The 52,353-nt window shown below is 71.5% G+C and carries 44 protein-coding genes and 1 pseudogene; 27 read left to right on the forward strand and 18 right to left on the reverse strand.

Annotated elements, in window-relative coordinates; genetic code table 11:
- Window positions 1-132 precede the first annotated feature (132 nt).
- Window positions 133-1,227 (reverse strand): annotated as a pseudogene (locus tag QQM72_RS38120) (DUF5937 family protein); the annotation flags it as partial.
- 224 nt (window positions 1,228-1,451) lie between these two features.
- Between QQM72_RS38120 and QQM72_RS38125 the strand changes: the two are divergent.
- Window positions 1,452-1,661 (forward strand): hypothetical protein, encoded by a 210-nt coding sequence (locus QQM72_RS38125; protein WP_314225393.1) that lies wholly within the window; start codon window positions 1,452-1,454, stop codon window positions 1,659-1,661.
- On the opposite strand, the gene QQM72_RS38130 is transcribed toward QQM72_RS38125, so the two are convergent.
- Window positions 1,651-2,829, reverse strand: coding sequence for a threonine aldolase family protein (locus QQM72_RS38130; RefSeq protein ID WP_314225394.1), 1,179 nt, complete (start codon window positions 2,827-2,829; stop codon window positions 1,651-1,653). The two genes, QQM72_RS38125 and QQM72_RS38130, sit on opposite strands and share 11 nt — an antisense overlap.
- A gap of 197 nt (window positions 2,830-3,026) precedes the next feature.
- Between QQM72_RS38130 and QQM72_RS38135 the strand changes: the two genes are divergently transcribed.
- From QQM72_RS38135 to QQM72_RS38180, 10 genes are all read left to right on the forward strand, one after another.
- A complete protein-coding gene (locus QQM72_RS38135; RefSeq protein ID WP_314225395.1) occupies window positions 3,027-3,992 on the forward strand; it encodes a Rossmann-like and DUF2520 domain-containing protein in 966 nt (321 codons plus the stop codon).
- On the forward strand, window positions 3,989-4,990 hold the full coding sequence (panC, locus tag QQM72_RS38140) for a pantoate--beta-alanine ligase (protein WP_314225396.1): 1,002 nt from the start codon (window positions 3,989-3,991) through the stop codon (window positions 4,988-4,990). The genes QQM72_RS38135 and panC overlap by 4 nt, the downstream gene beginning before the upstream one ends.
- Complete coding sequence (locus tag QQM72_RS38145; RefSeq protein WP_314225397.1) at window positions 4,987-6,702, forward strand: L-aspartate oxidase; 1,716 nt, start codon at window positions 4,987-4,989, stop codon at window positions 6,700-6,702. Before panC ends, QQM72_RS38145 begins: the two co-directional genes overlap by 4 nt.
- A gap of 5 nt (window positions 6,703-6,707) precedes the next feature.
- On the forward strand, window positions 6,708-7,709 hold the full coding sequence (gene nadC, locus QQM72_RS38150; protein ID WP_314225398.1) for a carboxylating nicotinate-nucleotide diphosphorylase: 1,002 nt from the start codon (window positions 6,708-6,710) through the stop codon (window positions 7,707-7,709).
- 16 nt (window positions 7,710-7,725) lie between these two features.
- A complete protein-coding gene (locus tag QQM72_RS38155) occupies window positions 7,726-8,523 on the forward strand; it encodes a type III pantothenate kinase (RefSeq protein ID WP_314225399.1) in 798 nt (265 codons plus the stop codon).
- A 234-nt stretch (window positions 8,524-8,757) separates the two neighbouring features.
- Entirely contained in the window at window positions 8,758-9,447 is a 690-nt protein-coding gene (locus QQM72_RS38160; RefSeq protein ID WP_314225433.1) for a hypothetical protein, read from the forward strand.
- A gap of 51 nt (window positions 9,448-9,498) precedes the next feature.
- A complete protein-coding gene (locus QQM72_RS38165; RefSeq protein WP_314225400.1) occupies window positions 9,499-9,678 on the forward strand; it encodes a hypothetical protein in 180 nt (59 codons plus the stop codon).
- A gap of 146 nt (window positions 9,679-9,824) precedes the next feature.
- The gene (locus QQM72_RS38170; protein ID WP_314225401.1) at window positions 9,825-10,265 is read left to right on the forward strand and encodes a BlaI/MecI/CopY family transcriptional regulator; all 441 of its coding nucleotides are present in this window, start codon (window positions 9,825-9,827) and stop codon (window positions 10,263-10,265) included.
- Window positions 10,266-10,274: 9 nt separating this feature from the next.
- Entirely contained in the window at window positions 10,275-10,823 is a 549-nt protein-coding gene (locus tag QQM72_RS38175) for an amino-acid N-acetyltransferase (protein WP_314225402.1), read from the forward strand.
- 225 nt (window positions 10,824-11,048) lie between these two features.
- Window positions 11,049-11,384, forward strand: a complete 336-nt coding sequence (locus QQM72_RS38180; protein WP_020132476.1) for a histone-like nucleoid-structuring protein Lsr2 — start codon at window positions 11,049-11,051, stop codon at window positions 11,382-11,384.
- On the opposite strand, the gene QQM72_RS38185 is transcribed toward QQM72_RS38180, so the two are convergent.
- Window positions 11,363-12,004 (reverse strand): SCO3374 family protein, encoded by a 642-nt coding sequence (locus QQM72_RS38185; RefSeq protein WP_314225403.1) that lies wholly within the window; start codon window positions 12,002-12,004, stop codon window positions 11,363-11,365. The genes QQM72_RS38180 and QQM72_RS38185 overlap by 22 nt on opposite strands.
- A 430-nt stretch (window positions 12,005-12,434) precedes the next feature.
- Here QQM72_RS38185 and QQM72_RS38190 point away from each other — a divergent pair, with 430 nt between their 5' ends.
- Complete coding sequence (locus tag QQM72_RS38190) at window positions 12,435-14,963, forward strand: ATP-dependent Clp protease ATP-binding subunit (protein WP_314225404.1); 2,529 nt, start codon at window positions 12,435-12,437, stop codon at window positions 14,961-14,963.
- A gap of 80 nt (window positions 14,964-15,043) precedes the next feature.
- On the opposite strand, the gene QQM72_RS38195 is transcribed toward QQM72_RS38190, so the two are convergent.
- Complete coding sequence (locus QQM72_RS38195; protein ID WP_314225405.1) at window positions 15,044-18,085, reverse strand: NACHT domain-containing protein; 3,042 nt, start codon at window positions 18,083-18,085, stop codon at window positions 15,044-15,046.
- A 174-nt stretch (window positions 18,086-18,259) separates the two neighbouring features.
- Window positions 18,260-18,901, reverse strand: a complete 642-nt coding sequence (locus QQM72_RS38200) for an HAD family acid phosphatase (protein WP_314225406.1) — start codon at window positions 18,899-18,901, stop codon at window positions 18,260-18,262.
- 517 nt (window positions 18,902-19,418) lie between these two features.
- Between QQM72_RS38200 and QQM72_RS38205 the strand changes: the two genes are divergently transcribed.
- Window positions 19,419-20,003 (forward strand): M23 family metallopeptidase, encoded by a 585-nt coding sequence (locus QQM72_RS38205; RefSeq protein ID WP_314225407.1) that lies wholly within the window; start codon window positions 19,419-19,421, stop codon window positions 20,001-20,003.
- Between the two features lie 11 nt (window positions 20,004-20,014).
- Here QQM72_RS38205 and QQM72_RS38210 read toward each other — a convergent pair whose 3' ends face one another.
- The gene (locus tag QQM72_RS38210) at window positions 20,015-20,602 is read right to left on the reverse strand and encodes a TetR/AcrR family transcriptional regulator (protein ID WP_314225408.1); all 588 of its coding nucleotides are present in this window, start codon (window positions 20,600-20,602) and stop codon (window positions 20,015-20,017) included.
- A gap of 166 nt (window positions 20,603-20,768) precedes the next feature.
- Between QQM72_RS38210 and QQM72_RS38215 the strand changes: the two genes are divergently transcribed.
- A complete protein-coding gene (locus QQM72_RS38215; protein WP_314225409.1) occupies window positions 20,769-22,352 on the forward strand; it encodes an MDR family MFS transporter in 1,584 nt (527 codons plus the stop codon).
- 368 nt (window positions 22,353-22,720) lie between these two features.
- Here QQM72_RS38215 and cseC read toward each other — a convergent pair whose 3' ends face one another.
- The 5 genes from cseC to QQM72_RS38240 all read right to left on the reverse strand — a co-directional run bounded on the left by cseC (window position 22,721) and on the right by QQM72_RS38240 (window position 27,511).
- A complete protein-coding gene (gene cseC / locus QQM72_RS38220; protein ID WP_314225410.1) occupies window positions 22,721-24,064 on the reverse strand; it encodes a two-component system sensor histidine kinase CseC in 1,344 nt (447 codons plus the stop codon).
- Window positions 24,065-24,089: 25 nt separating this feature from the next.
- On the reverse strand, window positions 24,090-24,791 hold the full coding sequence (cseB, locus tag QQM72_RS38225; RefSeq protein WP_314225411.1) for a two-component system response regulator CseB: 702 nt from the start codon (window positions 24,789-24,791) through the stop codon (window positions 24,090-24,092).
- A gap of 300 nt (window positions 24,792-25,091) precedes the next feature.
- Window positions 25,092-25,751 (reverse strand): hypothetical protein, encoded by a 660-nt coding sequence (locus QQM72_RS38230; protein WP_314225412.1) that lies wholly within the window; start codon window positions 25,749-25,751, stop codon window positions 25,092-25,094.
- On the reverse strand, window positions 25,736-26,278 hold the full coding sequence (locus QQM72_RS38235; protein WP_314225413.1) for a SigE family RNA polymerase sigma factor: 543 nt from the start codon (window positions 26,276-26,278) through the stop codon (window positions 25,736-25,738). Before QQM72_RS38235 ends, QQM72_RS38230 begins: the two co-directional genes overlap by 16 nt.
- Window positions 26,279-26,578: 300 nt before the next feature.
- On the reverse strand, window positions 26,579-27,511 hold the full coding sequence (locus QQM72_RS38240; RefSeq protein WP_314225414.1) for an HhH-GPD family protein: 933 nt from the start codon (window positions 27,509-27,511) through the stop codon (window positions 26,579-26,581).
- A gap of 260 nt (window positions 27,512-27,771) precedes the next feature.
- Between QQM72_RS38240 and QQM72_RS38245 the strand changes: the two genes are divergently transcribed.
- Window positions 27,772-28,614 carry a hypothetical protein gene (locus tag QQM72_RS38245; RefSeq protein ID WP_314225415.1) on the forward strand — a complete coding sequence of 281 codons (843 nt, stop codon included), beginning with the start codon at window positions 27,772-27,774 and terminating at the stop codon, window positions 28,612-28,614.
- Window positions 28,615-28,637: 23 nt separating this feature from the next.
- Here the strand turns inward: QQM72_RS38245 and disA are convergent, their stop codons facing one another.
- The gene (disA, locus tag QQM72_RS38250; RefSeq protein WP_020132463.1) at window positions 28,638-29,762 is read right to left on the reverse strand and encodes a DNA integrity scanning diadenylate cyclase DisA; all 1,125 of its coding nucleotides are present in this window, start codon (window positions 29,760-29,762) and stop codon (window positions 28,638-28,640) included.
- Between the two features lie 80 nt (window positions 29,763-29,842).
- Complete coding sequence (gene radA, locus QQM72_RS38255) at window positions 29,843-31,252, reverse strand: DNA repair protein RadA (RefSeq protein ID WP_314225416.1); 1,410 nt, start codon at window positions 31,250-31,252, stop codon at window positions 29,843-29,845.
- 275 nt (window positions 31,253-31,527) lie between these two features.
- Here radA and QQM72_RS38260 point away from each other — a divergent pair, with 275 nt between their 5' ends.
- On the forward strand, window positions 31,528-33,312 hold the full coding sequence (locus QQM72_RS38260) for a BACON domain-containing protein (protein WP_314225417.1): 1,785 nt from the start codon (window positions 31,528-31,530) through the stop codon (window positions 33,310-33,312).
- A 176-nt stretch (window positions 33,313-33,488) separates the two neighbouring features.
- On the opposite strand, the gene QQM72_RS38265 is transcribed toward QQM72_RS38260, so the two are convergent.
- Window positions 33,489-34,367: a hypothetical protein gene (locus QQM72_RS38265; RefSeq protein WP_314225418.1), complete on the reverse strand. Its 879-nt coding sequence runs from the start codon at window positions 34,365-34,367 to the stop codon at window positions 33,489-33,491.
- A gap of 71 nt (window positions 34,368-34,438) precedes the next feature.
- Between QQM72_RS38265 and QQM72_RS38270 the strand changes: the two genes are divergently transcribed.
- The 4 genes from QQM72_RS38270 (at window position 34,439) to ilvD (ending at window position 38,993) form a co-directional block, all read left to right on the forward strand.
- Window positions 34,439-35,371 carry a Ppx/GppA phosphatase family protein gene (locus tag QQM72_RS38270; protein WP_314225419.1) on the forward strand — a complete coding sequence of 311 codons (933 nt, stop codon included), beginning with the start codon at window positions 34,439-34,441 and terminating at the stop codon, window positions 35,369-35,371.
- Window positions 35,372-35,519: 148 nt separating this feature from the next.
- Window positions 35,520-36,377 carry a sugar phosphate isomerase/epimerase family protein gene (locus QQM72_RS38275; RefSeq protein ID WP_314225420.1) on the forward strand — a complete coding sequence of 286 codons (858 nt, stop codon included), beginning with the start codon at window positions 35,520-35,522 and terminating at the stop codon, window positions 36,375-36,377.
- Complete coding sequence (locus QQM72_RS38280) at window positions 36,374-36,979, forward strand: TetR/AcrR family transcriptional regulator (RefSeq protein ID WP_314225421.1); 606 nt, start codon at window positions 36,374-36,376, stop codon at window positions 36,977-36,979. The genes QQM72_RS38275 and QQM72_RS38280 overlap by 4 nt, the downstream gene beginning before the upstream one ends.
- A 160-nt stretch (window positions 36,980-37,139) precedes the next feature.
- Window positions 37,140-38,993, forward strand: a complete 1,854-nt coding sequence (gene ilvD / locus QQM72_RS38285; protein WP_314225422.1) for a dihydroxy-acid dehydratase — start codon at window positions 37,140-37,142, stop codon at window positions 38,991-38,993.
- Window positions 38,994-39,476: 483 nt separating this feature from the next.
- Here ilvD and QQM72_RS38290 read toward each other — a convergent pair whose 3' ends face one another.
- On the reverse strand, window positions 39,477-41,654 hold the full coding sequence (locus QQM72_RS38290; protein ID WP_314225423.1) for a serine/threonine-protein kinase: 2,178 nt from the start codon (window positions 41,652-41,654) through the stop codon (window positions 39,477-39,479).
- 186 nt (window positions 41,655-41,840) lie between these two features.
- Between QQM72_RS38290 and QQM72_RS38295 the strand changes: the two genes are divergently transcribed.
- The 3 genes from QQM72_RS38295 to QQM72_RS38305 all read left to right on the forward strand — a co-directional run bounded on the left by QQM72_RS38295 (window position 41,841) and on the right by QQM72_RS38305 (window position 44,316).
- Window positions 41,841-42,167 carry an SH3 domain-containing protein gene (locus QQM72_RS38295; protein ID WP_314225424.1) on the forward strand — a complete coding sequence of 109 codons (327 nt, stop codon included), beginning with the start codon at window positions 41,841-41,843 and terminating at the stop codon, window positions 42,165-42,167.
- Window positions 42,168-42,645: 478 nt separating this feature from the next.
- Complete coding sequence (locus tag QQM72_RS38300; RefSeq protein WP_314225425.1) at window positions 42,646-43,230, forward strand: EamA/RhaT family transporter; 585 nt, start codon at window positions 42,646-42,648, stop codon at window positions 43,228-43,230.
- Between the two features lie 309 nt (window positions 43,231-43,539).
- Window positions 43,540-44,316 carry a class I SAM-dependent methyltransferase gene (locus QQM72_RS38305; protein WP_314225426.1) on the forward strand — a complete coding sequence of 259 codons (777 nt, stop codon included), beginning with the start codon at window positions 43,540-43,542 and terminating at the stop codon, window positions 44,314-44,316.
- On the opposite strand, the gene QQM72_RS38310 is transcribed toward QQM72_RS38305, so the two are convergent.
- A complete protein-coding gene (locus QQM72_RS38310) occupies window positions 44,280-45,743 on the reverse strand; it encodes a SulP family inorganic anion transporter (RefSeq protein ID WP_314225427.1) in 1,464 nt (487 codons plus the stop codon). The genes QQM72_RS38305 and QQM72_RS38310 overlap by 37 nt on opposite strands.
- 571 nt (window positions 45,744-46,314) lie before the next feature.
- On the opposite strand from QQM72_RS38310, the gene QQM72_RS38315 reads away from it, so the two are divergent.
- From QQM72_RS38315 to proC, 3 genes are all read left to right on the forward strand, one after another.
- Complete coding sequence (locus tag QQM72_RS38315; protein ID WP_314225428.1) at window positions 46,315-47,199, forward strand: ABC transporter ATP-binding protein; 885 nt, start codon at window positions 46,315-46,317, stop codon at window positions 47,197-47,199.
- Window positions 47,196-48,020 carry an ABC transporter permease gene (locus tag QQM72_RS38320; RefSeq protein ID WP_314225429.1) on the forward strand — a complete coding sequence of 275 codons (825 nt, stop codon included), beginning with the start codon at window positions 47,196-47,198 and terminating at the stop codon, window positions 48,018-48,020. Before QQM72_RS38315 ends, QQM72_RS38320 begins: the two co-directional genes overlap by 4 nt.
- A 196-nt stretch (window positions 48,021-48,216) precedes the next feature.
- Window positions 48,217-49,029, forward strand: a complete 813-nt coding sequence (proC, locus tag QQM72_RS38325; protein WP_020132448.1) for a pyrroline-5-carboxylate reductase — start codon at window positions 48,217-48,219, stop codon at window positions 49,027-49,029.
- 14 nt (window positions 49,030-49,043) lie between these two features.
- On the opposite strand, the gene QQM72_RS38330 is transcribed toward proC, so the two are convergent.
- The gene (locus QQM72_RS38330) at window positions 49,044-49,631 is read right to left on the reverse strand and encodes a cysteine hydrolase family protein (protein WP_314225430.1); all 588 of its coding nucleotides are present in this window, start codon (window positions 49,629-49,631) and stop codon (window positions 49,044-49,046) included.
- 75 nt (window positions 49,632-49,706) lie between these two features.
- On the opposite strand from QQM72_RS38330, the gene QQM72_RS38335 reads away from it, so the two are divergent.
- Entirely contained in the window at window positions 49,707-50,714 is a 1,008-nt protein-coding gene (locus tag QQM72_RS38335; RefSeq protein WP_314225431.1) for a GlxA family transcriptional regulator, read from the forward strand.
- Here QQM72_RS38335 and trpS read toward each other — a convergent pair.
- Entirely contained in the window at window positions 50,642-51,679 is a 1,038-nt protein-coding gene (trpS, locus tag QQM72_RS38340; protein WP_314225432.1) for a tryptophan--tRNA ligase, read from the reverse strand. The two genes, QQM72_RS38335 and trpS, sit on opposite strands and share 73 nt — an antisense overlap.
- Window positions 51,680-52,353 lie beyond the last annotated feature (674 nt).

Consider the following 52,353-nt stretch of genomic DNA (forward strand, 5'->3'; position numbering starts at 1 on the left):
CGGCGTTGTCACACGATCGAGGGGCGGTCTCCGTGAGACCACCCCCGCACGATCGAAGTCCCGCTACACTCCCGCCACCCGACGAAAAGACCAGGTCAGACAGCGAAATCCTGCTGGAGTACTAGGGCGCGTCCCTTCCAGGAAGTCGCTGCCCAGCCGGGCCACCACCGTCACGTCGAGCTGGTGCAGCACGTAGCGACCGCGCCGACGGGTGGTGAGCAGGCCCGCCTTCTTCAGGACGGCGAGGTGCCGGGATATCTCGGGGGCCGTCATGCCGTGCACCTGGGCCAGCTCGGTCGTGGTGTACGCACTGCGGGCCAGCAGGCGGCAGATCCGCATCCGCACGGGATGGGACAGCGCCGTCATCCGCAGGGTCAGCTGCTCCACCGAGGGCGGAGAGGCCAGCTCCGGCGAGCCCACGGGGTAGTGCAGCACCGGCTGCCAGCCGTACCGGTGCAGCACCATCAGGTGCGGCCAGCCGAGGCTCGTCGGCACCAGCAGCAGGCCGCCGTCCCCGGTGGTGCTGCGGCCCTGGACCAGCTTGTCCACGGTGATCCGCGCGGCGTCGGCGTCGAGCGTCACCGCCGAGGACACCGAGGCGAGGGCCTCCGCCAGGCCCTTGCGGCGCAGAAGATCCGTCTTGTAGCGGGCGTCCGTGGCGAGCGGGAGGCGCACCCGGGCCCAGACATCGGCGAAGAACGCCTCGTCGCAGTCCTCCAGGAACTGCCTCAGCCAGGCACGCACGCGTGGCGGGTCGTCGAGCAGCCGCTGAGTGAACCGCACCTGTCGTGGCCCGCGCGTGGCGGCCAGTTCGAAGGCGCGCCGGCGCAGCTTCGGGTCGGAAAGCACGCTGGGGCTCGGCACGTCGTACCCGGGCGCGCAGGTGAACTCCAGGGCGGAATCCACGAACTGCTCGTCCGTCAGCTTGTCCAGGAGGTCGAGCTCCTCGGCGAGCGTGGCCCCGGGGAGCGTGCTCCTGCCCGGGATGCCCGCGTACGGCAGGAAGATGTCCGAGAACGTCGTCCGCCACAGGAAGTCGGCCTCGCACATCCGGTCCGCGAGATGCGAGTCGAGCCCGGCGGTCACCCCGGTCACCCAGCCCTGAAGGCCGGGATGATGCCCCGGCTCGGACAGCGCGTGCAGCGCCATGCCGAGCTCGGCCAGGGGCGAGGGGACGACCGCGACCCTCTCCGGCCGCAGCCCCGCGATGTCGATGCTCAGGCTCATGCCCTCATGGTGCACCGCGCCACCGACAACGCGGCCCTCGATTGACGGCCGCCGTCAATCGACGCGACGCCGGGCATCGGCCGGGCGCAGCCTGAGGAGGCCGGGGCAGCCGCGGAACAGGCCTCAGGGCTCCCTTCCGCACGTCCTCCCCTGCCCAGACCACGTCCGGGCGGGGCCGTGTCCGGTCACCGTCCGGACGACGTTCGTTCCGAGAGGGATCAGCCATGAGCATCACGCAGCAGTACGCCCTCGACGCCTACCGGGCCCGGCAGCACGGCGAGCCCGTCGTGCCCGCGCCCGGCGCCCACGACTGGCAGGTGATGCGCGAGCTGCGGGACTACCAGCAGTACCGCGCGGTTCTCGCGGGCCGACCCGCCCACGGGCGGCTGCGGCAGGCCCTGGCCCGCCGGCTGCGCCCGCGTCCTACCTGCTGACCACCTCGGCCACTCGGCCCACGAAGTCCACGACCGCCGCCCGCACGTCGTCCGCCGTCCACGTCAGTCCGGCGGAGCTGACGGTGACCTCGGTGTACGACAGCCCCGGCCCGCCGCGGCTCCAGGAGCCGACGAAGAGCATCGCCTTCGTCTGCTCGGCCTGGAGGGCCGCCGCTTCGGCGAGCACATCGGGCTCGTACGGCAGCCAGACCTGGAACTCGTGCGTGTGCGGCACCTCGGGATGCACGCGTGCCCAGGGCACGCCCGCTTCGGCGAACCCCTCGCGCAGGGCGGCGGCCACCACGCGCGCGTGGGTCACGTACTCCGGCAGCCGGGGCAGTTCCCGCTCCAGGCCGACGAGCGCCGCCAGGGCGGTGGGGAACTGCTGGAAGACCATCCCGCCGTAGCGGTGCCGCCACGTCTTCGCCTCGTCCACCAGCGTCTTCGGTCCGGCGAGCGCGGCGCCGCCGAAGCCGTCGAGGGACTTGTAGAACGACACGTAGACGCTGTCGGCCAGGTCCGCTATCTCCCGCAGGGGGCGGCCGAAGTGGTGGGTCGTCTCCCACAGGCGCGCGCCGTCGAAGTGCACCACCGCGTCACGCTCGCGTGCCGCCTCCACGACCTCGGTCAGCTCCTCCCAGGAGGGCAGCACATAACCGGCGTCCCTGAGAGGCAGTTCCAGCATCAGCGCCCCGAAGGGCTCCTCGAAGGCGCGCACCTCCTCGGCCGTGGGCAGCCGGGGCTCGCGCGTCAGCCGGACCGTGCGCAGTTCGCTGACGGCGCCGAACGCGCCCCGCTCCCACACCTCGGGATGGCTCAGCGCGTGCAGCGCGACCGTGGGGTTGCCGGTACGGCCCGCCCAGCAGCGCAGGGCGACCTGCTGGGCCATCGTGCCGGTCGGGAAGAACGCCGAGGCCTCCGTGCCCAGCAGCCCGGCGACCCGCGCTTCCAGCGCCGCCACGACCCCGTCGCCGTAGAGGTCCGCGGGCTCGTCCAGGTCGTGGACCTGCGGCGCGGCCTCGTGCAGCAGCGCGAGCCGGTCCCGCAGCGTGCCCCGTGCACCGTCGCGTGACAGGACGCGTTCCGCGTCCCGGTAGGCGGCCGCCCGCCGCTCCCGCAGGCGCTGCTGCGCCGACTTCTCCTCGCCGTGTTCCGCCGTGTTCGTCATGCACCGGATGATGCCGTGCGACGGCCCGCGGAGCCACGGCCGTTTCCGGCCCCCGCCCGCCCTCCGGGCCGCAGGTCGGGAACGGGTGGGATAACCCACAGCCTGTGGACAACCGGACGCTCCCCGGACGGATAGCGTTAACATGACGAGAAATCGTCCGGTACCCGGAGCGGACTGGAACGGAAGGCCTCCGTCGCGTGAGTACATCCCAACAGCCAGACCCCAGGGACCGCCCCGCGCGGCTCGCCGTCGGCGTCGTCGGCGCCGGCCGGGTGGGCCCCGCCCTGGCCGCGTCCCTCCAGCTCGCCGGACACCGCCCGGTCGCCGTCTCCGGTGTCTCCGACGCCTCCAGGCGGCGAGCCGCGCTGCTGCTGCCCGACGTGCCCCTCCTCCCGCCCGCCGAGGTCCTCCAGCGCGCCGACCTGGTGCTGCTGACCGTCCCCGACGACGCCCTGCCCGGGCTCGTGGAAGGCCTCGCCGAGACCGGCGCCGTACGGCCCGGCCAGCTGATCGTGCACACCTCGGGGCGCTACGGCGCGAAGGTCCTCGACCCGGCCCTGCGCGCGGGCGGGCTGCCGCTGGCCCTGCACCCGGCGATGACCTTCACGGGCAGCCCCGTCGACGTCCAGCGCCTGGCGGGCTGCTCCTTCGGCGTCACCGCGCCCGACGAGTTGCGGCTGGCCGCCGAGGCTCTGGTGATCGAGATGGGCGGCGAGCCGGAGTGGATCGCCGAGGAGAACCGGCCGCTGTACCACGCGGCCCTCGCCCTGGGCGCGAACCACCTGGTCACGCTGGTCGCCCAGTCCATGGAGCTGCTGCGGACGGCGGGCGTCGAGGCCCCCGACCGGATGCTCGGCCCGCTGCTCGGCGCCGCCCTGGACAACGCGCTGCGCTCCGGCGACGGCGCGCTCACCGGCCCCGTCGCGCGCGGTGACGCGGGCACGGTCGCCGCGCACGTCGCCGAGCTGCGCGAGCACGCCCCGCAGACCGTGGCCGGCTACCTGGCGATGGCCCGCGCGACCGCCGACCGGGCGCTCGCCCACGGGCTCCTCAAGCCCGAGCTCGCCGAGGACCTCCTCGGGGTACTCGCCGACGAGGCCCACGGCACTTCGGGAAACCCCGGTGCCCCGGGCACGCACGGCACCGAAGGAGATGCCGGATGACCACCACCCTGCTGCGCACCGCCGCCGAACTGCACGCACGCGCGCGTGGCGGCCGCCGGGCCGTCGTGATGACCATGGGCGCCCTGCACGAGGGCCACGCCACCCTCGTCCGCACCGCCCGGGAGCTCGCGGGGCCGGACGGCGAGGTCGTCGTCACGGTCTTCGTCAACCCGCTCCAGTTCGGCCAGGGCGAGGACCTCGACCGCTACCCGCGCACCCTGGACGCCGATCTCAAGCTCGCCGAGCAGGCCGGCGCGGACATCGTGTTCGCCCCGTCCGTGGACGAGGTCTACCCGGGCGGCGAGCCCCAGGTCCGCATCACCGCCGGACCCATGGGGGAGCGGCTCGAGGGCGGCTCCCGCCCCGGACACTTCGACGGCATGCTCACCGTCGTCGCCAAGCTGCTGCACCTCACCCGGCCCGACATCGCCCTCTTCGGGCAGAAGGACGCCCAGCAGCTCGCCCTGATCCGTCGCATGACGCGGGACCTGAACTTCGGGGTGGAGATCGTCGCCGTGCCCACCGTGCGCGAGGAGGACGGGCTGGCCCTGTCCAGCCGCAACCGCTATCTGTCCGCCGCGGGCCGGCGCACCGCGCTGGCGCTCTCCCAGGCCCTGTTCGCGGGCCGCGACCGGCATGCCGCGCAGGAGGCGCTGCGGGCCCGCGCGCGTCAGGTGCCCGCCACGCGTGCGCGTGCCGAGGCGCTCAGCGCCATAGGGGAGTCCCGCGCGGCGGCCGACGCGCACGCCGTCGCCAAGGCCGCCCCCGGCGACCCGGCGGCCATCCGCGCGGCGGCCCGCCTGGTCCTCGACGAGGCCGCCCGGCTGGACCCGCCGCTGGAACTGGACTACCTCGCGCTGGTCGACCCCTCGGACTTCACGGAGATCACCGACCACGAGGACGACTTCACCGGCGAGGCCGTCCTCGCCGTCGCCGCCAGGGTCGGGACGACCCGGCTGATCGACAACCTCCCCCTCACCTTCGGAGCCGCCTCGTGACCAGCACAGGCATACGACTGCACGCACCCGCGCCCGGGTGGAGCATCGCCGCGGACGTGGTGGTCGTGGGCTCCGGCGTCGCCGGCCTGACCGCGGCCCTGCGCTGCGAGGCCGCCGGCCTGACGACGGTCGTCGTCACGAAGGCCCGGCTCGACGACGGCTCCACCCGCTGGGCGCAGGGCGGCATAGCCGCGGCCCTGGGCGAGGGGGACACGCCCGAACAGCACCTGGACGACACACTGGTGGCGGGCGCGGGCCTGTGCGACGAGGGCGCCGTGCGGATCCTCGTCACCGAGGGCCCCGACGCCGTGCGCCGGCTGATCGAGACCGGCGCCCACTTCGACGAGTCCGAGGGAGGCGGCCTGGAGCTCACCCGCGAGGGCGGCCACCACCGCCGCCGTATCGCCCACGCGGGCGGCGACGCGACCGGTGCGGAGATCTCCCGGGCGCTCGTCGAGGCGGTACGCGCGCGGGGCCTGCGCACGATCGAGAACGCGCTCGTGCTGGACCTGCTCACGGACGCCGACGGCCGTACCGCCGGCGTCACCCTGCACGTCATGGGCGAGGGCCAGCACGACGGTGTGGGCGCCGTGCACGCCCCCGCGGTCGTCCTCGCGACCGGCGGCATGGGCCAGGTGTTCTCCGCCACCACCAACCCGTCGGTGTCCACCGGCGACGGCGTGGCGCTCGCCCTGCGCGCGGGCGCGGAGGTCTCCGACCTGGAGTTCGTCCAGTTCCACCCGACCGTGCTGTTCCTCGGCGCGGACGCCGAGGGCCAGCAGCCCCTCGTCTCCGAGGCCGTACGCGGCGAGGGCGCCCATCTGGTCGACGCGGACGGCGTGCGCTTCATGGTCGGGCAGCACGAGCTGGCCGAACTGGCGCCCCGCGACATCGTCGCCAAGGGCATCATGCGCCGCATGCAGGAGCAGGACGCCGAGCACATGTTCCTCGACGCCCGCCACTTCGGCGCCGACATGTGGGAGCACCGCTTCCCGACGATCCTGGCCGCCTGCCGCGTCCACGGCATCGACCCGGTCACCGAGCCCGTCCCGGTCGCCCCGGCGGCCCACTACGCCTCCGGCGGCGTGCGCACCGACTCCCACGGCCGGACGACCGTGCCGGGCCTGTACGCGTGCGGCGAGGTCGCCTGCACCGGCGTGCACGGCGCGAACCGGCTCGCGTCGAACTCGCTCCTGGAGGGCCTCGTCTACGCCGAGCGCATCGTCACCGACATCGTGGAGAGCCGGACGGACGACGGCCTGCACGCGCGGGTGCCCGCGCCGGTGGAGCGCCCGGAGAAGCCGGCGCACCCGCTCCTCGCCCCGGAGGCCCGGTTCGCCATCCAGCGGATCATGACCGACGGCGCGGGCGTACTGCGCTCCGCCGAGTCCCTGGAGAAGGCGGCCGGCCAGCTGGTGCGGCTGCACTCCGAGGCCCGCGACGCCCTCGACGAGAACGGCAAGACGGCCGAGCCCGGCGTCGACACCTGGGAGGCCACCAACCTCCTGTGCGTGGCGCGGGTCCTGGTCGCCGCCGCCCGGCAGCGCGAGGAGACCCGCGGCTGCCACTGGCGTGAGGACCATGCCGACCGCGACGACGCGAACTGGCACCGGCACATCGTCGTCCGGCTGAATCCGGACCGCACGCTCGCCGTACACACCACCGATACCGCAGACTTCCCCCCGACCCGGCAGCACCTCCAGGAGCAGTGACAGACGTGAGCACCCCCGACCTTCCCCTCGCCCAGAGCGGCGGCTGCGGCGACGGCTGTGCCTGTGGCGCCGACACAGACACCGATTTCGCCGGCGAGGGATACGCCGAATACGCGGAGTGCGGGCTCGACCCCGCGCTCGCCCAGCTGCTGTCCGACGCCGGACTCGACCCCGTGGAGGTCGAGGACATCGCCAACGTCGCCATCCAGGAGGACCTGGCGCACGGGGTGGACGTGACCACCGTCGCGACCATCCCCGAGGAGGCGGTCGCCACCGCCGACTTCACCGCGCGCGAGGCGGGTGTGGTGGCGGGCCTCAGGATCGCCGAGGCGGTCGTCTCGGTCGTCTGCACGGACGAGTTCGAGGTCGAGCGGCACGTGGAGGACGGCGACCGCGTGGAGGCCGGCCAGAAGCTGCTGTCCGTCACCACCCGCACGCGTGACCTGCTCACCGCCGAGCGCAGCGCGCTCAACCTGCTGTGCCGGCTGTCCGGTATCGCCACCGCCACGCGCGCGTGGGCGGACGTCCTGGAGGGCACCAAGGCACGCGTGCGTGACACCCGCAAGACGACGCCGGGTCTGCGCTCCCTGGAGAAGTTCGCCGTCCGCTGCGGCGGAGGCGTCAACCACCGCATGTCGCTGTCCGACGCGGCGCTGGTCAAGGACAACCACGTGGTCGCCGCGGGCGGCGTCGCCCAGGCCTTCGAGGCCGTGCGGGAGACGTTCCCGGACGTCGCGATCGAGGTCGAGGTCGACACCCTGCACCAGTTGCGGGAGGTGGTCGACGCCGGCGCGGACCTGATCCTGCTGGACAACTTCACGCCCGGCGAGTGCGCGGAGGCCGTCGGTGTCGTCGGCGGGCGCGCCCTGCTGGAGGCGTCGGGCCGGCTGACCCTGGTCAACGCCAAGGCGTATGCCGACACCGGCGTCGACTTCCTCGCCGTCGGTGCCCTGACGCACTCCTCGCCGATCCTGGACATCGGTCTGGATCTGCGAGCGGCGGAGTAGGGAACGGGGACCGGCCATGCTGTTGACGATCGACGTAGGCAACACGCACACCGTGCTCGGCCTGTTCGACGGTGAGGACATCGTCGAGCACTGGCGGATCTCCACCGACGCCCGCCGGACCGCGGACGAACTGGCCGTGCTCCTGCAAGGCCTGATGGGAACGCACCCGCTGCTCGGAGAGGAACTGGGCGACGGCGTCGACGGGATCGCGATCTGCGCGACCGTGCCCTCCGTGCTGCACGAACTGCGCGAGGTGACGCGGCGCTACTACGGCGACGTGCCCGCCGTGCTCGTCGAACCCGGCGTGAAGACGGGGGTGCCGATCCTCTTCGACAACCCCAAGGAGGTCGGCGCCGACCGCATCATCAACGCGGTCGCGGCGAACGAGCTCTACGGGGGCCCGGCGATCGTCGTCGACTTCGGCACGGCGACGACGTTCGACGCGGTCAGCGCGCGCGGGGAGTACGTCGGCGGGGTGATCGCCCCCGGCATCGAGATCTCCGTCGAGGCGCTCGGTGTGAAGGCCGCGCAGCTGCGCAAGATCGAGGTGGCCAGGCCCCGGAGCGTGATCGGCAAGAACACGGTCGAGGCGATGCAGTCCGGGATCGTCTACGGGTTCGCCGGCCAGGTCGACGGCGTGGTGACCCGGATGGCCCGCGAGCTGGCGGACGACCCGGACGAGGTCACCGTGATCGCGACGGGCGGGCTGGCACCGACGGTGCTCGGCGAGTCCTCCGTGATCGACGAGCACGAGCCGTGGCTGACGCTGATCGGGCTGCGCCTGGTGTACGAGCGGAACGTGTCCCGTATGTGAGCGCGAACGCCGTCGCGGACGAGCGGGGGCGGGCAAACCAGGACGGACGGCGGGCGGAGGCGGGCGGGCGGAGGCCGGAGGCGGGTGGTCCGGCAAGCGGGCGGAGGCGGGTGGTCCGGCAGGCGGGGCCACCGGGGCGGATCCCGGACGCGCCACACCCGTCCCCTATGTCGAATTTGTCTGATTAGCGCGTATCGTCGCGGCATGCCCACGCCCTACGGATCTCGCGGCGGCATGGCCTTCGGCACGGAGGAGTTGCGTGTGCTCCGCCGCGCCCTTGCCCTCGCCCTTCACCCCGGCCCCGTCTCCGCCGAGGACATCCAGGACTGTCATCGCCTCGCCGAGTCCCTCGACGAGGCGACGCGCGAGGCCGCTCGACTGCGGGCCTTCCTGGTGGCCGACCTCGCCCGGTACCGCGCCGCCCTCCCCGGCACCGCCGCCGGCTACCTCGCGCTCCTCAGGGAGGTGCTGCCGACCGGCTACCGGCCCGAGCCGGACGACCTCGCCGCCCTGCGCGCCCTGCGCGGCAACCCCACGGCCGCCGCCCTCCTGGGTCGCTGTCAGATGCTCGCCGAACGGGACGTGCGCGCCCGTCTGGCCCGTCGGGCGGCCCACGGGGATCCGGAGGCCGCTCCCACCGTCCCGGCCTCCCGTGCCCGGCTTCTGGCCCTTCCCGGGGGCCTCTCCGGGGACGGTCGCGCCCACCCGTCCGTCGCCGCCGGCGACACGGGCGGTCGCCCGGGCGAGGAGCCGCGCAGGAAGCCCGCCGGGAAGCCCGCCACGCCCGCTCCCGGACCGGTCCCCGCCGAGCCCGCCCCGGAGCCCGCCAGGCGGCCCGTCCCGACGCCGGGCGAGGTCTTCCCGCGCCGCAGACCGGCCCCGCCGCCCGCCAACCCGGAACAGCGGCGGCTGGCCGTCGGCTGACACGGGCGACCCCGCCCCGATGTCCCGCTCCGCCCTGGCTACCCTGGTTCCATGGACTATGTCTCCGCGCTCGTGCCTCCCGTCGTCATGGCCGTGTTCTTCATCGGTGTGATCAGGGTGATCGTGAAGACCCAGGGCGGAGCCAACAAGGCCAAGGAGGACGCGGCCGTCGACGCCGTCCTCGCGCGCGCGGACGGTGCCCGTCAGGCCCCCGTGGGCCCCGACGCCTGACCGACCCGCGACGCTTCCGCACCGCCCGGGCGTGCGGCTCTTTTCGGAGCCGCACGCCCTTTTTGTTCCCGTTTGCCGATGAAAGCGCACGTCCGGCACGCGATTGGCGAGATCTCCCACTATTGTTCTGAGCTGTGCCTCGCCCATTGGGAGAACTCGAAGACGCGGTCATGACGCGGGTGTGGAAGTGGAACCGCCCGGTGACCGTTCGAGAAGTCCTGGAAGACCTTCAGCAGGAACGGTCCATCGCCTACACCACGGTGATGACCGTTTTGGACAATCTCCATCAGAAGGGCTGGGTGCGCCGGGAAGCCGAAGGCCGGGCCTATCGATATGAGGCGGTCTCGACCCGGGCCGCCTACGCGGCCGCCCTGATGAACGACGCCTGGGCGCAGAGCGACAACCCCGCCGCCGCTCTCGTCGCCTTCTTCGGGATGATGAGCGAGGAACAGCGGCTCGCGCTGCGCGACGCCGTACGCATGGTCCAGGGTCCGGAAACTGTCGAACCCGCAACTGCGGGGGGTCCGGGGAGTACGGGGAGTGCCGGTGAGAACCCCGGCTCGGCGACGGAGTCCGACGGACGATAGCGTCCGCACATGTCAGCAGAGAGTCCCTCGGCCGAGAACCCCGAAGTCACCGCTAAAGCCATCACCGTCCGGCGGGCCCGGACCGGCGATGTCTCCGCCGTGCGCCGTCTTCTTGACGCCCACGTCCGCGGTGGCATCCTGCTCGACAAACCGACGGTGACGCTTTACGAGGACATCCAGGAGTTCTGGGTCGCCGAACGCGACGACAACGCCGAGGTGGTCGGCTGCGGCGCCCTGCACGTGATGTGGGAAGACCTGGCGGAAGTCCGCACTCTCGCGGTGAAGCCCGGGCTGAAGGGCGCGGGCATCGGTCACCAGTTGTTGGAGAAGTTGCTCCACACCGCACGCTGGCTCGGGGTTCGACGCGTTTTCTGTCTGACCTTCGAAGTCGACTTCTTCGGCAAGCACGGCTTCGTGGAGATCGGTGAGACGCCGGTCGACACCGATGTGTACGCGGAGCTGCTGCGTTCCTATGACGAGGGCGTCGCGGAGTTCCTCGGACTCGAACGAGTGAAACCGAACACCTTGGGCAACAGCCGGATGCTTCTGCATCTGTGATCGTCGACGTCCATTCACAGGGACCCGCCTTGCCCGGTTCCCTATGTCCGAAACGCGCACGTTTCCGGGCTGGGGGCGGGCTGTGGGTCCTCGCCGGGGGTTTGTGTTTTCCCAGCAAAAGCGGTTTGCTTTCCGACGTACTGCTGTACTGCATATAACAGGGCGCGGCTAAACGGCGGACGCCGCGGACCCCCGGCCCTCACGTTTTCGATGAAAGGAAATCCGGTGGCACAGAAGGTTCAGGTCCTTCTTGTCGACGACCTCGACGGCGGCGAGGCGGACGAGACCGTCACGTTCGCGCTGGACGGCAAGACCTACGAGATCGACCTCACGACTACCAATGCGGACAAGCTCCGTGGACTTCTCGAGCCCTACGTGAAGGGTGGCCGTCGTACCGGTGGCCGTGCTTCGGGCGGACGTGGAAAGGCGCGCGCCGCCACCGGCGGCAGCCAGGACACCGCCCAGATCCGCGCGTGGGCCAAGGAGAACGGTCACGAGGTCAATGACCGCGGCCGCGTTCCCGCGTCCATTCGCGAGGCTTACGAGAAGGCCAACGGCTGAGCGCTCGCGCGCCGCAGCCGGACACGGTGACAGTGCGTCGCCAGCGTGTCCACCAGCCGTACGAGATCGGGGGCGCCCCCAACGCCCCCCAGCGCCGACATCCTCGGCAGCGAGGCCTCGGCCTCGCACCCTGCCACGGGGGGCCGCAGCCAGACAGCGGCCCCCTGCACCGGCCCGGGACGGTTCAGGCCCGGATCGCGGCCCTGGCTTTCGCCGGGGGGTGGCAGGGGCGCCTCGATGAGTCCGCCCGCGCCGATCGCCGTCAGATCCAGTGGCAGCGCCCCCCACTCCAGCCACTCCAGGATTCCCGGCACTTCCTCCGCGCCGCCCGCCGCCACCAGCAGCCGCATCCGGTCGCCCCGCACGGCCACCGGCGAGCCCGGCGTGAGTCGCCGCAGTGCCGCGAGGCCCGCCTCGGCCGGCACGTCCAGCACGTCGAAGCGCTCGCCGACCAAAAGTCGTACCGGCTCCCCGGGCACCGTCGGCCACCCCAGTTCGTTCTCGTACCAGCCGCGGATCCGGTCGGCCGGATCGTCCGGGTCTGGCGGCCGTCGGGGGAGAGGGACCGTGAGGATCGCAGCGGCGGCCGAGCGGACAGCCGGTGGGACGGAGCCAACCATGCCAAGTGCAACCGTCGAAAAGGCCCGCGAGTTACGCTGGGTGTTTGAACGGATGCTTCCTGTGTCGACAAACAGGGCGTGTGGGGGTGTCGGGACGCGCAAGGTTGTTCGCCCATAGCGGAGGGGACCGGTGCGCACGGCATGGACTGTCGGTTGCAGCGGGTAAGACATCCCTAGTGGGAGGGGGCGACACGCAGGAAAGGCTGTCTCACGTTCGCCATCGGCGTACTGGCGACTGGGGTAACTGCCTGGCCTGCGGGAACATCGTCTCGCACCATCGGGTTGGAGCAGATGTCGGCGTTCGGGGTCAGGAGGCCATCGACGGTGTCGGCAGTTGGAATGAGCGGTCCCCGCTTGCGGGACTAAGCTGCGGAAGGACAGGGAGGGGAAGTTCCCCCCACTGCCTGACCGCTCTGAGGAGCGATTAACGATGTTCGAGAGGTTCACCGACCGCGCGCGGCGGGTTGTCGTCCTGGCTCAGGAAGAAGCCCGGATGCTCAACCACAACTACATCGGCACCGAGCACATCCTCCTGGGCCTGATCCACGAGGGTGAGGGTGTCGCCGCCAAGGCCCTTGAGAGCCTCGGGATTTCGCTCGAGGCGGTCCGCCAGCAGGTGGAGGAGATCATCGGCCAGGGCCAGCAGGCCCCGTCCGGGCACATCCCCTTCACCCCCCGTGCCAAGAAGGTCCTGGAGCTGTCGTTCCGCGAGGCCCTTCAGCTGGGACACAACTACATCGGCACGGAGCACATCCTGCTCGGCCTGATCCGCGAGGGCGAGGGCGTCGCCGCCCAGGTCCTCGTCAAGCTGGGCGCAGATCTGAACCGGGTGCGGCAGCAGGTCATCCAGCTGCTCTCCGGTTACCAGGGCAAGGAGACCGCCGGTGCCAGCGGCGGTCCTGCCGAGGGCACCCCCTCCACGTCCCTGGTCCTCGACCAGTTCGGCCGGAACCTCACCCAGGCCGCTCGTGAGTCCAAGCTCGACCCGGTCATCGGGCGCGAGAAGGAGATCGAGCGGGTCATGCAGGTGCTGTCCCGCCGCACCAAGAACAACCCGGTCCTGATCGGTGAGCCCGGCGTCGGCAAGACCGCCGTCGTCGAAGGCCTCGCCCAGGCCATCGTCAAGGGCGAGGTGCCCGAGACCCTCAAGGACAAGCACCTCTACACCCTGGACCTCGGCGCCCTGGTCGCCGGTTCCCGCTACCGCGGTGACTTCGAGGAGCGCCTGAAGAAGGTTCTCAAGGAGATCCGCACCCGCGGCGACATCATCCTGTTCATCGACGAGCTGCACACGCTGGTCGGTGCGGGTGCCGCCGAGGGCGCCATCGACGCCGCTTCGATCCTGAAGCCGATGCTGGCCCGCGGTGAGCTCCAGACCATCGGCGCGACCACGCTGGACGAGTACCGCAAGCACCTGGAGAAGGACGCGGCCCTCGAGCGCCGCTTCCAGCCCATCCAGGTCGCGGAGCCGTCCCTGCCGCACACGATCGAGATCCTCAAGGGTCTGCGTGACCGGTACGAGGCGCACCACCGTGTCTCGATCACCGACGAGGCGCTGGTCCAGGCCGCCACCCTGGCCGACCGGTACATCTCGGACCGCTTCCTGCCGGACAAGGCGATCGACCTGATCGACGAGGCCGGTTCCCGGATGCGGATCCGCCGGATGACCGCGCCGCCGGACCTGCGCGAGTTCGACGAGAAGATCGCCGGCGTCCGCCGCGACAAGGAGTCCGCGATCGACTCGCAGGACTTCGAGAAGGCCGCCTCCCTCCGCGACAAGGAGAAGCAGCTCCTGGCCGCCAAGGCCAAGCGGGAGAAGGAGTGGAAGGCCGGCGACATGGACGTCGTCGCCGAGGTCGACGGCGAGCTGATCGCCGAGGTCCTCGCGACCGCCACCGGCATCCCGGTCTTCAAGCTGACCGAGGAGGAGTCGAGCCGCCTGCTGCGCATGGAGGACGAGCTCCACAAGCGGGTCATCGGCCAGGTCGACGCCGTCAAGGCGCTGTCGAAGGCGATCCGTCGTACGCGTGCGGGCCTCAAGGACCCGAAGCGTCCCGGTGGTTCGTTCATCTTCGCCGGTCCGTCCGGTGTCGGTAAGACCGAGCTGTCCAAGGCGCTCGCCGAGTTCCTCTTCGGTGACGAGGACGCGCTGATCTCCCTCGACATGTCGGAGTTCAGCGAGAAGCACACGGTGTCGCGGCTCTTCGGCTCGCCCCCCGGATACGTGGGCTACGAAGAGGGCGGCCAGCTGACCGAGAAGGTCCGCCGCAAGCCGTTCTCCGTCGTCCTCTTCGACGAGGTCGAGAAGGCCCACCCGGACATCTTCAACTCGCTGCTCCAGATCCTGGAGGACGGTCGTCTGACCGACTCCCAGGGCCGGGTCGTGGACTTCAAGAACACGGTCATCATCATGACGACCAACCTCGGCACCCGGGACATCTCCAAGGGCTTCAACCTGGGCTTCGCGGCCTCGGGTGACAAGAAGTCGAACTACGAGCGCATGAAGAACAAGGTCTCGGACGAGCTCAAGCAGCACTTCCGCCCCGAGTTCCTCAACCGCGTCGACGACGTCGTCGTCTTCCCGCAGCTGACGCAGGAGGACATCCTGCGGATCGTCGACCTGATGATCGGCAAGGTCGACGAGCGCCTGAAGGACCGGGACATGGGCATCGAGCTCTCCCAGTCCGCCAAGGAGCTGCTGTCCACCAAGGGTTACGACCCGGTGCTGGGTGCGCGTCCGCTGCGTCGCACCATCCAGCGCGAGATCGAGGACACGCTCTCGGAGAAGATCCTCTTCGGCGAGCTGCGCCCCGGTCACATCGTGGTCGTGGACACCGAGGGCGAGGGTGAGAACAAGACCTTCACCTTCCGCGGTGAGGAGAAGTCGGCTCTGCCCGACGTCCCGCCGATCGAGCAGGCGGCCGGCGGCGCCGGACCGAACCTGAGCAAGGACGCGTAACCTCGGCACGATCGAAGGGGCGGCCCCGGGACCATGGTCCCGGGGCCGCCCCTTCGTCTGTTCCGCCGCGCCCCGGGGCGTCACGCGCGGTCGTAGGTGATCCGGGCGGCCGGGAAGATCCCCGCATGGGGTGCGAGGTCGTCGGGGCCCGGATGCATGTCGTCCGACCTGATGAGCACGGTGCGCAGCCGGGGCATCCGCGCGGCCAGCAGCCGCAGCAGAGGGGCGCCGTAGCTCGCGGGAACACGAAGGTCCTCGATTCCGGGCAGTTCCGGCACGTCTTCCTCGGAGCAGGGGAGCGGGCCGTACAGGGAGAGGCTCGTGAGGGCCGGGTGGGCGACGATCTCCTGCCAGTCGGCTGCCGTCAGGGCCGTGGCCAGCGAGCTGAGGCAGAGCGCCGTGAGCGCAGGCCACCGGGACAGGCCGCGCAGCCCGGTGCCCAGCGTGCTCCCGTGTCCCAGGTAGAGGTACTTCAGCGGAGCCTCGGTGGGCAGCGCGTCCGGAAGCGCGTTGCCCGCCAGCGGCTGGCCCACGGAGAGATGATCGAGCGCGCGGAGACGCTCCAGGCCCGTGAGATCGGCGATGGGAGTGAAGACGGCGAGGTCGGTGACCGTCAGCTCGGCCACCGGCTCAAGACCTCGTACGGCAGGGCAGTCGAGGATCCACAGACCGTGCAGGGCCGGGAAGGCCGACAGCTCGCCGAGATGGGTGAGGTCGGGGTTGCGCTCCAGGCTCAGGGTCTGGACCGAGGCCGGCTCGACAACCGCGTCCGCTGCCTCGCGCACGGTCAGCGGCCCCCGGAACGCCACGCTCGGCCATGGGCGCATCCGGCGGAGCGCCTCGCGCTGCTCGGCCGACTCGCAGACGACGAAGAGCCGGTTCCGTGCCAGGTGATCGAGCACCTCCGTCGCGTACTCCCGGACGTCGAAACGACTCCAGGAACCCGAGAGCAGGCGCCGCACGGGGAGCGAGGGGTGTTCGCGGAATCGGCGCAGTACGCCCAGGGCGCCCTCGGGTTCCGCCGCGCCCAGGAGGGAGGCGGTGATCGTGACGCAGCGGGCCTCCACGGAGGTCAGTCCCTCGGGTCCCGGCAGCAGCTCCAGGACCAGGGGCCCCGCTCCGGCCAGCGCGATGGCCTCCTGCGTGGTGCGCGGCGGGATCAGCGCGGCCGCCCGCTCCTCGACCTCCGTGCGCACCGCCGGATCCAGCGCTGCCGTGTGCTCCAGGCAGGCGAGCGCCAGCAGGGTCAGCCGTGGTTCGTCCCGGCTCAGCAACTGCCTTAACAGGTGGCCTCGTTCGCCCGGGCGGGCATGGGCCACAGCCATCCGGACGACGTCCTCCCACTGGGCCTCGTCCGCGTGCCCGACGAGAACGTCGAGATGGCCTTCCTCGATCGCGTACCGGGCACCGAGGTAGTCCTGGAAGGTGCGGTGGACGAAATCGACCACACCGGTCGCGGGCTGGCGCAGCAGGCCGCTGCGCAGCAGCAGGGCGCGCAGCACCGTGGGAGCGTCGGCGGAGCCCGCGGTGGCGGCGAGCGAGGGGAGGCAACGCTCGACGATGCCTTCGGCCGTCGCCAGGCCCATTTCGGTGCGACCGCTCAACACCAGCGCATAGGCGAGGCGTTGGAGTATCTCGAGCTGGGCCTCCTCGCCGGCCTCCACGTCGTCCACTGCGCTCATGCCTCGTTCCCGGTCGCGGCGGGCGAGCAGCATCGCGAGGGCCGCGTCGTACAGCTCCTTGCGGCCGGTGGGTAGATAGCCGCGTCGCTCGCGGTGGAGGGCACAGATGAGACCGCACATGAGGGGGTTCGTGGCGAGGCGCGCCAGATCGCGCTTGGTACGCAGTGCGTCCAGGAGCTGCCCCTCGTACTCGCGCGCGCGGGCCGCCGTGTGCCACCGCCGGACGAACGTGGCGACGTCGGCGCGCTGCATCGGAGCCAGCACCAGCTCGCGGAAGCCCTCGTCGGCCAGCCAGTCGCGGCGTACTGCGGTGGGGCGGGAGGTCAGCAGCCAGCGGTTGCGGGGGAAGGCACGGGTGAGGGCGAGGATCCAGTCGCGGGTGCGGTGCCGGTCGGCTGCGTGGATCTCGTCGAGGCCGTCGACCAGGATCAGGCCGCGGCCGGCGGCCAGGACCCGCTCGGTCCAGCCCTGCGGCGGGGTGAGCGGGCAGCTCACCGCCGTCAGGAAGTCCTCGGGAGACGGGAGAGCGCCCGTCCGGATCAGGCTGCGGAGCGGGAGGACGAACGGGATGTGATCCCCGTCGCGGGCGGCCGACACGGCCAGCCACTGCACGAGCGTCGTCTTGCCGGACCCGGCGTCGCCCCGGAGCAGCACGCGGTCGTGGCCCTCCAGGGCCTCCTCGGCGGGCAGGCGGGCGGGGACCGCGGTCGGGTTCTCGGGCGCGCCGTGCTCGGTGGTCGTTGCCTCCAGGCTCAGATAGGCCACTTCGAGGGGCCATCGGTCGGGGGAGTCCCGTAGATCGATCCCGTAGATCGTGATGTGGTCGTGCCGGCGTGCCAGGTAGGGGAGGTAGCGGCGGTCGAAGGCGGCGTCACCGGTCCCGGGGCGAGGGTGGCGGGCGAGCAGCTCGTCGACCCGGGCGATGAGGTGGGCCTGCGCGCGCGTCTGCTCGACCAGGGTCCGCGCCACGAAGGTGGAGCGGCGGGTGAAGAAGTCCAGGATCTGCAGGCAGGACCACTCGGTCGCGGAGTCGAGGAAGTACCGGGCGTCCGCGGACAGGCCGTCGGCCGCGGACGACCGGCCGCGCAGGCGGTCGGCCAGCTCGCGGTGGCCCAGCCGGACCGCCTGCACGTCGTCCATGTCCAGGTCACCGAGGGCGAGCAGGCGGGTGGAGAGGGCGTCGGCCACCGCGGGTTGCTCGGCTGCGGGGAACGGGAGCTCTCCGGGGGAGGACATGGCCCGGGCGACCAGTTCGTCGGCGAGCCTGCGGACCTCCCTTTCGGTCAGGGTGCGTTTCTCGCTGCGGAAGGACACCAGGTCCTTCAGGCGCACGGGTCTGTCGACGAGCCCGGCGCCCGGCGCCTCGGGGGCGAACAGCTTTCTGAGCAGGGGCGCGATCAGCGCCGAGGCCAGTCTGCCGCCGAGTACCGTCGGCTCCACCCGCCACCTCCGTCGTCGTACGGGAACGGTCGTACACGGGTGGAGCCTTGCCGGAGGAGCCGGAGGGCATGCGGCGTCACCGCCGGTGTCTGCCGGGCCTGACGCGGGGCCCGGCCGATTCGCGGTTGCCTCGGGCCTGGTTCAGGGCCGCGTCAAGCCCGGTTCAGGGCCGCGTCAGGACAGCTGGCCGTCGTAGTCCGGCAGCTTGTACGTCGTCTCGGCGTGGCCGCCAGAGAGGTCGGTGGCGCTGTTGCCGATGTTCGCGATGATCGTGTAGCCCTTGGACTCGATGGCGACGCGCTGGGCGGTCTTGTAGGCGGCGACGTCCTTGAAGAGGTCGAGGAAGCCGCGCACGTAGAGGCCGGAGACCTGGTAGCCGACGTATTTGAGGTTGTAGTCGGTCACCCCGGAGATGATGCCCGGGCGGGCGGTGACGAAGAACAGGGAGACGCCGTGCTCCTGGGCGTACTTGGCCACGTCGAGAACCGGCTTGTTGGCCGGCTGGGGGTAGCTGAAGCCGAAGTCGGTCTCCAGGGTGGTGTTGTCGATGTCGAAGACGATCGCCTGCTTCTCACCCGGCTTGGTGGCGGCGATGCGCTGCTTCAGCGCCGGCAGGGCCTGGTCGACCACGGCCTGGCAGTCCTGCTGCCAGGTGGCGTAGTCGACGTCCTCGGCGGCCGTGGCCGCCGCGGTGGCGACGGTGGAGGTGCCGGTGGCCGTCGCGGCCTGGGCGCCGACCGGTACGGCCATCGCCGTGACGGCTGCCGTCGCCACGGCGGTCATGGCGATGCGGCGCGTCCAGCTGCCTCTGGTCATGTGTGGGGTCCTCTCGCGTCCTTGCACTGCCGGTGTCGTGAGCATGCTGATCGCTGGGGGTGGCCTGAGGGGAACCAGCGGGTTACTGGACGGTAGAGGCCGATGAGAGCCCGATCACAGACCCGTGCACGCGACGTGAGCGGGGTCACAAGTGCCCTGTGGGGTACGGGAGTAGTCGCCGTCACATTCCGAAGTCCCTTGCAAGGGGCGGCCGGTGACATGGCGCACAGGCGATCAGGGCCCCACTAGGGCGGGTAGTAGTAACCCAAATCGGACTAAAACGGACGGACGTCACGGAGGTCTCGATCTTCGCTCAGGCCTCCGGAATGGGCGAGCGGCGCATGTGTCCGGAAAAGGTGTTCTGTCAAGGAGTGGGAAGTTTTGGGGTGAAGTACTAGGTTCCGTCGTAGATCACACGTTTGGGGGCCTGTGGGCCTCGGGGTTACCAAGGGATGGCCACTCCGGCGGAGGTTCACGCCGGGTGGTTTCCTCTGTCCCCGTTCCCATGAGGTCTTCCATGTTCCAGCGCGTCACGTTCCGTTCTTCCCGTACGTCCCAGCTCCGCACTCGCGTGGCCGTCGGCGCCGCCGCCCTGGGCGCCTCGGTCGTGCTGGGGAGCGGAGTGGCGTCCGCCGCCGCGCCTGCCGCCGCGCCCGCCGCGGCCAAGACGGCCGCCTCGGCCGCTTCCTGGATCGACCCGGTGAAGAAGTACACGCTGTCCGCCGGGTACGCCCAGGCCGGTGCGATGTGGCAGTCCACCCACAGCGGTCAGGACTTCGCCGTGCCGAGCGGCACCAAGGTCATGGCCGCGCACGGCGGCACCGTGGTCAAGGCCGGCGGCAACGGCGCCGGCGACGGCCCCGCCTACGGCAACGCCATCGTGATCAAGCACGCCAACGGCGTCTACTCGCAGTACGCCCACCTCTCGCACATCAGCGTGAAGGTCGGCCAGATAGTCAAGACGGGCCAGAAGATCGCCCTGTCCGGCAACACCGGCAACTCCAGCGGCCCCCACCTGCACTTCGAGATCCGCACGACCGCGAACTACGGTTCGGCGATCAACCCGGTCACCTTCCTGCACAGCAAGGGCGTGAAGGTCTGACGCCGAGGTGATCAGGCGCCCTGGTGTGCCTGCGTCACCAGATCGATGGCGACCTCGAGGACGGCTGCGCGCTTGTCCTCGGGGTCGCCTTCGAGGTCCTGGAGGAAGAACATGCCGGCGTGCAGCGTGAAGATGGCGCTCACGCAGCGGACCTGGTCGGTGAGGGGGGCTTCCGGGTCGATGATGATGTCGCGCAGGCCCCGCATGCGGTCCTTGAACGAGTCACCGATCTGGAGCTCGCGCACCGTGGCCTGGTTCTCCTGCATGAAGCGGAAGAGCGGGGTCGCCTCGGAGAGCGCCCGGCTGTAGCGCCGCACGAGTTCCTGCTTGGTGTCCAGGGTGTGCGGCTGGCTCTTGCCCCAGTCGATCAGGTCCTCGATCGGCTTCGTCAGATCGGTGAAGATGCCGACGATGATCTCTTCCTTGGTCTTGAAGTGGTAATACAGGGCCGCCTTGGTGACCTCCAGGCGCTCCGCGATCTCGCGGAGGGAGGTCTTCTCGTAGCCCTGCTCGGCGAAGAGTTCGAGCGCGACGTCCTGGATGCGCTGGCGGGTGTTGCCGCGCCGCTGCTGCTTCGTGCCGTCCATGGTGACGTCCATTCTCGTGGGCCTCGGGTCTCCGTGAAACTTACTTGCCGTCCGGCTAGTTGGACGCGGAAACTTACTTGACGCCCGGCTAGTTGCAGGTCTACCTTCCCAGTGTAGTGAACTAGCCGGGCGGCAAGTAAGTGGCCGACCGGGGGGAAGCCCCAGGGGAGTGGGAATCATGGCGGACACGAAGACAGTCGAGACCCAGGCGGAGAAACCACCGAGGAGCGTGCGGGTCGTCCTGCTCGCGCTGATGATCACGATGATGCTCGCGATGCTCGACAACATGATCGTGGGCACGGCGATGCCGACGATCGTCGGCGAACTCGGCGGGCTCGAGCACCTGTCGTGGGTCGTGACCGCGTACACCCTCGCGACCGCGGCCTCCACCCCGATCTGGGGCAAGATCGGCGACATGTACGGGCGCAAGGGCGCCTTCATGACGTCGATCGTGATCTTCCTGATCGGCTCCGCACTGAGCGGCATGGCCCAGAACATGGGCGAACTGATCGGCTTCCGCGCGATCCAGGGCCTCGGCGCCGGTGGTCTGATGGTCGGCGTCATGGCGATCATCGGTGACCTCATCCCGCCGCGGGAGCGCGGCAAGTACCAGGGCATGATGGCCGGCGTCATGGCGCTCGCGATGATCGGTGGCCCGCTGGTCGGCGGCACCATCACCGACAACTGGGGCTGGCGCTGGTCCTTCTACATCAACCTGCCGCTCGGCGTCGTGTCGCTGGCCCTCATCAGCGCCGTTCTGCACCTGCCGAGGAAGCGCTCGCAGTCGCGGATCGACTACCTGGGCGCCACCCTGCTGACCGTCGGCATCACCTCCATCGTCCTCGTCACCACCTGGGGCGGCTCGGAGTACGCCTGGTCGTCCGCGCGGATCATGGAGCTCATCGGGATCGGCGTCGCCTCGCTCATCGGGTTCGTGTTCTGGCAGACCAGGGCCGCCGAGCCGATCGTGCCGCTGCACATCTTCCGCAGCCGCAACTTCACCCTGATGTCGATCATCGGCTTCGTCACCGGCTTCGTGATGTTCGGCGCCACCCTCTTCCTGCCGCTCTACCAGCAGTCGGTGCAGGGCGCCTCCGCGACCAACTCCGGACTGCTGCTCCTGCCGATGCTCGGCGCCATGCTGGTCACCTCGATGGTGGCGGGCCGGGTGACCACGACCAGCGGCAAGTACAAGATCTTCCCGCTGGTCGGCAGCGTCGCGATGGTCATCGGCCTGTACCTGCTGTCCACCATGGACACCGGGACCAGCCGCCTCACCTCCGGTGTGTTCATGGCCGTCGTCGGTCTCGGCATGGGCTGCCTCATGCAGATCACGATGCTGGTCGCGCAGAACAGCGTCGAGATGAAGGACATGGGCGTCGCGTCCTCGTCCACCACCCTCTTCCGTACGCTCGGCTCCTCCTTCGGTGTCGCGATCATGGGCGCGCTGTTCAACAACCGCGTCCAGGACGTCATGTCCGAGCGGGCCGGCGCGCTGGGTTCGAAGATCACCGAGCAGTCCGCTCAACTGGACGCGGCCAGCCTGGCCAAGCTGCCCGTCGCGGCCCGGGAGGCCTACCAGCACGCGGTGTCTGCCGGTACCCACTCGGCGTTCCTGCTGGGTGCCGTGGTGGCGGTGACCGCACTGGTGGCGGCGGTGTTCGTCAAGGAGGTCCCGCTCAAGGGAGCGGGTCCGCAGAAGGACGGCGAGTCGGCCGACGATGCGGCGGCGCCGCAGCCGCCCCTGGTCGAGGCCGTCTGACCACGCTGTTGTGAGCGCAGGCCCCCCGGCGGTGTCCGCCCCGGGGGGCCTGCGCTTTCCGTACGCCCGAGCCGACGCCGCTCCCCCGGTACCCAGGCGGGCCGACCGGTCCGCTACCGGCCGCGGTGCCTTCCTGGCGGGCGGACCGGACCGCTCATGTCGCCCGCGGTGCCTTCCTGGCAGGCCGACCGGACTGTCCATGACTGCCGCGGTGCCTTGTCGGCGGGCCGACCGGACCGCTCATGTCTGCCGCGCGGCCTTCTTGATCCCGGGGTGCCGCGCGATGCTGTGGGGCGGTGGCTTTCCCGCGACGCGAACCGCGACTTCGACGAAGCGCCCCTGGCCCGGCCCTCCCGCGGTGTCCTGCGTCACGGCATCACCGGGTAGCTTCCCGTGTTCGTCGGCGCGTGTTCGGGCAGCCACAGGACCGCGACGGCACCCTCGGCGGGTATGCGCTCAGGGGCCCCCGCGGGCCGTACGTTGCGGAAGGTCAGCCGGGCGCCGAGTACCCGGGCCTGGCCCGCCGCGATGGTGAGCCCGAGGCCGTGTCCGTGCCCGGCGCGGTCGGCGCTGCCGGTGCGAAAGCGGCTGGGTCCCTCGGCGAGCAGGTCCTCGGGGAAACCGGGGCCGTGGTCGCGGACCCGGATGACACGGCCCTCCACGGTGACCTGGATCGGCGGCTTGCCGTGCCGGGCGGCGTTGGCCAGCAGGTTGAACAGCACGCGCTCCAGGCGCCGGGGGTCGGTCGTGACCATCGACTCGTGCACCACCCGCACTTCGACGTCTGGGTCCTTGGCCGCGACCCGCCGGGCCACGAACTCGCCCAACACGATGTCCTGGAGTTCCGCGCGCTCCGAGGCGCCGTCGAGTCGGGCCACCTCCAGCACGTCCTCGACGAGGGTGCGCATGGCCTTCGCCCGGTCCAGGACCAGCTCCGTCGGCCGGCCGGGCGGCAGCAGCTCGGCGGCCGTCAGCAGTCCCGTCACCGGGGTGCGCAGTTCGTGCGCGATGTCGGCCGTGACCCGGCGTTCGGCCTCCAGCCGCTCCTGGAGCGTGTCCGCCATGGCGTCCACAGCGCTCGCCAGATCGTCGGTCTCGTCCCGTACGACACCGCCTATGGCGTCCCGCACCCGCACGTTCGACTCGCCGCCGGCGACCTGGTTCGCCGCGGCCGCCGCCTTGCGCAGCCGACGCGAGAGCTGCCCGCCGATGAGCACGCCGAGCGCGCTGCCGCCGAGCACGACCGCGATCGAGCCGATCACCAGGGCCTGGTCGAGGTCGTAGAGGATGTCGGTGCTGCGGTCGGTGAAGCCGGTGTGCAGGGACAGCACGTGCCCGTCCTTGACCGGCACGGCCGCCCAGATGTCCGGTACCCCGCGCGTGCGGTACGAGACGAACGTGGCCCGACGGCCCTCCTGGACCTTCTCCCGCAACGACGGCGGCAGGCTGGAGTCGTCGATCTTGATGTTGGGAAAGTTCAGCCGCCCCGACTGCTCGTAATTGTGCTGGGCGATCTGGACGCGTTCGTCGGCGAGGTCACGCGCGTTGTCGAGCATGGACACACGGGCGGCGTTGTGCACGACCAGACTGAGTGCGATCGCCACCAGCGCGCCGACCAGTGCGATCGCCGCGCTCAGCTTCCACCGCAGCCCCGTACGGATGCTCACGCGCTCCGTGCGCGCCGGAACCAGCTGCCGGATCATCCCCCGCATCCTCCTGCCCCTGCCCCTGCCCCGCTCAGGCCTTCAACTTGTAACCGAAGCCGCGGACCGTCTCGATACGGTCCTGGCCGATCTTCGTCCGCAGCCGCTGCACATGGACGTCGACGACCCGGGTGTCCCCGCCCCAGCCGTAGTCCCACACCCGCTCCAGCAGTTTGTCGCGCGAGAGGACCGTGCCCGGGGCGGACGAGAACTCCAGCAGCAGGCGCATCTCGGTCGGGGTCAGCGCCACCGGCTGCCCGGCGCGGCGCACCTCCATCCCCTCCGTGTCGATCTCCAGATCGCCGAACGCCAGCACCCCACCCGCGGTGGCGGCGGCGGGCTCGGTGCGGTCGTCCCCGCCCGCATGACCGAAGCGGCGCAGTACGGCACGGATCCGGGCGACCAGCACGGCGCCGTCGAAGGGCTTGGTCACGTAGTCGTCGGCGCCCGCCTCCAGGCCGAGGACGACGTCGATGGAGTCGGCGCGCGCCGACAACATGATCACCGGCACGGTGGACTCGTCCCGGATGCGCCGGCACAGGCTCACACCGTCCAGGCCGGGCACCATGACGTCCAGCAGCGCGATGTCGGGGCGGTCCGCACGGAACGCCTCCAGGCCCGACAGGCCGTCGGGCATCGCGGTGACCACGAAGCCGTCCCGCTCGAGGGCGAGCTGGGTGGCCTCGCGGATGACGTCGTCGTCCTCGACGAACAGGACGTGGGTCTGGTCTGCCATCCCGGTGCTCTCAGTTCTCGTATGCGGTCTCGTGTGCGTGCGGGCCGTCGGTCTGACGGGCTTCCGCCTGCGTCCCCTCGCTCACCTGTCGGTGAACTGTCGGGTGTGTCCCTTGCTTGGACGCGTGGAGCACGGCGAGCGTTCACTTCGCGCGCGATCCATGTCCGTTCTCCGTGCGGTCCGTCCTTGCGCGTCCCTGCCCCTCCCGCCCGTCCTTGCCCGTCCACCCATTGATCGGAACGAGCGAGCCGATCGGTTCACGCTGTCGCAGAATTCTTCCGCAGGTCGCGTCGGGGCAGGTCAGCCGGTCTCCGGCGCCAGCGTCGGTGCGTCACCGACGACGCTGCTGTAGTCGTTGTGCCAGCTGTACTCCTTCACGAACCGGCCCGAGGTCCAGCGGTACGTGATCACGTTCTCGCCGGACGGGTCGGAGACCGCGTCGCCCTTCTCGTACACCTGCTTGGTCACCACCAGGGCGCCCCGGTCCATCTCCGCGTAGACCGGAGGCTCCTCGGTCTTGAACACGTTCGTGTAGCCGTCGTCGTCCCTGCGGTACACGTACGAGCCCACGCCGACGGCGTCACCGCAGGTAAGCACGTTGACGATGATGTCGTTGCCGGAGCCGCCGGTGAGGTCGCCGTACGAGACGTCGACCGGGTACTCGTCGCCGACGCAGGGCTGCAACTCGCGCTTTACCTCGGCCGAGACCTCGGGGTCGTCCTTGACCAGCCGGACCGCGTCCGTTCGGTCGGGGGGCTCGGTGGAGGCGGACGAGGGGGCGGCCGTCGCGCCCGCCACCGCGTCGGCGTGGGCCGGGCCCTCGTCGCGGGCACCGGTGCCGCCGGTGGCGCAGGCGGAGACGGAAAGGGCGAGGGCGGCGAGCACGGACATCGCCGTGATCGCCGCCTGGATGGTGCTTCGGGCCGGTGTGGGCCCGGCCTCGGTCAGGCCGCCGCGCAACGCTCCCGCTCCTCACGCTCCAGCGCGCGTGCGTCCAGATCGCGGGCTTCCAGCTCCTCGCGGAGCCGGGCGAGCGCCCGGTGCAGCGTGCTCTTGACCGTTCCGGCCGACATGCCGAGGGCAGCGGCCGTCTCCTCCGTGGACATCTGCTCCCAGTGTCGCAGTACCACGACACTGCGCTGCTTCGGAGCGAGCACCTTCATCGCGTCCATCAGCAGGGCGCGGTCGGCGTGCTGCTCGGTGGCGTCGTCGACACGGGCGTCCGGGAGCTGCTCGGTCGGAACCTCCTCGAGCTTGCGGGCCCGCCACCACTCCGTACGTGTGTTGATCATGACCCGGCGCAGGTAGGCGTCCGCGAGTCGCTTGTCGGCGATGCCGTCCCAGCGGCCGTACGTGCGGGCCAGCGCGGTCTGGAGGAGGTCCTGCGCGTCGACCGGGTCCGGGACCAGACGGCGGGCGCTGCGCAGCAGCGCGTCCTGCCGTGTGCGGACGTATTCCTCGAACTTGAGCACCTCGCCCTGTGCCATGGTCAACCGCCTCCGCTTCCCCGTACCGGCGGACTGCCGCCGCCGGTTCACTGCCTGTGGTCTGTAGCCCTCGTGGTCCTGCCGGGTACGCAAATGAAGCTACGGAGCGGTTGTCACGGCGTTGTCCGAGGCAGCCTGCGGCCAGCGCTCAGCTGTCCGTCGGTTGTGTAACGGAAAGAGGTTTGGGGTAGAGACACACGCCGAATGGCTCTGCTATGAGGTGATTCGTACAGCCGTCGGGCGTGACAAACGCCCGACGGCCGTCGTGATGAAGCCGCGTACCTGTGAAATGACCGTGCGTCAGGTCAGCGGCAGGCGGTACAGCCCGCCAGGGAGCGGCTCCACGAGTCCGTCCGCGACGAGACCGTCCAGGGCACGCGCGCGTTGCACCGGCTCGTGCCACACCCGGTCCAGAGCGGCCTGCGGCACGGGGGTGTGCGCGTCCCGCAGGACGGCGAGCAGCTTGCCCCTGACCTGCCGGTCGGTGCCCGCGTACGTCTGGCCCCGGCGCGGCGGGCCGTCGTGCTCCGGCTTGCCCGCGAGCCGCCAGGCGCACTGTGCCGCGATCGGGCAGCGCACGCAGGTCTCGTTCTTCGCCGTGCAGACGAGGGCGCCGAGTTCCATGGACGCGGCGGCCCACCGCGCGGCGGTCGGCTCGTCGTCGGGCAGCAGGGCGCGGGCCAGTTTGCGCTCGGCGGCCGTGGTGGCGTTCGGCGGGTACCGCACGCCCGTGACGGCGCGTGCGAAGACGCGGCGGACGTTGGTGTCCAGGACGGCGTGCCGCTGCCCGTAGGCGAAGGAGGCGACGGCCGCGGCCGTGTACTCGCCGATGCCGGGCAGGGCCAGAAGCTGCGCGTGCCCCGACGGTACGTCGCCGCCGTGCCGTTCCGTTATCGCCACCGCCGCGCCGTGCAGCCGCAGGGCGCGGCGCGGGTAGCCGAGCCGCCCCCATGCGCGTACGGCCTCGCCCGGGGACTCCGCGGCCAGGTCGGCGGGGCGCGGCCAGCGGGCGATCCACTGCTCGTAGACCGGCAGCACGCGGCTGACCGGTGTCTGCTGGAGCATGAACTCGCTGACCATCACGCCCCAGGCGCCGGCCTCGGGGCGCCGCCAGGGCAGGTCACGGGCGTTCTCGTCGAACCAGTCGATCACCGGGGCGTGCAGGTCGGTCGCGGTGGCGTCGGCGTCGGAGCGGGCGGGGGAGCGGTGCGGGGGCTTCGTGGGCGCAGTCATGGCCCTTCCGATCCTGCCATGCGGACCGGGGCACGCGCGCGTACCGCCGCTCTGCCGGGCGGGGTCCCGCGGGCGCGCCACGCGCGCGTGCCCGGGGTCGTGGCCAGAGGTGCAACGGGTGCGATCGGCAAGGCGGGGCGGGCGTACGGACCGAAGTCGGGTACGGGGGAAACGGTTTCCGGGATGATGATCCGGAAAAGTTGCGATCCTGGCGGCGGGTGGGGCCAGCGAAGCCGTCGATCTCTCGTACAGTTTGCGCCGTGGGATCTCTGCGCAATCCGGTCGGGCCGCTTCCCTCCTCCATCTACTGGCGTCGGAGGGTCGTACTGCTGTCCGTGTTCGCCTTGTTGGCACTGCTGACCCTCTGGGTGGTGACCTCGGGCGGGGGCGGCAAGAAGAACGGTGCCGACGGCGGCGGGGGCAAGAATCCCGCCTCCTCCATCACGCCGGGGCCGTCCGGATCAGGGCCCGCGATCAGCCAGAACCCGGGTGGCCGCGACGAGTCGAGCGACGGCACCTCCAGCGGGTCCGGCTCGGGTTCTGGTTCGGGTGCGGACGGCGGGACCGGGTCGGGCGGCTCGGCCGGTGACTCGGCGGGAGCCGGGAGCACCGACGACGGTGCCAACGGGAGCGGCAGCGAAAGCGGCGGCAGCGGCGGCGGCAGCGGTACGGGGACCACGCTGCCGGTCGGGACGACCCTGCCCAACTGCACCGCCGGGGCGGTCACGTTGACCCTGCGCAGTCCCCAGAACTCCTACTCGCCCGACCAGACGCCCACGTTCCAGCTGATCGCGAAGAACGCCTCGGGGAGCGACTGCAAGGTCGATCTCGGTCCGAAGGCCACGGTGTTGACGATCACCCAGACCGGCGGCGACGACGCGTACTGGTCGTCCGCCGACTGCCCCAGGACCGCCGGAAGCCTGCTGTACCGGGTGCCGGCCGGGAACAGCTTCACGTACACCGTGAAGTGGGACCGCAAGCCGAGCGCCCCCGAGTGCGCGACGCCCCCGGCGGGAGTGGCCGGAGCGGGTACGTACCTGGTGGAGGCGAAGGCGCCGGGGTTCGCCAAGGCACAGACGTCGTTCGTGCTGAAGGACGACTAGAGCGACCCGGACGTTTCGGCCGGCTAGACGTAGCGCTCCAGGATCGACGACTCCGCCAGCCGTGACAGGCCCTCGCGGACACTCCTGGCCCGCGCCTCGCCCACGCCGTCCACCGTCTGAAGGTCGTCGACGCTCGCGGCGAGAAGCTTCTGGAGGCCGCCGAAGTGCTCGACGAGACGGTCGATGATCGCGCCGGGCAGCCGCGGCACCTTCGCCAGCAGCCGGAAGCCGCGGGGCGAGACCGCCGAGTCGAGGGCCTCGGGAGAACCGGTGTAGCCCAACGCGCGTGCCACCGTGGACAGTTCGAGGAGTTCGGCGTGGCTGAGCGCGTTCAGCTCGTACAGCGCCTCGTCGACCGTGCGGGATCGCTTGGCCGTGGGCTCGGGCACGTAGTCCCGGACCACCAGCTCGCGCTCCGGCTCCACGCCCGCGATCAACTCGTCGAGCTGGAGGGCGAGCAGCCGCCCGTCCGTGCCCAGTTCGACCACGTATTCGGCGATTTCGGTGGCGATGCGGCGCACCATCTCCAGGCGCTGGGCCACCGCGGAGACGTCCCGGACCGTCACCAGGTCCTCGATCTCCAGCGCTGACAACGTTCCCGCGACCTCGTCCAGGCGGAGCTTGTACCGCTCCAGGGTCGCGAGCGCCTGGTTCGCGCGGGACAGGATCGCCGCGGAGTCCTCCAGGACGCGGCGCTGTCCGTCGACGTACAGGGCGATCAGACGCATGGACTGGGAGACGGAGACGATCGGGAAGCCGACCTGCTTGCTGACCCGGTCCGCCGTGCGGTGCCGGGTGCCCGTCTCCTCCGTGGGGATCGTGGGGTCCGGCACCAGCTGGACGCCGGCCCGGAGGATCTTCGACAGGTCGGAGGAGACCACGATGCCGCCGTCGAGCTTGCACAGCTCACGCAGGCGCGTGGCCGCGAACTCCACGTCCAGGACGAACCCGCCCGTGCACATCGCCTCGACCGTCTTGTCGGAGCCCAGCACGATGAGTCCCCCGGTGTTGCCGCGAAGGATCCGCTCCAGGCCGTCGCGCAGGGCCGTGCCGGGAGCCACCGCGCTCAGCGCGGCGCGCATCAGGCCGTCGGCACCGGAACTCCCACCGGACTTTCCGGGAGCTGCCGCCCGGTCGTTGGCTGCCACTGCACTCCTCCGGTCACAGGTCTGGGATGCTCCCGTTTCGCGCACTCGTTTCGTACGGACGGGCGAGACCAGGGCAAAGTCTACCGGCGCTCCTCCGCATCCCGTGGGGCGTCTCGTCGACGGGAGCGCGGCAGGACCCGCAGGGCGTCCCCTATGTCCGCGACCTCCAGGACCTTCATGCCCGCGGGGACCTTGCCGGGATCGCCTGGCACGAGCGCGTGCGTGAAGCCCAGGCGGTGTGCCTCCGAGAGCCTGCGCTGGACGCCCGTGACCCGTCTGACCTCGCCCGCGAGGCCGACTTCGCCGATCGCGACCAGGTTCTTGGGCAGCGGGGTGTCGCTCGCGGCGGAGGCCAGGGCGAGGGCGATCGCCAGGTCCGCGGCGGGCTCCGAGAGCTTCACTCCGCCGACCGTCGCCGAGTAGATGTCCCGCTTGCCCAGTGCGCTGATCTTGCCGCGCTGCTCCAGGACGGCCAGCATCATCGAGACCCTGGAGGTCTCCAGGCCGGACGTCGTGCGGCGGGGCGAGGGGATCTGCGAGTCGACGGTGAGGGCCTGCACTTCGGCGACCAGGGGGCGGCGGCCCTCCAAGGTGACCGTCAGGCACGTACCCGGGACCGGTTCGTCACGACGGGTCAGGAAAAGTCCGCTCGGGTCGGCAAGGCCCGTAATGCCCTCGTCGTGCAGTTCGAAGCAGCCGACCTCGTCGGTGGCGCCGTAGCGGTTCTTGATGCCCCGCACCAGGCGCAGGCGCGCGTGGCGGTCCCCCTCGAAGCTCAGCACGACGTCCACGAGGTGTTCGAGGAGGCGGGGGCCGGCGATCGCGCCGTCCTTCGTGACATGGCCCACCAGGAGCGTGGACATGCCGCGTTCCTTGGAGGCGCGGATCAGGGCGCCGGCGACCTCGCGGACCTGGGCCATGCCGCCGGGTGCTCCGTCGATCTCCGGTGAGGCCACGGTCTGCACGGAGTCCATGATCAGCAGTGACGGCTTCACCGCGTCCAAGTGACCGAGGACGGCCGCCAGATCGGTCTCGGCGGCCAGATACAGGTGGTCGTCGATGGCGCCGATGCGGTCGGCGCGCATGCGGACCTGGGAGGCCGATTCCTCGCCGGTCACATACAGCGTCCGGTGTTCGTCGCTCGCCGACTTGGCCGCCACGTCCAGCAGGAGCGTCGACTTTCCGACGCCCGGCTCACCGGCGAGCAGGACGACCGCGCCCGGTACGAGTCCGCCGCCCAGCACGCGGTCCAGCTCGGGCACGCCGGTGGGGCGGGCGGTGGCCGTCCGCCCGTCGACCTGGCCGATGGGGAGGGCGGACGTCGTGACGCGCCCCGGCGTCGTCGTGCGGACCGCGGGCGTGCCGTACTCCTCGACCGTCCCCCAGGCCTGGCACTCGGGGCAGCGGCCGAGCCACTTGGCCGTCTGCCAGCCGCACTCCGTGCAGCGGTAGGACGGACGGTCCTTGGTGGTCTTCGTGCGGGCAGCCATGGGGAAACCGTAACCGCCGCCACCGACAGCCGGACGCGCCTGTGGACAACCGGCCTCGCCGGGGCCCGTCCCGAGGGCCTTTTCGCCGCCCCGCGCGGGCCCGCGCCCTCCGGGAGAGGGCAGGCACCCCTTGTGATTTGGCCACGCCCGATCACGAACGAGCCATGGGACCCCCCTCCCCTGTCCCCTTATGAGGGATCGTTTCACCCGTACGGATTAAAAGGACTCAAGGGACAAGAAGACCTGGTTCCACGCCGCCTACGGTCGCACAGGTGATGAGCAGCAGCCCGGAAATCTCGACCCGCTCGACCGGCGCGCACCGGGCGCACCGGGAGGCGCGCGACAGCGCTGCGGCGCGCACGCTCGCGCAGCGACCCCCCGCGCGCTATGAGCCCTACCTGGACGGCCTGTTCACCTACTGCCTGTCCGTCCTGTGCGACCACGAAGCCGCCACCGCCGCCCTGGGTGACGTCCTCGCGTTCGCCGAACGACGTGGCCAGCGTGGTCCCGAAGCGGCGGGCGACCGCCGGGCCTGGCTCTACGCGCTGGCCCGCTGGGCGTGCCTGCGCAAGCTCACCGAGGCCAAGCAGAAACGTCAGGGCGCGCAGAAACGTCAGGGCACGCACGCGGCGGCCCGCGACGGCGCCCGCGGGCAGCAGGGTGCGAAGCCCGCCACGGCCACGGCCACCCCGACCGCCACGACCTCGGCAGGCCCGCCCGCCTCCGACGGGGCCAGGGAACAGCGCCGGCGTGAGCTGACCCAGCTCGCCTGGCCGGAGGCCGCCGGCACCACCCCGGAACAGCGCGAGGCGCTCGAACTCGCCGTACGCCACCACCTCGCCCCCCACGAGGTCGCCGCCGTCCTCGGCAAGGACCTGGCCGCCGCCCGCGAACTGCTCGCCTCCGCCGCCTGCGAGGTCGAGCGCACACGCGCGGCGCTCGCCGTCGTCGAGGCCGGCGGCTGTCCTGGCGTGGCCCGTCTCACCGGCGAGAACCAGTTCGTGCTCAGCGTCGCCCTGCGCCGCGAGCTCGTCCGGCACGTCGACGACTGCCCGCGCTGCCGCCGGGCCGCCGAACGCGCCGTCCCCGGCCGCTGGCCCGGCGCCGGCGTCACTCCCGCCGAGCTGCCCGTCCTGTCAGCGCCCCGCGCGGAGCTGCTCGTGGCCATGGGCCATCTCCCGCGCGCGCGGGGAGCCGCCGCACCGCGCTACGACCGGCGGGGCTTCCCGATGGACCCCAAGGACCGGGCCGCCCGCCGGGAGCGACTCCGCGCGCGTGCCGTCACCACGACCGTCGTCGCCACCGTCGTCGCCGCTCCCGTGCTCGCCCTGTGGGCGGCCTACCGGGGCACACCGACGGGGGAGGGGGTCGAGGGCCGCTCGGCCAGTGCCAGCGAGGCCCACGACCCCGACAGCCTCGACGGCGGGACGGTCGGCGGCTACGAGAACGCGGGGAACGCCAGCACCCGCCCCGGCGCCGATTTCCCCAAGGGCGACGGACCGGATGTCTCCGTGGAGGTCGTCAGCGTCACGGGGCTCGGCAGCAGCGCCGCCGGCAAGCTCTCCGTGACGGCCGCCAACCACGGCGACACCACCCTCATCACCCTCACCGCGGCCGCCGGCGCCGACGGGCCGGTCCGCTGGTCGGCCACCACGGCGGCCTCCTGGCTCTATCTGAGCCGCTCCACGGGCACGCTGAAGCCCGGCGAGGCGGTGACGATCAAGGTGTACGTCGATCATCTGCGCGAGCCCTCCGGGCACTGGCACGCGCGCGTGGCCGTCGCCCCGGCGGGCGCCGTCGTCTCCATCGACGGCTACGGCACCGTGTCCGGCCCCTCGGGCCCGGGCAACGGCCCAGGGCCGGGCGGCCCCGGCGGCCCGCCCTCGCCGTCCCAGCCGGAACCGACGCCCACGGCGCCGTCCTCCCCCGATCCCACGCCGACCGATCCGCCGTCCTCGTCCGACCCGGAGCCCACGCCGGGCGACCCGTCCCCGACCGCCTCGGAGGATCCGACCCCGCCGTCCGACGACAGCGACCCGCCGAACCCGGCGACGTCGTAGGCGTCGGCCGCAGGCGGCACGGGCTCACTGCGGGCCCGCACGGGCGGCACGGGCTCACACGGGCCCGCACGGGCCGGGACCCAGGCCGCCGACAGGGGTCGAGGCGCCCGAGGCCGCCCGGCACGTCAGCCCTCGGCCCCTCAGCCCTCCAGCCCCGCCCCTCAGCCCCCCGCCCCTCAGCCCGGCGGGTTCGCCGGGTCCGCCGGATGAGGTGCCAGCAGCGGGAGCTGCGAGGCGAGCCGCTGTTCGCACAGCTCGACCAGGCGGTCGTAGCCGGCCTTGCCCATCAGCTCGGTCAGCTCCGGGCGGTAGGAGACGTACACCGGGTCGCCCGCGCCGTGTGCCGAGGTCGCGGACGTGCACCACCAGTGCAGGTCATGGCCGCCCGGCCCCCAGCCGCGGCGGTCGTACTCACCGATCGACACCTGGAGCACGCGCGTGTCGTCGGGCCGGTCGATCCAGTCGTACGTCCGGCGCACCGGCAGCTGCCAGCAGACGTCCGGCTTGGTCTCCAGCGGCTCGCGGCCCTCCTTGAGAGCCAGGATGTGCAGCGAGCAGCCCGCGCCACCCGCGAAACCGGGACGGTTCTGGAAGATGCACGAGCCGTTGAACGGGCGGGTCTGGCGGGAGCCCTCGTCGTCCTCCGAGACCCAGCCGTCCCGGACGCCCTCGTCGTGGTGCTGCCAGATGTCCGGCGTGAGCCGTGCCACGTGCCCGGCGACGCGCTTCTCGTCGTCCTCGTCGGAGAAGTGGGCGCCCAGGGTGCAGCAGCCGTCGGCCGCGCGGCCCGGCTGGATGCCCTGGCAGCCACTGCCGAAGATGCAGTTCCAGCGAGAGGTCAGCCAGGTCAGATCACACCGGAAGACCTGTTCGTCGTCCGCCGGGTCGGGGAACTCCACCCACGCGCGCGCGAAATCGAGACCCTTCTCGTCCGCGGCAGGCGCCTTCGCTGCCGCCGTCTGGGCCTTGTTCGACTTCTTCGGTGGCTTCACCGGCTTCGCCCGCGAAGAACCGCCGGTCGATTTGTCCGTCTTCGCCTTGTTCGTCTTTGGCACTCGTCCAGGGTAAGTCGCCGGGAGCGGCTTCGGGGACGGCCGAGGCCCACGCGGGCAGTAGCGTTCCCTACATGAGACTCGGTGTCCTCGACGTGGGATCGAACACGGTGCATCTGCTGGTGGTGGACGCACACCCGGGCGCGTGCCCCCTGCCGGCGCACTCGCACAAGGTGGAACTGCGCCTTGCCCAACTCCTCGACGAGGACGGCGCGATCGGTCCGGAGGGCGTCGACAAACTGATCGCCGTGATCCAGGAGGCGCTCCAGGCCGCCGAGGACAAGGGCGTGGAGGACCTGCTGCCGTTCGCGACCTCCGCCGTGCGCGAGGCCAGCAACGCCGACGACGTCCTCGCGCGCGTGCAGGCCGAGACCGGCGTCGAGCTCCAGGTCCTCACCGGCGCCGAGGAGGCCCGGCTCACCTTCCTCGCCGCCCGCCGCTGGTTCGGCTGGTCCGCCGGGAAGCTGCTGGTCCTGGACATCGGCGGCGGCTCCCTGGAGATCGCCTTCGGCATCGACGAAGAGCCCGACGCGGCCGTCTCGCTGCCGCTCGGAGCAGGTCGGCTCACCGCGGGCTGGCTGCCCGGCGACCCGCCCGACCCCGAGGACATACGAGCGCTGCGCCGCCACGCCCGTGCGCAGATCGCCCGCACGGTGGGGGAGTTCAAGCGCTTCGGCGCCCCCGACCACGTCGTCGCCACGTCGAAGACGTTCAAGCAGCTCGCCCGCATCGCAGGCGCCGCCCGCTCCATCGACGGCCCGTACGCCCAGCGGCAGCTCAAGCGCGAGTCGCTCGAGGCCTGGGTGCCCCGTCTGGCGGGCATGACGACCGCCCAGCGAGCGGAACTCCCGGGCGTCTCCGAGGGCCGCGCCAACCAGCTCCTGGCGGGCGCGCTGGTCGCGGAGGGGGCGATGGACCTCTTCGGCGTGGAGAACCTGGAGATCTGCCCCTGGGCGCTCAGGGAAGGCGTCATCCTGCGCAAACTCGATCACATGAGGTCGGAGTGACGGACCCGCGGGCGGCCGGCCGTGACCTGGCCGGCTCCGCCGCGCGGACACGGGCCACCAGGCCGTGCGCCCGCCCTCCCGTGGCGAACACCACAACGGCGGCCGGGGGCCCGGCACCCGGGTGACCGCACCCCGTAACCTGTCCCCCATGGCAGAGCCAGTCGTGCGGATCCCGGATGCGAAGGTCGCCCTGTCGACCGCCTCGGTCTACCCGGAGTCGACGGCGACGGCGTTCGAGATCGCCGCGCGCCTCGGATACGACGGCGTCGAGGTCATGGTCTGGAACGACCCCGTCAGCCAGGACATCGACGCGCTGCGCAGACTCAGCGACTACCACCGGATCCCGATCCTCGCCGTCCACGCTCCCTGCCTGCTCATCACCCAGCGGGTGTGGTCGACCGACCCGTGGACCAAGCTCCAGCGCGCCCGCGCGGCGGCGGAGAAGCTCGGCGCGAGCACGGTCGTCGTGCATCCGCCGTTCCGCTGGCAGCGCCAGTACGCGCGGGACTTCGTCACGGGCATCTGGCGGATGGCGGACGAGACGGACGTACGGTTCGCCGTCGAGAACATGTACCCCTGGCGCTACCGCGACCGCGAGATGCTCGCGTACGCGCCCGACTGGGACGTCACGAAGGACGACTACCGGCACTTCACGATCGACCTCAGCCACGCCTCCACGGCCCGCGCGGACGCGATGCAGATGATCGACCGCATGGGCGACCGCCTGGGCCACGTCCACCTCGCCGACGGAAACGGTTCGGCCAAGGACGAGCACCTGGTCCCCGGCCGCGGCGCACAGCCCTGCGCCGAGCTGCTCGAACGGCTCGCGCTGAGCGGCTTCGACGGGCACGTCGTCATCGAGGTCAACACGCGGCGAGCGATGTCGAGCGCCGAACGTGAGGCCGATCTGGCGGAGGCCCTGGCCTTCACGCGCCTGCACCTGGCCTCCGCCTCGCAGACGGCCCCGCCGGCCCCGTCCCCCACGGCGAAGGTGCCCCGCCGATGACCGGCGTCGCCGCCCGCAAGCGCGGTCGTCCCCCTCGTTCGGAGTCGGCGGACACCAGGGACCTGATCCTGACGGCCGCCCGCGAGGAGTTCTCCGAGCGGGGCTACGACAAGACGTCCGTACGCGGTATCGCGAAGGCCGCCGGCGTCGACCCGGCCCTGGTGCACCACTACTTCGGTACCAAGGAGCAGATCTTCGAAGCGGCGGTCGAGGTCGCCTTCGGGCCCGCGCTGGGCGCCCCGGAAGCGGTCGCCGACGGCCCGCTCGACCAGGTCGGCGAGCGGCTCGCCCGCTTCGTCCTCGGCATCTGGGAGAACCCGACGACCCGCAAGCCCCTGCTGGCGATCGTGCGCTCGGCCGTGAACAACGACACCGCGGCCGCCGTCTTCCGCCGCCTGGTCGCCACCCAGGTGCTGCGCCGGATCGCCGGCCGGCTCGATCTGCCGGACGCCGAACTGCGCGCCGAACTGGCGGCGGCGCAGCTGGTGGGCTGCGCGATGCTGCGGTACGTGATCAAGGTGGAGCCGCTGGCCTCGGCGGACCTGGAGCTGATCATCGCGCGCCTGGCACCGGTCGTACAGGGGCACCTGACCGGGCCGTGAGGCGCGTCTCGGACGCGGGCTCGGCGGCGACTCGGACGAGGGCTCGGAGGTGAGACATACGTCCCGGTATACGGACGCCGTGTCCGCCCCCTGGATGACCGGCGTACGCTCGTCAGCAGTCAGAAGTCTCTGATCGCAGTCTCTGAAGGAGCGAGCGACGATGCCCGAGCTGAGGTCCCGCACAGTCACCCACGGCCGCAACATGGCGGGCGCCCGCGCCCTTATGCGCGCCTCCGGTGTACCCGGTGCGGACATCGGCCGGAAGCCGATCATCGCGGTGGCGAACAGCTTCACCGAGTTCGTGCCCGGCCACACGCACCTCCAGCCGGTCGGCCGGATCGTCAGCGAGGCGATCACCGCGGCCGGCGGCATCCCGCGCGAGTTCAACACGATCGCCGTCGACGACGGCATCGCGATGGGCCACGGCGGCATGCTCTACAGCCTGCCCTCCCGCGACCTGATCGCGGACAGCGTGGAGTACATGGTCGAGGCGCACTGCGCCGACGCCCTGATCTGCATCTCCAACTGCGACAAGATCACCCCGGGCATGCTGAACGCGGCCCTGCGCCTGAACATCCCCACGGTCTTCGTCTCCGGCGGTCCGATGGAGTCCGGCCGCGCCACCCTGGTCGACGGCACGGTCCGCACGCTCGACCTCGTCGACGCGATCTCCGACGCCGTGAACGACAAGATCTCGGACGAGGACATCCTCCGTATCGAGGAGAACGCCTGCCCGACCTGCGGCAGCTGTTCCGGCATGTTCACCGCCAACTCGATGAACTGCCTGACCGAGGCCATCGGCCTCTCCCTCCCCGGCAACGGCTCGGTGCTGGCCACCCACACGGCCCGCCGGGCGCTGTACGAGGACGCGGGGCGCACGGTGATGGACATCACCCGCCGCTACTACGAGCAGGACGACGAGACGGTCCTGCCCCGCAACATCGCCACCATGGCGGCCTTCGAGAACGCGATGGCCCTCGACATCGCCATGGGCGGCTCGACCAACACGATCCTCCACCTGCTGGCCGCAGCCCAGGAGGCGGGCGTCCCGTTCGGCCTGGAGGAGATCAACGAGGTCTCGCGTCGCGTGCCCTGTCTCGCCAAGGTCGCGCCGAACGTGGCGAAGGACCGCACGTACTACATGGAGGACGTGCACCGCGCCGGCGGCATCCCCGCCCTGCTCGGCGAACTGCACCGCGCGGGTCTGCTCAACGAGGACGTGTTCTCGGTCCACAGCCCGTCCCTGGCGGACTGGCTGAAGACGTGGGACGTCCGTGGCGGCTCCCCCTCGCCCGAGGCGCTCGAACTGTGGCACGCGGCCCCCGGCTGCGTCCGCTCCGCCGAGGCCTTCTCCCAGTCCGAGCGCTGGGAGGCGCTGGACGTGGACGCCGAGGGCGGCTGCATCCGCTCCGCCGAGCACGCCTACAGCAAGGACGGCGGTCTCGCGGTCCTGCGCGGCAACATCGCCGTCGACGGCTGCGTGGTCAAGACGGCCGGCGTCGACGAGTCGATCTGGACCTTCGAGGGCCCGGCCGTCGTCTGCGAGTCGCAGGAGGAGGCCGTCGAGAAGATCCTCAACAAGCAGGTGACGCACGGCGACGTCGTCGTCATCCGCTACGAGGGTCCCAAGGGCGGCCCGGGCATGCAGGAGATGCTCTACCCGACGTCCTTCCTCAAGGGCCGTGGCCTCGGCAAGACCTGCGCCCTGATCACCGACGGCCGCTTCTCCGGCGGCACCTCGGGTCTGTCGATCGGCCATGCCTCGCCCGAGGCGGCCTCCGGCGGCACCATCGCCCTCGTCGAGGACGGCGACCGCATCCGCATCGACATCCCGAACCGCACGATCGAACTCCTCGTCGACGACGCCGAACTCGCGCGGCGCGAGGCGGCCCTCGGCGGCGTCTACGCCCCGAAGAACCGCGAGCGCAAGGTGTCCGCCGCCCTGCGGGCCTACGCCGCGATGGCGACGAGCGCCGACAAGGGCGCGGTCCGGGACGTGTCGAAGCTGGGCTGACACCCGGCACCCGGCGCCTTACGCCCGGCGGCTTACGCCTGGCACCCGGCACCCGGCGCCTTACGCCCGGCGGCTTACGCCTGGCACCTGGCACCCGGCGCCTTACGCCCGGCGGCTTACGCCTGGCACCTGGCACCCGGCGCCTTACGCCCGGCGGCTTACGCCTGGCACCCGGCACCCGGCGGCTTACGCCTGGCGCCCGGCACCCGGCGCCTTACGCCTGGCACCCGGCGCCTTACGCCTGGCGCCTGGCACCCGGCGCCTTACGCCCGGCGGCTTACGCCTGGCGCCCGGCACCTGGCGCCCGGTGGTCACCCGCCGGGCAGTCATCACCGGGCAGTCGGGCAAGCGTTGCCGTGAGGGCCGTCTCCGCCGTACGGAGGCGGCCCTCGGCGCGTCTCACCGGCCTGGCGTCACAGCCCTGCCGTCACCCGTCCGCTGTCACCGGCCCGCTGTCACCGGCCCGTCGTCACCCGTCCGCTCTCACCAGTCCGCCGGATCCCGTCCGCCCACCGCGAAGACGGTCCCGTCCGGGGCGCCGGCGTAGACGTGGCCGTCGACCGCCTCGGGCGCGGGCAGCGTGGCCACCACCTCGTCCGAGTTGGCGCCGAGCCGCAGCCCCGTCTGCCCGACGAGCTTGCCCTTCTCGGCGTCCACGGCGAGGAGCCGTCCGTCGGCGGCGCTGAAGTAGACGTGCTCGCCGTCGGCGACCGGTACCGAACCCCGGCTCACCGACGTCTGAAGGGACCACACCTGCTTGTCCAGGGCCGTGTCGACGGCGACGAGCGATCCGTCGAAGGCCAGGAGGTAGACCCGGTCCCCCTGCACGGTCGCCTGCGCCTCCTGGAGCGCGACGCGCAGCTTCACCCGCAGCGACTTCCGGTCCTGCGGGGAGTAGCGGACCACGGCGTCGACCGTGCCGTAGTCGGCGCCCTGGGACAGCAGGACGAGGCTGCCGTCCGCGGTACCCACGAGACGCAGCGTGCCGCTGAGCCGCTCGTCCCAGCGCACCTTCCCGGTCGCCGGGTCCACGGCCGTGATCCGGGTGCGCCCGTCGTCCGACGTGGTCGACGCGTACGCCAGCGGATCCTTCGGGAACGACGTGAAGTAGGGCTCGCTCAGCTCCGGAACGCGTCGGCTCCACACCGGCTTCCCCGTCGCGGCGTCCACCCCGGTCACCGTGTTGTCGGCCGCGGTCAGCAACAGGGTGCCGCCGACGCTCCGGACACCCGGGTAGTCCGACAGGTCGCGCTGCCAGCGGGTGGCGCCCGACGCCGGGTCGAGCGCCTCCATCCGCTTGCCCGAGTGCGTGATCACCTGAGCCAGCCCGCCCGAGAGCACCGGGGCCCGGCTCGGCCCGTCGTCGTCGCTGAGGACGTGCCGCCACAGCACCCGCCCGTCGGACGCGTCCAGCGCCGACACCAGCCCCTTCTGGACGCAGAGCAGCCGTCGCGCGTCGTAGGTGCACTGGGGCATGCCGCCAGTGCCCGTACCGGTACCCGCGCCGGTGCTGCCCTTCGCCGGTCGCGTGCTCCAGGGGGTGAAGGCCGACGACGCGGACTGCGAGCCGCCCGCCTTGCCCCGCGGGTCCCGGCCCGGGTCCTCCTCGCCGGGCAGCTGCGTCGCGAGGACCGCGCCGCCCGAGAGGACGGCGACCAGCGCGCCGACCGCGAGGGCCACCCGTCGGCGCCGCTTCGCCCGCTCCGGTGCCCCCGCGGGCTCCTCCGCCCCCTTTGGCCCCGCCGCGCCCGCCGACTCGTCCGCGCCCGCCGACTTGGCCTCGGCCTCCTCCAGCGTCCGCTGCGACGGTATGAACGCCTGTGTGTCGTACGAGGCCGCCACCGACCGCAGTTCCCGCATCAACTCGTCCGGCGTGGGCCGGTCCTCGGGCTCCTTGGCCAGACAACGCACCACCAGCGGCGCGAGGTTCCCCGGTACGCCGGTCAGGTCCGGCTCGTCGTGCACGACCTGGTAGGCGACGACGTACGGGCTGTCGGAGTCGAACGGCCCGCGTCCCGTCGCCGCGTGCACCATCACCGACCCGAGCGCGAAGATGTCGGCGGCCGGCCCCACCTCCCGCGGCCGCCGGAACTGCTCCGGCGCCATGAACGGCGGCGTACCGATCAACTTGCCCGTCTCGGTGCGCAGTTCGCTGTCCTTCGGCCGGGAGATGCCGAAGTCGATGACCTTCGGCCCGTCCTCGGCCAGCAGGACGTTGCTCGGCTTCAGATCCCGGTGCACGACCCCGACCCGGTGGATGTCCCGCAGCGCCTCCGCGAGTCCGGCCATCAGCCGCCGCAACTCGCCCGAGCGCATGGGGCCGTTCTGCTTCACCTGCTCGGCGAGCGTCGAACCGGGAATGAACAGGGTGGCCATCCACGGCCGTTCGGCCTCCGGATCGGCGTCGACGACGGGTGCGGTGAACGCCCCGCTCACCCGCCGGGCGGCGGCCACCTCCTGCCGGAAACGGCCCCTGAACTCGGGATCCCGGGCGAACTGGGCATGGACGACCTTCACCGCGACCTTCATCCCGGAGGTGCTCCGGGCCAGGTGCACCACGCCCATGCCACCGGAGCCCAGACGTTCGTCCAGGCGGTAGTGGCCGGCGTACTCCGGAAGTTCCGCTTCCGCGCCCGCCCCGGTGTTGCGCTGTGGCGTCATGGACCAACCACCCCCGTGCTGTTCAACCGCGCGCGCGACGCACGGAGCCTAGTCGATGACTCGTACGGGACAGAGGCGGCTTGCTAGCCTCCGTGTGCGAATCCTGTACATGTGTTTCATTGCGTGTTTTAGGGGAATCAACGTGACCCCATGGCAGTCATGGGGTTCTACGGGGGAGGTTTTTCCATGTCTGTTGACCGTGTCGAAGTGGAAGAGGTCGCGAGCGGCGGGACGGCGGAGGCCGTCGCGGCGGCCGCGGCGGCCCTCACGTACTACCCGGTCGCCCCGGGTGTCCGGCTGAACGTCCGCAGCGGCCCCGGTACGAGCTACCCGGTCGTCAGGGTCCTGGCCGAGGGCACCAAGGTCCCGATCTTCTGCCAGACCCCGGGCACCTCGGTGTCCGGCCCGTACGGCACGACGAACATCTGGGACAACATCGCCGACAGCCAGTTCGTCTCGGACGCGTACGTACGGACGGGCAGCGACGGCTACGTCGCCGCCCACTGCGCCTGACACGACCCGGACCCGGACCCGGACCCGGACCCGGAACCGGATCAGCATCCGGTCCCGGGACCCGGAACCGGACTCGAGCCCTGATCCGAACCCTGGTCCGAGGCGCAACCTCGGACCAGGGTTCGGACGGGTCTTCGGCGGGCCTTCGACCGGCTTGTTCGGACGGGTTTTCGGCGGGCCGTCGACCGGCTTGTTCGGACGGGTTTTCGGCGGGCCGTCGACCGGCTTTCTGCGACCCTCGGACGGCCTGGACCGGCCTCGGACTGCCTTTCGGCGGCCTCGAACGGCCATGGACCGGCTCCCGACCCCGGCCCTGGACCGGGCCCTGGACCGGATCCCGGCCCTGCCTCGACCCGGATCCCGACCCGGGATCGACCCGGATCCCGGCCCGGGATCGACCCGGATCCCGACCGGCCTCGACCCGGTCCACGAGCAACCCACCCGGGAGCCCGCCTCCGCCCGGAGCCATAATCGTCCCGTGAGCGACGAGAACGGCACCCCGGACACTTCGGCCGGCTCCCGGGACACCTCGACCGGCGCGGCGGGCACCCCCACCGGCACCCCCACCGGCCGGCCGGGAAGCCCCGCAGGCGCCGGGCCCCGCCCGGAGCCCCTCCGCTTCTTCGGCACCACCTGGGTGGACCACGCCCCCGGCTTGCGGGGCTACGCGGCCCGCCGCATCGCCGCGGCCGTCGGTTCCCTGGCCGCCGCCACCGTCTCCTGCCTCGTCCTGCGCTTCGCCTACGAGGGCATCGCGATCGCCGACCTCGGCAGCTTCGTGACGCTTCTGGTCGTCGTGATGTTCGCGGTCTGCACCGCACTCGCGTTCCGCCACACGTGGGGAAGCTTCACCAAGCGCCCTGACCCCGACCGCCAGGCCTCCCTGCGCGGTCTGCTCGCCGTCGGCTTCGTCGGCTCGCTGCTCGCGTACTTCTTCCGCACCCTCACCGAGGCACCCGGCGAGAGGCTCCACCGCGGGGAGTACGACACGGCTCGCGAACAGTACGAACGCCGCTCCACCCGCCGCACGGGCAACCCGTCGAAGAAGCGCCGCCGCGGCTGACCCCCCTCCGCGTACTGGTGTCGCCGGGGAGCAGGACACGGAGAAGGGACCGTGCCGCAACGGCCGACCCGGCTCCGACCCGCAGATCCGGCCCGCAGATCCGAGCCGCAGATCCGGCCCACAGCCTCGGTCCACAGGCTTGGTCTCTCCGGCCGCAGTCGCGGTCAGCAGGTCCGGCCCGCCGACCCGACCCACAGCCTCGGTCCACACCCTCGGCCTCGCCGACCCGGCCCGCAGTCGGGGCCCGCAGTCGGGGCCCGCAGCCCCGGCCCGTTCCCCATCCCGCCCGCCTCCGGCCACCATGGCCCCATGACGTCCTCCTCAGACACCCGCGAACACACCACCCGAGCCCACTCCTTCAACTCCGCCGCGGCCCAGTACGCCGCCAACCGCCCCTCCTACCCGGCCCCCCTCTTCGACACGATCGAGGAGCTCGCCGACCGCCCCCTCGCCGGGGCACGGGTCGCGGACGTCGGGGCCGGCACCGGCATAGCGACCGCCCTCCTGCACGCCCGCGGCGCCGACGTCATCGCCGTAGAGCCCGGGGACGGCATGACCGCGCAGTTCCGCCAAGCCCTCCCCGGCGTGCCGATCGTCCGGGGCGACGGCAACCACCTCCCCCTGGCCACCGCGTCCCTCGACTTCCTCACCTACGCCCAGTCCTGGCACTGGACCGACCCGGCCCACTCGGTCCCGGAGGCCCTGCGCGTCCTGCGTCCGGGCGGCGCGCTGGCGCTGTGGTGGAACACCGGCGCCCTCGACGTGCCCTGGCTCGCGGAGGCGGCCCAGCGCATCAACCGGTATTTCGGGGAGAGCATCTCCGCGAACAGCAAGAACGTGAACGCCCGCGTCGTCGACCCCACCGGCCGCCTCGGACTGACCCGTCGTGAGGTCCGCTGGAGCCGCCGCGTCCCCGTCGACACGCACCTCGCCAACATCGGCAGCCACTCGCTGTTCCTGGTCCACGGCGAGGAGGCGAGCACCGCCTTCCTCGCCGAGGAGCGCGAGCACCTGATGCGAGCCTTCCCCGACGGACTCGTCGAAGAGGTCTACGACGTCGTCCTGCTGCTCGCGATCAGAGCCTGACCGCGCGCGGCGGCCCACCCCGCCAGGGCCGCCGCACACGCGTGATCCACATGCCGCAGCCCGTCCAGCTCCAGCCGCACCGCGCGGTCGTGCGGCAGCGAGTCCAACGCGTCCAGCAGCTTCGGCAACCGCAGGAACGTCGCATGGCCCCGTACCCGTACGACGAGGCCGGCGTCTCCCCGGTCCTCCGTCTCGACCTGCACATGGCTGATCTCCCACGCCGTCTTCGCCACGGCCAGCGCCAGCCCGACCAACACCCCCTCGAACAGGTTCCCCGCCACGATCGCCACCGCAGTGACCCCGAGCACGACGGCCTCCGCCCGATGCCCGCGCCACAGCTTCAGTGCCTCCCGCCAGGGCACCAGCTTGCAGCCGACGTACGCCAGCAGTCCGGCCAGTGCCGCGACCGGAACGGCCCCCAGCACCTCGGGCAGCGCTGCCGCGAACAGCAGCAGCCACACCCCGTGCAGCACCCGAGACGCCTTGGTCCACGCGCCCGAACGCACCCCCTCGGAGACGGCGCCCCCGACTCCCGCGACCGCGCTTCGCACGATGAAGGTCGTCATCGGCAGCGCGCCCAGCACTCCGCACACGGCGTTGCCCGCGCCCTGTGCCATCAACTCCCGGTCGTAGTCCGTCCCCCGTCCGTCGGGCAGCCGGTCCGCCGCCGCGGCGCCGAACAGCGACTCCGCCGACGCGATCAGCGCGAACGCCACTACGGTCCCGATCACCCCCACTTCCGTCAGCCGTCCGAGATCCGCCGCCTGCGGCACCCGTACCGCGTTCCACAACCCCTGCACCTGGACCCGCCGCACCTCCAGGTCGAACACCCACGTCGCGCCCGCCGCCGACGCCACCGCGACCAACGGCGCCGGAACCAGCCGCGCACCGCGCCGCCAGCGCCCCCACAACAGCAGCACGACCATCGTGGCACCCCCCACTGACAACGCCACCGGATCCACCCGCCCGGGCAGCGCCACCAACCCGGTGAGCCGGTCGAGGCCGCCCGCCGGCGCGGCCGCGTCCCCGAGGGCGTACACCTGCCCGGCGACCAGCACCAGTCCGATCCCGGCGAGCATCCCGTGCACGACGGCCACCGACACGGCCCGGAACCACCGCCCCAGCCGCAGCGCGCCGAGCGCCAACTGCACCAGCCCGGCGGCGAGGACGAGCACGCCGAGCGCCGCCACGCCGTACCGCTGGACAGCCTCATGGACGAGCACGGTCAGCCCCGCCGCGGGCCCGCTCACCTGGAGGCTGCCGCCGGGCAGTGCCCCGACCACCAGCCCGCCGACGACGGCGGTGATCAGCCCCAGTTCGGCGGGCACACCGGAGGCCACGGCGATGCCCACACAGAGGGGGAGCGCGACGAGGAACACGACGAAGGAAGCGAACAGATCGGACTTACGGACACCACGGAGCAACACGACGGCACCTCCAGGAGGAAACGGGAGATGCGTGGGCGCGCCGCACCGGGGGAGGGCACGACGACGAAGCAGCGCGGACCGGAGCGGGGGCGAGCCCGACGCTACGGAAGCGCATGAATTCCATTGTCGGTTGAAACGACAGGCCGGACGGGAGGTTCCTGTGGTGACCCGGTGAACACGGAAGCGAAGGAACCGGAACATCCGCTTCCAACGCCACCCTCACGCGCCCGCGCCATCCCCACGCGCCTGCGCCGCCCCCACGCGCCTGCACCATCTCGGCACGCCTCGCCACCCGGGCACGCCTCCGCTGCGCCTGCGCGCCTGCACCATCTGGGCGTACCCGCCACCTCCCCACGCCCGCACCGCCCTCACGCGCCTGCGTCACGCCCACGCGCCTGCGTCACCCCCGCGCCCGCACCGCCCTCACGCGCCTGCGACCCGCCCACGCGCCTGCGTCACCCCCACGCGCCTGCGTCACCCTCACGCGCCCGCACCACCCCCCCGGCCCGCACCACCCCCACAAGCCCGTGCCACTTGACGCCCAAACGCACCCCGGAGCATTATTCATCGCATGATGAATTTTAAGCCGGACTCCCGCCCTCGCGGCGAGGACACGACCCAGGCGCCACCTCCCGCGCCCGCCGTAAGAGCCGAGAACCTGACCGTCGTCCGAGGCCCCCGCACGGTCCTGCGCACCCTCGACTTCACCGTCCCCCGCGGGCAGATCACCGGCTTGCTGGGCCCCTCCGGCTGCGGCAAATCGACCCTCATGCGTTCGATCGTCGGCACCCAGGACAAGGTCACCGGCACCCTCGACGTCCTCGGCCGGCCCGCGGGCCACCCCACCCTCCGCACCCGCATCGGCTACGTCACCCAGGCGCCCTCCGTCTACGACGACCTGACGATCCGCCAGAACCTCGACTACTTCGCCGCGATCCTCGACCCGGGCCGAGCGGCAGCGGACCGCCGCCACGAGGACGTCACCCGGGCCATCGCCGACGTCGACCTCACCACCCATGCCGACGCCCTCGCCGGCAACCTCTCCGGCGGCCAACGCAACCGCGTCTCACTGGCCGTGGCACTCCTCGGCACCCCGGAACTCCTGGTCCTCGACGAACCGACCGTCGGCCTGGACCCGGTCCTGCGCCGCGACCTGTGGAACCTCTTCCACGACATCGCCGCCACCCGGGGCGCGACCCTGCTGATCTCTTCCCACGTCATGGACGAGGCCGAGCGCTGCCACCGCCTGCTGCTCATGCGAGAGGGCGAGATCCTCGCCGACGCCACCCCCGAGGACCTGCGCACCCGCACCGGCGCCGACACGGTCGAATCGGCCTTCCTGCACCTGGTGGACGCGGCGACAGAGACAGCCCGCACGAAGCAGAGCCCCACGAAGGAGACCCGCACGAAGGAGACCCCCATGAAGAAGACCCCCACGAAGGAGACAACGCGATGACCAGGACCACGACCACGACCACGACCACGACCGAAACCACGCCCACCACCGCGGCTCCGGCCCCCGTACCCACCACCAGCGCCCTGAGCCTCTCCCGCACCACCGCCACCGCGGCCAGGGTCCTGCGCCAACTGCGCCACGACCCCCGCACCATCGCGCTGCTGATCCTCATCCCCTGCGTGATGCTGTTCCTGCTCCGCTACGTCTTCGACGGCAGCCCGCGCACCTTCGACAACATCGGCGCGTCCCTCCTGGGCATCTTCCCGCTGATCACGATGTTCCTGGTCACCTCGATCGCCACCCTGCGCGAACGCACCTCCGGCACCCTCGAACGTCTCCTAGCCATGCCCCTCGGCAAAGGCGACCTGATCGCCGGTTACGCCCTCGCCTTCGGCACCCTCGCGATCATCCAGTCGGCCATGGCCACCGGCCTGGCGGTCTGGTTCCTCGACCTGGACGTCACGGGCAGCCCCTGGCTCCTCCTCCTGGTCGCCCTTCTCGACGCGCTCCTGGGCACCGCCCTCGGCCTCTTCGTCTCCGCCTTCGCGGCCTCGGAGTTCCAGGCGGTCCAGTTCATGCCGGCGGTGATCTTCCCCCAACTCCTCCTCTGCGGCCTCTTCGCCCCCCGCGACACCATGCACCCCGCCCTGGAAGCCGTCTCCGACGTCCTCCCCATGTCCTACGCGGTCGACGGCATGAACGAAGTCCTCACCCACACCGACATGACGGCCACCTTCGTACGAGACGTCCTCATCGTCGGCGGCTGCGCATTCCTGGTCCTGTGCCTGGGAGCGGCCACCCTCCGACGCCGCACAGCGTGACCCACCAGCCCGTCCGGCGCTCGAGGACGAGGCCGTCCAGGCCGAAGGGGGTCTGGGGGCGCAGCCCCAGGGTCGGGACGGGAAGGGGCGGCGGGGGAGGGAAAACGACGTCCGCCCACCGGACAGGCAAGCCGGACGGGCACCCCCGGTGCGACGATGAACCCCGGACGACGCAACCCCCGGAGGGCCCCGCACCATGACCCAGAAAGTCGCAGTCCTCGGCACCGGCAAGATCGGCGAAGCCCTCCTCAGCGGCATGATCCGCGGCGGCTGGCCCCCCGCCGACCTCCTCGTCACCGCCCGCCGCCCGGAACGAGCCGAGGAACTCCGCACCCGCTACGGAGTCACCCCGGTCACCAACGCCGAGGCCGCCAAGACCGCGGACACCCTGATCCTCACGGTCAAACCGCAGGACATGGGCACCCTCCTCGACGAGCTCGCCCCGCACGTCCCCGCCGACCGCCTGATCATCAGCGGAGCCGCCGGCATCACCACCGCCTCCATCGAGGAGCGCCTCGCCGCCGGCACCCCGGTCGTCCGCGTCATGACGAACACCCCCGCCCTCGTCGACGAGGCGATGTCCGTCATCTCCGCCGGTACCCACGCCACCGCCGCCCACCTCGCCCACACCGAGGAGATCTTCGGCGCCGTGGGCAAGACCCTCCGGGTCCCCGAGTCCCAGCAGGACGCCTGCACCGCCCTCTCCGGCTCCGGCCCGGCGTACTTCTTCTACCTGGTCGAAGCCATGACGGACGCCGGCATCCTGCTCGGCCTGCCCCGCGACAAGGCCCACGACCTCATCGTCCAGTCCGCGATCGGCGCCGCGACCATGCTCCGCGACAGCGGCGAACACCCGGTCAAGCTCCGCGAGAACGTCACGTCCCCCGCCGGCACCACCATCAACGCCATCCGCGAACTCGAGAACCACGGCGTACGGGCCGCCCTGATCGCCGCCCTCGAGGCCGCGCGCGACCGCAGCCGCGAACTGGCCTCGGGCAAGAAGGACTGACGCCGCCGGGGCGGTCAGGCACCGGCCGCCCCCACGAGCTCCTCGGTCGTCACCACCCGCGCGAACCCACCCCCGTGCAGGGACACCGCCGACGCCTGCGCGATCTCCTCCGCACTCCGCCGCCAGCCGAACGGACCCTCCAGGTCGAAGGTGTACGTCGCGTCGTACGCGAACAGCACGTCGTACCCGAGGTTTCCGCCCATCCGCGCCGTCGTCTCCGCGCACATGTTCGTCTGGATCCCGGCCACCACGATCTGCGGGATCCCCTCCGCGCTCAGCCAGGCGCCCAGATCCGGCGTCCCGAGAAACGCCGAGTTCACCGTCTTGGTCAGGAACAGCTCGGCCCCGGAGCCCTTCCCGCGCCGCTCCTCCACGTACTCCTTGAAGTCGTTCCCCTCGTACCCCAGCCGCAACGGCGACCCCGGCTTCACCGAGTCGTGCCGCACGAACACGACCGGCCGCCCCGTCCCCTGCCACACGTCGATGAGCGCGGCGATGTTGTCATCGGCCCCGGGATTGTTCCGCGCCCCCCAGAAGCCGAGCTCCTCGAAGCCCTTCTGCACATCGACGACCACCAGCGCTGCGTTCTCCGCGATATCCATGCCCTCGATCCTGCCGCCGGGACCGCCTCCGCCCCAGCGGGCCAGAAGACAGCGATCGATGGTTTACTGCCACTCATGAAGTCTGCGTACCGGGTCGCCCTCGTCGCCTTCCCCGGCATCCGCGCCTTCGACGTCTCCGTCATCACCGAGGTCTGGGGTACCGACCGCACCGACCGCGGCGCCCCTGCCTTCGACCTGCGCCGAGTCGCCACCGACCGCGCTTCCGTCCCGATGCGCGGCGGCCTGGCCCTCGCTCCCGACCGCACCCTCGCCTGGCTCTCCCGAGCCGACCTGATCCTGGTCCCCGGCCTGGACGACCACCTCACCCCCGCACCCGCCCCCGTCCTGGACGCCCTCCGCCGCGCCCACGCCCGCGGCACCACCCTCGCGGCCCTGTGCGGCGGCGCCTTCACCCTCGCCCAGGCCGGCCTGCTCGACGGCCGCCGAGCGATCACCCACTGGGGCCTGATCGACCTCCTCCGCACACACCACCCCCGAGTGAGCGTCGTCCCGGACGCCCTCTTCATCGAGGACGACAACATCTGGACCGCCGCCGGCACGGCGGCCGGCATCGACCTCTGCCTCCATCTGGTCCGCCGCTCCCACGGCGCCGAAGCCGCCGCCACCATCGCCCGCTCGATGGTCACCGCCCCCTTCCGCACCGGCACCCAGGCCCAGTTCATCGAACACCCCACCCCCCGCGCCGACCGGGACGCCGACACCCTCGCCGCCGTCCGCGACCACGCCCTGCGCCACCTGCACGAACCACTCACCGTCGCCGCCCTGGCGGCGCGGGCCGGCATGTCCCCCCGCAGCTTCGCCCGCCACTTCACGGCCGAGACCGGCGCCACCCCCCTGCGCTGGCTCCTCGACCAGCGCATCGCCGCGGCCCAGAAACTCCTCGAACGCACCGACCTCCCCATGCCCGAGGTGGCCCGGCGGGCCGGCTTCGGCAGCGAGGTCACGATGCGCCAGCACTTCGCATCGCGCCTCGCCACCAGCCCACGCGCCTACCGGACCGCGTTCAGCACCCGGTCGGCGACCGGCTCCGGCGCGGGCGGAAGCAACCCGATGGCGCGATAGGCGCTGTCCACGACCGGCCGCGCCATTGCCCGGGCCTTCGCCGCCCCGTCCCGCAGCACCCCCTCCACATGGACGGGATCCGCGCACAGCTCCCTGTGTCTGGCCTGCAACGGCCGCAGGACCTCGACCACCGCGTCGGCCGTGTCCTTCTTCAACGCGCCGTACGACCCATAGGCGGCGGCCAGTGCCTCCGGCTCCCCGCCCGTACACGCGGCGAGGATCTCCAGCAGATTGGCGAGCCCGGGCCGCTCCTCCCGGTCGTACACGACCTCCCGCCCACTGTCGGTGACGGCCCGCATGACCTTCTTGCGCACCACATCGGGCTCGTCCAGCAGATAGACGATCCCCGGCCCGAAGTCGTCGCTCTTGCCCATCTTCGACGTCGGCTCCTGGAGGTTCATCACCCGCGCCGCAACCGTCGGATGCGTGGCCTTCGGTACGACGAACGTGTGGCCGTACCGCTGGTTGAACCGCACCGCCAGATCACGCGTCAGCTCGACATGCTGGGCCTGGTCGTCGCCGACCGGCACCTCGTCGGCCCCGTAGGCGAGGATGTCCGCCGCCATCAGCACGGGATAGGTCAGCAACGACAGCCGCACACTGCCCCCGCGCTCCCGCTCCCGCCCGGACTTCTCCTTGTACTGGATCATCCGCCGCATCTCGCCGTCGGTGGCCACGCACTCGAGCAGATACGACAACCGCGCGTGTTCGTCCACATGACTCTGTACGAACACGGTGCACAGTTGTGGATCCAGTCCCGCCGCCAGCAACAGCGTCGCCGCCTGCCGACTGAGCCGACGCACCCGCGCCGGATCGTGCTCGACGGTCAGCGCGTGCAGATCGACGACGCAGAACAGCGAGTCCGCCCGGTGCTGGTCGACCTCGGCCCACTGCCGCAGAGCGCCCAGGTAGTTCCCCAGCGTCAGATGTCCGGTCGGCTTGACCCCGCTGAAGACCCGCTTCATCTCTCCACCTCCTGGTCGAGACCGCCACTCCGGCCGGCCGACCCCCTGGAACCCTGGAGGGAGAAAAGAGAACGGCCGCCGAAGCGGCGGCCGTTGAGTGCATACGTGAGCACGGCCGCCGTCAGGCGGCCCACCACAGCTGGGTGCACGTACGCGTTGTCATGTCCGTCAGAGTACGCCTCAGGGGTGCCCGAGGGACATGAGTTGACACACCCCGACCCGGTACGTAGTGTTCTCCGAGTTGTTCGACGTGAGCGCCGACCCCGGTCGGTCCCCGGACAGCCATTCCGCAGGTACCAACCACTTCTCGACGCGCAGTCGATTCGTCTGCCGTCGTGTCGTCGTCATGTGTATTAGCGAAATGAGGAATCCGCGTTCGAAAGGACGCAGGCCCCCGATTGGCTTCAGGGGCCGGGAATCCGCTAAAGTCTCACTCGTCGGAACGGCCCAACAGCCGGGAAGACAACCCCCCTCTGACTGGGAATCAGGACCGAAAGGATCTGATAGAGTCGGAACCGCAGGAAAGGAAACCGCGAAACAAAAGCGGGAACCTGGAAAGCACCGAGGAAATCGGGTCGAGAAAAGATCTGATAGAGTCGGAAACGCAAGACCGAAGGGAAGCGCCCGGAGGAAAGCCTGAGAGAGTCTCTCGGGTGAGTACAAAGGAAGCGTCC

Origin of the sequence: Streptomyces zaehneri, from assembly GCF_032248645.1 — a bacterium.
Lineage (GTDB): Bacteria > Actinomycetota > Actinomycetes > Streptomycetales > Streptomycetaceae > Streptomyces > Streptomyces coriariae.

What these genes read in the sequence shown, in the direction of transcription:
- QQM72_RS38125 (WP_314225393.1), top strand. Translation starts at nt 1,452, where the DNA reads ATGAGCATCACGCAGCAGTACGCCCTCGACGCCTACCGGGCCCGGCAG.
- QQM72_RS38130 (WP_314225394.1), bottom strand. Translation starts at nt 2,829, where the DNA reads ATGACGAACACGGCGGAACACGGCGAGGAGAAGTCGGCGCAGCAGCGC.
- panC (WP_314225396.1), top strand. Translation starts at nt 3,989, where the DNA reads ATGACCACCACCCTGCTGCGCACCGCCGCCGAACTGCACGCACGCGCG.
- QQM72_RS38155 (WP_314225399.1), top strand. Translation starts at nt 7,726, where the DNA reads ATGCTGTTGACGATCGACGTAGGCAACACGCACACCGTGCTCGGCCTG.
- QQM72_RS38160 (WP_314225433.1), top strand. Translation starts at nt 8,758, where the DNA reads ATGGCCTTCGGCACGGAGGAGTTGCGTGTGCTCCGCCGCGCCCTTGCC.
- QQM72_RS38165 (WP_314225400.1), top strand. Translation starts at nt 9,499, where the DNA reads ATGGACTATGTCTCCGCGCTCGTGCCTCCCGTCGTCATGGCCGTGTTC.
- QQM72_RS38175 (WP_314225402.1), top strand. Translation starts at nt 10,275, where the DNA reads ATGTCAGCAGAGAGTCCCTCGGCCGAGAACCCCGAAGTCACCGCTAAA.
- QQM72_RS38185 (WP_314225403.1), bottom strand. Translation starts at nt 12,004, where the DNA reads ATGGTTGGCTCCGTCCCACCGGCTGTCCGCTCGGCCGCCGCTGCGATC.
- QQM72_RS38190 (WP_314225404.1), top strand. Translation starts at nt 12,435, where the DNA reads ATGTTCGAGAGGTTCACCGACCGCGCGCGGCGGGTTGTCGTCCTGGCT.
- QQM72_RS38200 (WP_314225406.1), bottom strand. Translation starts at nt 18,901, where the DNA reads ATGACCAGAGGCAGCTGGACGCGCCGCATCGCCATGACCGCCGTGGCG.
- QQM72_RS38205 (WP_314225407.1), top strand. Translation starts at nt 19,419, where the DNA reads ATGTTCCAGCGCGTCACGTTCCGTTCTTCCCGTACGTCCCAGCTCCGC.
- QQM72_RS38210 (WP_314225408.1), bottom strand. Translation starts at nt 20,602, where the DNA reads ATGGACGTCACCATGGACGGCACGAAGCAGCAGCGGCGCGGCAACACC.
- QQM72_RS38215 (WP_314225409.1), top strand. Translation starts at nt 20,769, where the DNA reads ATGGCGGACACGAAGACAGTCGAGACCCAGGCGGAGAAACCACCGAGG.
- cseC (WP_314225410.1), bottom strand. Translation starts at nt 24,064, where the DNA reads ATGCGGGGGATGATCCGGCAGCTGGTTCCGGCGCGCACGGAGCGCGTG.
- cseB (WP_314225411.1), bottom strand. Translation starts at nt 24,791, where the DNA reads ATGGCAGACCAGACCCACGTCCTGTTCGTCGAGGACGACGACGTCATC.
- QQM72_RS38235 (WP_314225413.1), bottom strand. Translation starts at nt 26,278, where the DNA reads ATGGCACAGGGCGAGGTGCTCAAGTTCGAGGAATACGTCCGCACACGG.
- QQM72_RS38240 (WP_314225414.1), bottom strand. Translation starts at nt 27,511, where the DNA reads ATGACTGCGCCCACGAAGCCCCCGCACCGCTCCCCCGCCCGCTCCGAC.
- radA (WP_314225416.1), bottom strand. Translation starts at nt 31,252, where the DNA reads ATGGCTGCCCGCACGAAGACCACCAAGGACCGTCCGTCCTACCGCTGC.
- QQM72_RS38260 (WP_314225417.1), top strand. Translation starts at nt 31,528, where the DNA reads ATGAGCAGCAGCCCGGAAATCTCGACCCGCTCGACCGGCGCGCACCGG.
- QQM72_RS38270 (WP_314225419.1), top strand. Translation starts at nt 34,439, where the DNA reads ATGAGACTCGGTGTCCTCGACGTGGGATCGAACACGGTGCATCTGCTG.
- QQM72_RS38275 (WP_314225420.1), top strand. Translation starts at nt 35,520, where the DNA reads ATGGCAGAGCCAGTCGTGCGGATCCCGGATGCGAAGGTCGCCCTGTCG.
- QQM72_RS38280 (WP_314225421.1), top strand. Translation starts at nt 36,374, where the DNA reads ATGACCGGCGTCGCCGCCCGCAAGCGCGGTCGTCCCCCTCGTTCGGAG.
- ilvD (WP_314225422.1), top strand. Translation starts at nt 37,140, where the DNA reads ATGCCCGAGCTGAGGTCCCGCACAGTCACCCACGGCCGCAACATGGCG.
- QQM72_RS38290 (WP_314225423.1), bottom strand. Translation starts at nt 41,654, where the DNA reads ATGACGCCACAGCGCAACACCGGGGCGGGCGCGGAAGCGGAACTTCCG.
- QQM72_RS38295 (WP_314225424.1), top strand. Translation starts at nt 41,841, where the DNA reads ATGTCTGTTGACCGTGTCGAAGTGGAAGAGGTCGCGAGCGGCGGGACG.
- QQM72_RS38305 (WP_314225426.1), top strand. Translation starts at nt 43,540, where the DNA reads ATGACGTCCTCCTCAGACACCCGCGAACACACCACCCGAGCCCACTCC.
- QQM72_RS38315 (WP_314225428.1), top strand. Translation starts at nt 46,315, where the DNA reads ATGATGAATTTTAAGCCGGACTCCCGCCCTCGCGGCGAGGACACGACC.
- QQM72_RS38320 (WP_314225429.1), top strand. Translation starts at nt 47,196, where the DNA reads ATGACCAGGACCACGACCACGACCACGACCACGACCGAAACCACGCCC.
- proC (WP_020132448.1), top strand. Translation starts at nt 48,217, where the DNA reads ATGACCCAGAAAGTCGCAGTCCTCGGCACCGGCAAGATCGGCGAAGCC.
- QQM72_RS38330 (WP_314225430.1), bottom strand. Translation starts at nt 49,631, where the DNA reads ATGGATATCGCGGAGAACGCAGCGCTGGTGGTCGTCGATGTGCAGAAG.
- QQM72_RS38335 (WP_314225431.1), top strand. Translation starts at nt 49,707, where the DNA reads ATGAAGTCTGCGTACCGGGTCGCCCTCGTCGCCTTCCCCGGCATCCGC.
- trpS (WP_314225432.1), bottom strand. Translation starts at nt 51,679, where the DNA reads ATGAAGCGGGTCTTCAGCGGGGTCAAGCCGACCGGACATCTGACGCTG.